This window comes from Micromonospora sp. NBC_01740, assembly GCF_035920365.1.
Lineage (GTDB): Bacteria > Actinomycetota > Actinomycetes > Mycobacteriales > Micromonosporaceae > Micromonospora > Micromonospora reichwaldensis.
On sequence record NZ_CP109150.1, the window covers coordinates 3,347,299 to 3,404,105 of the forward strand.

At 74.5% G+C, this 56,807-nt stretch carries 48 protein-coding genes and 5 tRNA genes (2 of these 53 only partly in view); 25 read left to right on the plus strand and 28 right to left on the minus strand.

What is annotated here, in order from left to right; all coding sequences use genetic code 11:
* Positions 1-283 carry the 3' portion of an SRPBCC family protein gene (locus OG989_RS15680; protein WP_151455598.1) on the plus strand. It extends 140 nt beyond the left edge of the window, so 283 of the gene's 423 nt are visible here — the last part of the coding sequence; the start codon falls outside the window, past its left edge; the stop codon is at positions 281-283.
* Here the strand turns inward: OG989_RS15680 and OG989_RS15685 are convergent.
* On the minus strand, positions 258-746 hold the full coding sequence (locus OG989_RS15685; RefSeq protein WP_442791952.1) for a GNAT family N-acetyltransferase: 489 nt from the start codon (positions 744-746) through the stop codon (positions 258-260). The two genes, OG989_RS15680 and OG989_RS15685, sit on opposite strands and share 26 nt — an antisense overlap.
* A gap of 88 nt (positions 747-834) precedes the next feature.
* On the opposite strand from OG989_RS15685, the gene OG989_RS15690 reads away from it, so the two are divergent.
* The gene (locus OG989_RS15690) at positions 835-1,338 is read left to right on the plus strand and encodes a DUF1990 family protein (RefSeq protein WP_327030911.1); all 504 of its coding nucleotides are present in this window, start codon (positions 835-837) and stop codon (positions 1,336-1,338) included.
* A gap of 60 nt (positions 1,339-1,398) precedes the next feature.
* Here OG989_RS15690 and OG989_RS15695 read toward each other — a convergent pair whose 3' ends face one another.
* The 10 genes from OG989_RS15695 to OG989_RS15740 all read right to left on the minus strand — a co-directional run bounded on the left by OG989_RS15695 (position 1,399) and on the right by OG989_RS15740 (position 13,109).
* Entirely contained in the window at positions 1,399-2,319 is a 921-nt protein-coding gene (locus OG989_RS15695; protein ID WP_327030912.1) for a DNA-3-methyladenine glycosylase family protein, read from the minus strand.
* A gap of 125 nt (positions 2,320-2,444) precedes the next feature.
* Complete coding sequence (locus tag OG989_RS15700) at positions 2,445-3,080, minus strand: hypothetical protein (protein WP_151455594.1); 636 nt, start codon at positions 3,078-3,080, stop codon at positions 2,445-2,447.
* A 220-nt stretch (positions 3,081-3,300) separates the two neighbouring features.
* The gene (locus OG989_RS15705; protein ID WP_151455593.1) at positions 3,301-4,080 is read right to left on the minus strand and encodes an anti-sigma factor family protein; all 780 of its coding nucleotides are present in this window, start codon (positions 4,078-4,080) and stop codon (positions 3,301-3,303) included.
* Positions 4,077-4,772, minus strand: a complete 696-nt coding sequence (locus OG989_RS15710) for a sigma-70 family RNA polymerase sigma factor (protein WP_151455592.1) — start codon at positions 4,770-4,772, stop codon at positions 4,077-4,079. The genes OG989_RS15705 and OG989_RS15710 overlap by 4 nt, the downstream gene beginning before the upstream one ends.
* Before the next feature lie 160 nt (positions 4,773-4,932).
* Positions 4,933-5,790, minus strand: coding sequence for a spermidine synthase (locus OG989_RS15715; protein ID WP_327030913.1), 858 nt, complete (start codon positions 5,788-5,790; stop codon positions 4,933-4,935).
* Positions 5,790-6,752 carry a hypothetical protein gene (locus OG989_RS15720; RefSeq protein ID WP_132233139.1) on the minus strand — a complete coding sequence of 321 codons (963 nt, stop codon included), beginning with the start codon at positions 6,750-6,752 and terminating at the stop codon, positions 5,790-5,792. The genes OG989_RS15715 and OG989_RS15720 overlap by 1 nt, the downstream gene beginning before the upstream one ends.
* Positions 6,753-6,828: 76 nt before the next feature.
* Positions 6,829-9,303, minus strand: a complete 2,475-nt coding sequence (locus tag OG989_RS15725; protein ID WP_327030914.1) for an SMC family ATPase — start codon at positions 9,301-9,303, stop codon at positions 6,829-6,831.
* Positions 9,303-10,451, minus strand: a complete 1,149-nt coding sequence (locus OG989_RS15730) for an exonuclease SbcCD subunit D (RefSeq protein ID WP_327030915.1) — start codon at positions 10,449-10,451, stop codon at positions 9,303-9,305. The genes OG989_RS15725 and OG989_RS15730 overlap by 1 nt, the downstream gene beginning before the upstream one ends.
* Positions 10,452-10,463: 12 nt before the next feature.
* Complete coding sequence (locus OG989_RS15735; protein WP_327030916.1) at positions 10,464-12,218, minus strand: ATP-binding protein; 1,755 nt, start codon at positions 12,216-12,218, stop codon at positions 10,464-10,466.
* A gap of 138 nt (positions 12,219-12,356) precedes the next feature.
* Positions 12,357-13,109: a pyrimidine reductase family protein gene (locus OG989_RS15740; RefSeq protein WP_327030917.1), complete on the minus strand. Its 753-nt coding sequence runs from the start codon at positions 13,107-13,109 to the stop codon at positions 12,357-12,359.
* A 150-nt stretch (positions 13,110-13,259) separates the two neighbouring features.
* Here OG989_RS15740 and OG989_RS15745 point away from each other — a divergent pair, with 150 nt between their 5' ends.
* The 6 genes from OG989_RS15745 to OG989_RS15770 all read left to right on the plus strand — a co-directional run bounded on the left by OG989_RS15745 (position 13,260) and on the right by OG989_RS15770 (position 20,252).
* On the plus strand, positions 13,260-13,805 hold the full coding sequence (locus OG989_RS15745) for a plasmid pRiA4b ORF-3 family protein (protein ID WP_151455585.1): 546 nt from the start codon (positions 13,260-13,262) through the stop codon (positions 13,803-13,805).
* Positions 13,806-14,415: 610 nt separating this feature from the next.
* On the plus strand, positions 14,416-15,708 hold the full coding sequence (locus OG989_RS15750; protein WP_327030918.1) for an ABC transporter substrate-binding protein: 1,293 nt from the start codon (positions 14,416-14,418) through the stop codon (positions 15,706-15,708).
* Between the two features lie 156 nt (positions 15,709-15,864).
* Positions 15,865-16,836, plus strand: a complete 972-nt coding sequence (locus tag OG989_RS15755; RefSeq protein ID WP_151457310.1) for a carbohydrate ABC transporter permease — start codon at positions 15,865-15,867, stop codon at positions 16,834-16,836.
* 11 nt (positions 16,837-16,847) lie between these two features.
* Positions 16,848-17,690 (plus strand): carbohydrate ABC transporter permease, encoded by an 843-nt coding sequence (locus OG989_RS15760; RefSeq protein ID WP_151457311.1) that lies wholly within the window; start codon positions 16,848-16,850, stop codon positions 17,688-17,690.
* On the plus strand, positions 17,687-19,120 hold the full coding sequence (locus OG989_RS15765; protein ID WP_327030919.1) for a GH1 family beta-glucosidase: 1,434 nt from the start codon (positions 17,687-17,689) through the stop codon (positions 19,118-19,120). The genes OG989_RS15760 and OG989_RS15765 overlap by 4 nt, the downstream gene beginning before the upstream one ends.
* Before the next feature lie 85 nt (positions 19,121-19,205).
* The gene (locus tag OG989_RS15770) at positions 19,206-20,252 is read left to right on the plus strand and encodes a LacI family DNA-binding transcriptional regulator (protein ID WP_151457313.1); all 1,047 of its coding nucleotides are present in this window, start codon (positions 19,206-19,208) and stop codon (positions 20,250-20,252) included.
* A 148-nt stretch (positions 20,253-20,400) separates the two neighbouring features.
* On the opposite strand, the gene OG989_RS15775 is transcribed toward OG989_RS15770, so the two are convergent.
* Entirely contained in the window at positions 20,401-21,615 is a 1,215-nt protein-coding gene (locus tag OG989_RS15775) for an acyl-CoA dehydrogenase family protein (protein WP_327030920.1), read from the minus strand.
* Positions 21,615-22,697, minus strand: coding sequence for a phosphotransferase family protein (locus tag OG989_RS15780; protein ID WP_151456872.1), 1,083 nt, complete (start codon positions 22,695-22,697; stop codon positions 21,615-21,617). The genes OG989_RS15775 and OG989_RS15780 overlap by 1 nt, the downstream gene beginning before the upstream one ends.
* A gap of 151 nt (positions 22,698-22,848) precedes the next feature.
* On the opposite strand from OG989_RS15780, the gene OG989_RS15785 reads away from it, so the two are divergent.
* Together OG989_RS15785 and OG989_RS15790 are read left to right on the plus strand one after the other, a co-directional pair.
* Positions 22,849-23,553: an amino acid-binding protein gene (locus OG989_RS15785; protein WP_327030921.1), complete on the plus strand. Its 705-nt coding sequence runs from the start codon at positions 22,849-22,851 to the stop codon at positions 23,551-23,553.
* Between the two features lie 170 nt (positions 23,554-23,723).
* A complete protein-coding gene (locus OG989_RS15790) occupies positions 23,724-24,800 on the plus strand; it encodes a GNAT family N-acetyltransferase (RefSeq protein ID WP_327030922.1) in 1,077 nt (358 codons plus the stop codon).
* Positions 24,801-24,834: 34 nt separating this feature from the next.
* Here OG989_RS15790 and OG989_RS15795 read toward each other — a convergent pair whose 3' ends face one another.
* Entirely contained in the window at positions 24,835-25,230 is a 396-nt protein-coding gene (locus tag OG989_RS15795; protein ID WP_151456869.1) for a VOC family protein, read from the minus strand.
* Between the two features lie 101 nt (positions 25,231-25,331).
* Positions 25,332-26,897 carry an aldehyde dehydrogenase family protein gene (locus OG989_RS15800; RefSeq protein WP_151456868.1) on the minus strand — a complete coding sequence of 522 codons (1,566 nt, stop codon included), beginning with the start codon at positions 26,895-26,897 and terminating at the stop codon, positions 25,332-25,334.
* 452 nt (positions 26,898-27,349) lie between these two features.
* Here OG989_RS15800 and OG989_RS15805 point away from each other — a divergent pair, with 452 nt between their 5' ends.
* On the plus strand, positions 27,350-30,280 hold the full coding sequence (locus tag OG989_RS15805) for a glycoside hydrolase family 9 protein (RefSeq protein WP_327030923.1): 2,931 nt from the start codon (positions 27,350-27,352) through the stop codon (positions 30,278-30,280).
* 173 nt (positions 30,281-30,453) lie between these two features.
* On the opposite strand, the gene OG989_RS15810 is transcribed toward OG989_RS15805, so the two are convergent.
* Positions 30,454-31,209 (minus strand): hypothetical protein, encoded by a 756-nt coding sequence (locus OG989_RS15810; RefSeq protein ID WP_327030924.1) that lies wholly within the window; start codon positions 31,207-31,209, stop codon positions 30,454-30,456.
* A gap of 294 nt (positions 31,210-31,503) precedes the next feature.
* Here OG989_RS15810 and OG989_RS15815 point away from each other — a divergent pair, with 294 nt between their 5' ends.
* From OG989_RS15815 to OG989_RS15825, 3 genes are all read left to right on the plus strand, one after another.
* Complete coding sequence (locus tag OG989_RS15815; protein ID WP_327030925.1) at positions 31,504-32,028, plus strand: DUF488 domain-containing protein; 525 nt, start codon at positions 31,504-31,506, stop codon at positions 32,026-32,028.
* Between the two features lie 64 nt (positions 32,029-32,092).
* Positions 32,093-32,611, plus strand: coding sequence for a SigE family RNA polymerase sigma factor (locus tag OG989_RS15820; RefSeq protein ID WP_327030926.1), 519 nt, complete (start codon positions 32,093-32,095; stop codon positions 32,609-32,611).
* Entirely contained in the window at positions 32,608-34,050 is a 1,443-nt protein-coding gene (locus OG989_RS15825; protein ID WP_327030927.1) for a hypothetical protein, read from the plus strand. The genes OG989_RS15820 and OG989_RS15825 overlap by 4 nt, the downstream gene beginning before the upstream one ends.
* 20 nt (positions 34,051-34,070) lie before the next feature.
* Here OG989_RS15825 and OG989_RS15830 read toward each other — a convergent pair whose 3' ends face one another.
* From OG989_RS15830 to bioB, 3 genes are read right to left on the minus strand one after another with little or no spacing between them, the layout of a single operon-like run.
* Positions 34,071-34,577: a GNAT family N-acetyltransferase gene (locus tag OG989_RS15830; RefSeq protein ID WP_327030928.1), complete on the minus strand. Its 507-nt coding sequence runs from the start codon at positions 34,575-34,577 to the stop codon at positions 34,071-34,073.
* Positions 34,578-34,582: 5 nt separating this feature from the next.
* Entirely contained in the window at positions 34,583-34,804 is a 222-nt protein-coding gene (gene bsaP / locus OG989_RS15835) for a biotin synthase auxiliary protein BsaP (protein WP_151456276.1), read from the minus strand.
* An 8-nt stretch (positions 34,805-34,812) separates the two neighbouring features.
* Complete coding sequence (gene bioB, locus OG989_RS15840) at positions 34,813-35,808, minus strand: biotin synthase BioB (RefSeq protein ID WP_151456275.1); 996 nt, start codon at positions 35,806-35,808, stop codon at positions 34,813-34,815.
* 154 nt (positions 35,809-35,962) lie between these two features.
* Here bioB and OG989_RS15845 point away from each other — a divergent pair, with 154 nt between their 5' ends.
* From OG989_RS15845 to OG989_RS15860, 4 genes are all read left to right on the plus strand, one after another.
* Positions 35,963-37,159, plus strand: coding sequence for an 8-amino-7-oxononanoate synthase (locus OG989_RS15845; RefSeq protein WP_151456274.1), 1,197 nt, complete (start codon positions 35,963-35,965; stop codon positions 37,157-37,159).
* Between the two features lie 73 nt (positions 37,160-37,232).
* Positions 37,233-37,961 carry a dethiobiotin synthase gene (gene bioD / locus OG989_RS15850; RefSeq protein WP_151456282.1) on the plus strand — a complete coding sequence of 243 codons (729 nt, stop codon included), beginning with the start codon at positions 37,233-37,235 and terminating at the stop codon, positions 37,959-37,961.
* Positions 37,962-38,015: 54 nt separating this feature from the next.
* Complete coding sequence (locus tag OG989_RS15855) at positions 38,016-39,698, plus strand: sensor histidine kinase (protein WP_327030929.1); 1,683 nt, start codon at positions 38,016-38,018, stop codon at positions 39,696-39,698.
* On the plus strand, positions 39,695-40,372 hold the full coding sequence (locus OG989_RS15860) for a response regulator (protein WP_151456273.1): 678 nt from the start codon (positions 39,695-39,697) through the stop codon (positions 40,370-40,372). The genes OG989_RS15855 and OG989_RS15860 overlap by 4 nt, the downstream gene beginning before the upstream one ends.
* A 54-nt stretch (positions 40,373-40,426) precedes the next feature.
* On the opposite strand, the gene OG989_RS15865 is transcribed toward OG989_RS15860, so the two are convergent.
* From OG989_RS15865 to OG989_RS15880, 4 genes are all read right to left on the minus strand, one after another.
* A complete protein-coding gene (locus OG989_RS15865; protein WP_151456272.1) occupies positions 40,427-41,179 on the minus strand; it encodes an ABC transporter permease subunit in 753 nt (250 codons plus the stop codon).
* Entirely contained in the window at positions 41,176-42,108 is a 933-nt protein-coding gene (locus tag OG989_RS15870) for an ATP-binding cassette domain-containing protein (protein ID WP_151456271.1), read from the minus strand. The genes OG989_RS15865 and OG989_RS15870 overlap by 4 nt, the downstream gene beginning before the upstream one ends.
* A 367-nt stretch (positions 42,109-42,475) precedes the next feature.
* Positions 42,476-43,639 carry a cytochrome P450 gene (locus tag OG989_RS15875; protein WP_327030930.1) on the minus strand — a complete coding sequence of 388 codons (1,164 nt, stop codon included), beginning with the start codon at positions 43,637-43,639 and terminating at the stop codon, positions 42,476-42,478.
* A gap of 9 nt (positions 43,640-43,648) precedes the next feature.
* On the minus strand, positions 43,649-44,317 hold the full coding sequence (locus tag OG989_RS15880) for a class I SAM-dependent methyltransferase (protein ID WP_132233190.1): 669 nt from the start codon (positions 44,315-44,317) through the stop codon (positions 43,649-43,651).
* A gap of 310 nt (positions 44,318-44,627) precedes the next feature.
* Between OG989_RS15880 and OG989_RS15885 the strand changes: the two genes are divergently transcribed.
* Complete coding sequence (locus tag OG989_RS15885; protein WP_151455790.1) at positions 44,628-45,524, plus strand: hypothetical protein; 897 nt, start codon at positions 44,628-44,630, stop codon at positions 45,522-45,524.
* A 139-nt stretch (positions 45,525-45,663) separates the two neighbouring features.
* Here OG989_RS15885 and OG989_RS15890 read toward each other — a convergent pair whose 3' ends face one another.
* Positions 45,664-48,567 (minus strand): M36 family metallopeptidase, encoded by a 2,904-nt coding sequence (locus OG989_RS15890; RefSeq protein ID WP_327030931.1) that lies wholly within the window; start codon positions 48,565-48,567, stop codon positions 45,664-45,666.
* Between the two features lie 290 nt (positions 48,568-48,857).
* Between OG989_RS15890 and OG989_RS15895 the strand changes: the two genes are divergently transcribed.
* Entirely contained in the window at positions 48,858-50,036 is a 1,179-nt protein-coding gene (locus tag OG989_RS15895) for an alkane 1-monooxygenase (RefSeq protein ID WP_327030932.1), read from the plus strand.
* 58 nt (positions 50,037-50,094) lie between these two features.
* On the opposite strand, the gene OG989_RS15900 is transcribed toward OG989_RS15895, so the two are convergent.
* Together OG989_RS15900 and OG989_RS15905 are read right to left on the minus strand one after the other, a co-directional pair.
* Positions 50,095-50,670: a TIGR03086 family metal-binding protein gene (locus tag OG989_RS15900; protein ID WP_151455793.1), complete on the minus strand. Its 576-nt coding sequence runs from the start codon at positions 50,668-50,670 to the stop codon at positions 50,095-50,097.
* Positions 50,671-50,851: 181 nt separating this feature from the next.
* Complete coding sequence (locus OG989_RS15905) at positions 50,852-51,454, minus strand: TetR/AcrR family transcriptional regulator (RefSeq protein ID WP_151455794.1); 603 nt, start codon at positions 51,452-51,454, stop codon at positions 50,852-50,854.
* Between the two features lie 307 nt (positions 51,455-51,761).
* Between OG989_RS15905 and OG989_RS15910 the strand changes: the two genes are divergently transcribed.
* From OG989_RS15910 to OG989_RS15920, 3 genes are all read left to right on the plus strand, one after another.
* Positions 51,762-51,834, plus strand: a tRNA-Gly gene (locus OG989_RS15910).
* Positions 51,835-51,868: 34 nt separating this feature from the next.
* Positions 51,869-51,939, plus strand: a tRNA-Cys gene (locus OG989_RS15915).
* Positions 51,940-51,952: 13 nt separating this feature from the next.
* Positions 51,953-52,027: transfer RNA gene (locus OG989_RS15920), tRNA-Val, on the plus strand.
* Positions 52,028-52,649: 622 nt separating this feature from the next.
* Here the strand turns inward: OG989_RS15920 and OG989_RS15925 are convergent.
* Positions 52,650-52,889: a DUF6458 family protein gene (locus tag OG989_RS15925; RefSeq protein WP_091620076.1), complete on the minus strand. Its 240-nt coding sequence runs from the start codon at positions 52,887-52,889 to the stop codon at positions 52,650-52,652.
* 163 nt (positions 52,890-53,052) lie between these two features.
* Here OG989_RS15925 and OG989_RS15930 point away from each other — a divergent pair.
* Positions 53,053-53,125, plus strand: a tRNA-Gly gene (locus OG989_RS15930).
* A 49-nt stretch (positions 53,126-53,174) separates the two neighbouring features.
* Positions 53,175-53,249 (plus strand) — tRNA-Val (locus tag OG989_RS15935).
* A gap of 87 nt (positions 53,250-53,336) precedes the next feature.
* Here the strand turns inward: OG989_RS15935 and OG989_RS15940 are convergent.
* On the minus strand, positions 53,337-56,807 hold the 3' portion of the coding sequence (locus tag OG989_RS15940; protein WP_327030933.1) for an AAA domain-containing protein. Its footprint extends 96 nt past the window's final position; the window shows 3,471 of its 3,567 coding nt (coding positions 97-3,567); its start codon lies off the right edge, out of view — the gene reads right to left on this strand; its stop codon occupies positions 53,337-53,339.

The window sequence follows — 56,807 nt, forward strand, 5'->3', positions numbered from 1 at the left end:
CGCCACCGCCCGGCTCGCGCAGCCGAAGCTGCGACCGGCGGTGTGGCGGGTCACCGAGCTGACCGAGGGCCGGTCGTTCTCCTGGGTCTCGGGCAGCCCGGGGGTACGCACGCTCGGCGAGCACCGGGTGCTGCCGCTGCCCGACGGGCGCAGCCGCGTCGAGTTGGCCCTCACGCAGTCCGGGCCGCTCGCCGGGCCCGTCGGCTGGCTCTACGGCGACCTGATGCGCCGCTACCTGCGGATGGAGGCCGACGGGCTCAGGCGCCGCTGCGAGCGGGACTGACCGCCTTCTCGAACCGGGCGAGCCGGATGCCGTTCGCGTCCGGGCGGTGCCCGACCACCTGGTAGCCGTGCCGGTGGTAGAACCGCAGGTTCTGCTCGGTGTCCGCGCCCGTGAAGAGCGCGAAGCGGCGCACCCGGGCGGCGCAGGCCGTCTCCACCGCGCGCAACAGCCGTCCGCCGACGCCCCGGCCGTGCTGGTCCGGGGCCACGGAGAGCCGGCCGATGTGCGCGGTGTCGCCGTCGACGTGCGCCCGCACGGAGCCGACCAGCCGGTCGCCGAGCCGGGCGGTGAGCACCGTCGCCGGGCCCGCCAGCGCGGCCCGCACCTCGTCCAGGGTCTCGGTCAGCGGGGGCAGGAACGGGTCGGCGTAGCGCTGCGCCTCGGTGACGTACGCGGCGCGCTGCACGGTGAGGATCTCGCCGGCGTCCGTGACGTCGGCGGGGGCGATGCGCGGCTCGATGATCACTCCGACAGCCAACCACAGGCCGTCGGGCGGGCCGCCCGCGCCGCCCGTACGCTGGCGGTGTCCCGTCGAGCCGTGGGGGTGCGCCGTGCCGGCACTGACCTATCCGCACGTCGGCGCCACCGAGACCGGCGAGCTGCCGGCCGGCTGGCGGCACGTGCGGCACCGGGTCCGGCTGCCCGACTCCTGCTTCCCGGCGGCCGGGGACGCCGTGCTCGGCTGGCGCCTGCACCGGGCGGCCGGCATCCGGATCGACGCCGCCGCCGAGCGCGCCGCGCCCGGGATCCGGGTGGTCTCCGGGCTGGGCGTCGGCCCGCTGCGGCTGGCCGCGCCCTGCGAGGTGGTCTGGGCCGTCGACGACGGGCGGCGGGCCGGCTTCGGGTACGGCACGCTGCCCGGGCACCCGGCGCGCGGCGAGGAGGCGTTCGTGGTCAGCCGCGACGCCGCCGGCCGCGTCTGGTTCGAGGTGGTCGCGTTCAGCCGGCCGGACCGGTGGGTCATGCGCGCCGCGGGGCCGGCCGGTCGGGCCTTCCAGCGGGCGTACGCCTGGTGGCTCGGCCGCACCCTGCGCCGTCTCTGCGCCCGACCCTGACCCGCACGTCGTCACCTGTCGGCGCCGGCATCCGCCGCCGCGACGCCCGCCGGGACCCGGTCAGAACCGGGCGAAGGAGCGGATCGGCATCCGCGGACCGTACTTCGGCGCCTGGACGCCACCGGCCGCCAGCAGCACGCAGACCCGCCCCCGATGCCCCCGGAACGGCTCCAGCAGGGCCAGCATCCGGGCGTCGTCGCCGCGCGGCTCGCCCGCCAGGGCCCAGGCCACCGTGTTCGGCACGTGGAAGTCGCCGACGCTGACCGCGTCCGGGTCCCCGTACGCGATGCGCACCACCTCGGCGGCGGTCCACGGGCCGATGCCGGCGACGGCGGTGAGCCGGCGGGTGGCCTCGGCGGAGTCCGCGCAGCGCTCCAGCCGGTCGGCGACGGCCGCCACGCGGCGCAGCGTCTCGGCCCGGCGCTGCTCCACGCCGAACGGGTGGAACACCCAGTACGGGGTGGCCGCCACCGCCGCCGGCTCGGGCGGCAGCAGCAGCGGCTGCATCGGCCCGGGCGCCGCCTCGCCGAAGTGCCGCACCGTCGCCGCGTACGCCCGGTAGGCCTCCTTGCCGGTCACCTTCTGCTCGAAGACCGCCCGCAGCAGTTGGCGGAAGACCTGCCCGGTGGCGGGCATGCGCAGCCCCCGGTGCTGGGCCGCGAGCCGCGCCACCACGGGGTGGGCGGCGGCGAGCGCCCCGAACCCGCTCACGTCGTCGCGGAGCCCGGCTATCGCGTCGGCCCACTGCACCACCCGGTCGGCACCCGGGCCGTAGCCCTCGGCGAGCAGGGCGCCGCCGGCCGGCCGCAGGGCGAGGGTGGCCGGACCGTCCGGGGTGCGGGCGGCCCACCAGAACGTGCCGGCCGCGACGCGCGCACAGGGGTCGTACGGGCTGAAGGTCAGCGCCCGGACCGACGCGGCCAGCCGGTACCCGGCGGGCGGGTGCAGCTCCCGACGCGCGGTGGGTTCGGTCCCGGTCACCCGCACATGCTGTCACGTCCCCGCCCCGTGACCGGCGACACCGCCGGGCGCACGCCGGCCCGGTGCCGTCGCCGGTCCCGGGGCGGCGACCGGCCGCGCCGGGACCGGCCACCGGGACCGTGACGTCAGTACGAGTAGTTCGAGTCGCCCTGCCCGGCCTTGTCGTCGGACGGCGGAGCGACCGGCTTCGGGGTTCCCGGCGGCAGGCAGCTGAGGTTCTTCTTGCCGTCCGGCGCGACCACGAACCAGGTGCCCCCGACGCCCTGCCCCTTCCACTGGCCGGGCTTCTTGTCCCCGACGTAGCGGTAGAGCGGCCAGCCGCCGAGGGTGATCTGCCGGGTGCCGTCCTGACGGGTGACGGTGCCGACCTTGTCGTCGGAGACGCCGTTGAGCTCCGGGTCGCCGTCGGTCAGCGCCGGTGGCCACAACTGGGCGCACTTGTCGACGCAGTTCGACGAGGGCGGGTCGTTGGTGTCCTTGTCGAAGCGGTAGAGGATCCACCCGTCCTGGTCGGTGACCACGCTGCCCATCCGGGCGACCTTCCGGCCGTTGAGCTCCTCGGTCAGGTCCGCGTCGGCGGGGGGCGCGTCGGCGGCCGGGGACGGCGAGACCGAGGGCTCGGCCGCCGCGGTGGGTTCGGCGGCGGTCACGGCGACCGGGTTGGCCGCGCCCGGGTTCGCCCCCTCGTACCCGGCGGGAGCGCAGGCCGTCAACGCGACCATCGCGCTCGCCACGATGACGGTTCGCTTCATCTGTGCCACGTGCCCTCCTCGTTGATGCGGTTCACCGGTCAATACGGATAGAGCGTTGTCAAGGTTGAATGCGAAAGCGTGGTCGATGTCACGGGAAATCGTTGAACCGGGCGGGCCGGAAATCCGTTTCCCGCGACGAGTGCGGTTTCCGTCAACGGCATTCGTGGAAACGGCACGCGGAATCGACGCCGGTCGTGCGGGCTGACCGGCGCCGATTCCGCGACGGGTGCTACATCTGCACCGTGACCAGCGGGCTCGCCACCCCGCCGGCGTCCACCGACTGCACCTGGAACTGCTTGATGTCGTCGAGTCGCGTCGACGTCGACGCCGACAGGCTCAGCTTTTCGGGACGCGCGTTGGTGCCGTACCCGGTGCCGGGCACCGACCAGGTGGAGACCACCTCGGTGCTGTTGTTCTTCCGCACCACGACGAGCCGGCACGTCCGGGGCCCGGGCAGCTTGGCGAGGATGAAGTCCACGCCCGTGCCGAAGTCCTTCGACACGACGAAGAAGCTCGCCTCGACGCCGGTGGTCGGGTCGACGACGTTGACCGGGTCGCCCTCCGGCAGCGTCCCCCCGATGTCCGGGTCGTTCGGATCGCTGGAACGGCTGACCGTCGGCGGGGCGACCTGCGCGGTGGCGGTCGGCTCGGCCACCACCTCGGGGGCACTGTCACCGGCGATGCTGGCGAAGCCGAGCCCGGTCGCCCCACCGAGGACCAGCACCGCCGCCGCCGTGGCGAGCAGCTGCCGGAACCGGTTGCGCCGCCGGTGGGCGCGGACCGCGACCAGCGTCCGGTCCAGCAGGGCCGGGTCGGTACGGGTCTGCTCCAGCGCGGCCATCGTCTCGCCGTCGATGTCGGAGAGCAGGCCCACGACCGGCACCATCGTCTCCAGCTCGGCGGCGCACGCCCAGCAGGTGGCGAGGTGCTCCTCGAACCGTTCCGTGTCGCGCTCGTCCAGCACGCCGAGCGCGTACGCCGCGACGTCCATGTGGTCCGCCCGGCTCATTCCGTCACCCCCCGTTCCTGCAGAGCCGTGCGCAGCGCGCGCAGCGCGTAGTAGACCCGCGACTTGGCGGTGCCGAGCGGAAGGCCCAGCTCCTCGGCCGCCTCCGGCACCGTCCGACCCCGGAAGTACGTGGCCACCAGGATCTCCCGGTGCGACTGGCTCAGCGTACGCAGCGCGTCCGCCACCGTCATCGTGCGCAGCACCCGGTCGGTGCTGTCCGCCTCGGCGAACGCCGTCAGGTCCCGGTCGTACGTCTCGGCGGGCCGGGCCTGCTCGCTGCGGTGCTCGTCGATGGCGATCCGCCGGGCCACCGTGACCAGCCACGGCCGCAGCGAGCCCTGCCCCTGCACGCCCAGCCGGTGCGCGTTGCGCCACGCCCGCAGCAGCGTCTCCTGGACGATGTCCTCCGCCCGCTGCCGGTCGCCGCCCGTGAGTCGCATGACGAACGCCAGCAGCGGCCCGGCGTGCTCGGCGTAGAGCAGCCGGATCAGTCGGTCCGAGTGACCCGCCTCGGTGGACGGTGCCGCCTGGTGGCGCCCCGGGGCGGATTTCGGCGTCACCGGCCCATTCTGGCGAGGCGCCTGGCGGGCGTCGACCCCGCGGGCCGCCGCGTCCGGCCGGGACTGGGACCGCGCGGACATCCAGTCCGGTCGCGCCCTGTCGCCGTGCCAACCGGCCGCCACCGCGTGCATGCAGACCTCCGGGTGTCCGATGACATCGGCCGCCTCCCACGGGCACGGCCGCCCGTTGGTACGCATCGCCCACGCGAACGGATCAACGGCACGCGGAAAAGATTCCGCTCCCGCACCCGGCGTGGGCACCTCGCCCGACGGCGCACGAAGCGGACTCCGCTCAGCGGCGCACGGAGAAGATCCCGGGCGGCGGCGGGGTCGAGTCGGTGGCGTCGGCGTCGCGGACGACCGGCGCCCCGCCCGCGAAGCGGTCGAGTTCCCCGCCGGCCAGCACCCGACCGGGGAACCAGTCCCCGGCGGCGCGCCGGGTCAGCTCCGGCACCGGCGGCTCGACCCGGCCGGCCACCAGCACCAGGTTGCCGTAGCGCCGCCCGCGCAGCACCGCCGCGTCGCCGACGAGGCAGGCCCGGGGCAGCACCGACCGGAGGGTGGCGACCTGCGCCCGGGCGTGACGCAGCGGCGGGCCGTCGGCGACGTTCGCCAGGTGGAAGCCGGTGGGCCGCAGCACCCGGGCCACCTCGGCGGCGTACTCCACCGAGGTCAGGTGGGCCGGGGTGCGGGCGCCGGCGAAGACGTCGGCCACCACGACGTCGTAGCTGGCGTCCCGGCTGGCGGCGAGCACCGCGCGGGCGTCGGCCACCCGCACCTTGAGCCGGGGATCCGGCTGCCACGGCAGGGCCTGACGGACCAGCTCCACCAGCGCGCCGTCCACCTCGACCACCCGCTGGGTGGAGCCGGGCCGGGTTGCCGACACGTAGCGGGGCAGGGTCAGCGCGCCGCCGCCGAGGTGCAGCACCCGCAGCGGCGCGCCGGCCGGGGCCACCAGGTCGATCGCGGCGGCGAGCCGCCGGACGTACTCGAACTCCAGGTGCGTGGGGTCGGCCAGGTCCACGTGCGACTGCGGGGCGCCGTCCAGCAGCAGGGTCCACGATCCCGGCCGGTCCGGATCGGGCACCAGCTCGGCCTGGCCGGTGTCCACCCGCGCGGCCACCGTGTCGGCCGCCCGCTTGCGTCCCATCAGCGCCGTCCCCGGGCGGCGGCGGTGAGCACCCGGTGCAGCAGCCGCGCGTCGCCGAGCAGCGCCCGCAGCCGGCGCTCCAGGCCGGCGATCGGGATCAAATTTTGCGGCGCCCGCGGGTCCTTGTAGGGGGTGGAGGCGAAGCGGGGCAGCGTGACCAGCGACAGGTCGGCCAACCCCACCGCCTCGTCGACGCTCAGCTCGGCGGAGCACTCCATCCGGACGATGCCCGCCCACGGCGCGCCGAGGGCCACCGGCAGCCGCAGATACCACGACCAGCCGCCCCAGGCCGTGCCGAGCTTGAACACCGGGGAGCGCTCACCGGCCGCCAGCTGAGTGACCACGGCGGTCAGCCGGGCGTCCAGGTACTGGCTGTGCTGGGTCTTGATGTAGCCGACCGTGCGCGGCAGCTGCCGCCGGTTGCGCAGCGGGCCGTCGACCACCAGCAGGTCGCCGTCGGTGCGGGCCGCCCCCGAGACCTCCACCTCGAGCGCGGTCAGCGGCCCCTGCACGGCGGCCGGGAGCTTGTTCAGCTCGCCCGTGCCGCTGACCCGGTGCACCGGGTAGCGGACACTGCCGGCCACCACGTCCACCGCCGAGGGACTGGCCGTGAACAGCCCCCGGCCGACCCGCGCGCCGGCCAGCTGCGCCGCGCCGCGCTCCAGGTCGCACCGGACCACCCCGGCGGCGTACGACGCGGCCAGGCCGGGGAAGGACGCCCCGTCGTCCTCCGCCGTCCACACGCTCGCGTCGATCCGGCGCACCCCGTCGACGAGCAGCACCACGTCGGGTGCCCGTACGCCGGGACGCGGCCCGATCGCCCGCCAGTCGACCGCCGGCAGCTCGGCGTCCGCGTCGACCTGAGCGCTGCTCGGCGCCGCGGGACCGCCGCCGCCCGCCGCCTCGAACGAGGCGCCGTACGCCGGATCCCACGCGTCGACGAAGAACCGGGGATCGGTCACCGCAGCGATCCTTCCGTCGCGGACGCCGCCGCCCCGCCACCGGGCCGGCCGGGCGGGGCACCGCGTGGGGCCCCGCTCACCGGCCGGTCCGTTCGACGCGCGCCGATCGGGCGTCCTTGCTGACCTCGAAGCGGACCGGGATGCGTTCGGCCAGGGCCGGCACGTGGGTGACCACACCGACCACCCGGTCGCCCCGGGCGGCCAGGCTCTCCAGCGTGGCGGCCACCGTGTCGAGGGTGGCCGCGTCGAGCGTGCCGAAGCCCTCGTCCAGCACGATCGACTCCAGGCTCGCCGCCGTCGTGGACAGTCCGGCGAGCTGCTCCGACAACGCCAGCGCCAGCGCCAGCGACGCCTGGAAGGTCTCGCCGCCCGACAGGGTGCGCACGCCCCGGCGCAGCCCCGCGTCGTGGTGGTCCACCACGAAGAACTCGCCCTTGTCGTGCACCAGGTCGTACTGCCCGCCGGAAAGCTCCCGCAGGATGCCCGAGGCGCCGTCGACCAGCAGGTCCAACGCCTCGGCGAGCAGCCACCGCTCGAAGTTGTTGGCCCGCAGGTGCCCCGCGAGGGCCCGCGCCACCTGCGCCTCGCGCTCGTACCCGGCCCGCTGCTCGCGCAGGCCACCCGCCTGCTCCCGGCGCCGCTCCAGCTCGCGCAGGTCGGCCTCGGCCCGCTCCAGGGCGCGGTCGGTGGCGCGTAGCGGATCGTCGGTGGGCGGCAGCCCGGCGGCGGCGAGGACGCCCGCGATGCGCTCGCCGACGCCGGCGGCCACCGCCTCGGCCTGCGTCACCGCCGCGGCCCGCCCGGCCCGCTCCGCGCGGCGGCGCGCCGACTCCTCGCCGGCCCATCCGGTGAGGGCGGCCCACGCGGCGCCCAGGTCCTCCCGGTCCGCCGTCGGCGGCCCGAACCGGGCCAGCCCGTCGCGGGTCGCGTCGAACGCCCGCCAGGTCGCCCGCAGCCGCTCCTCGGCGGCGTCCACCGCCGCCCGGGCCCGCCGGGCGGCGTCCCGGCCGGCCCGCACCGCCGCCGCCGACTCCTCCAGCGCCCGGCGCAGCCGCGCGTGGTCGTCCAGCTCGCGGCGCAGCACCGCCGGCTCGGCCGCCCCGGTCAGCTGGTCGTCCAGCTCGGCCAGCCGCGCCTGCACCTGGTCCTGGCGGGCCCGCGCGCGCAGCAGCACCCGCTCCAGCTCCCGGGCCGCGCCGTCGCGCTCCTGCACCACGGACTGGGCGGCCTTGCTGGCGGCCCGCGCCGCCCGTCCCGCCGCCGTCGCGGCGGCCACCGCCGAGTCGGCCGGCACCGCCGGCACCGACGCGACGGTCTGCTCGCAGACCGGGCAGGCGGCCCCGGCGCGCAGGTGCGCGCGCAGCGCCACCGCCTGGTCGGTCGCCTTCGCCTCCTCGTGGGCGCGGAAGGCCGCCTCCAGCTCCGCCTCGGCCCGCTCGGCCGCCGCCCGCGCCTCGGCCAGCGCCGCCACCGCCGCGCCGTGCTCGGCCTGCGCCCCGGTCACCGCCGCGCGGACCGCCTCCGCCTCGCCGGCCAGCTTCTCCCGATCCGTGTACGCCCGCAGCAGCAGCCGCAGCGCGCTCTCGTCGCCGGCGGCGGCCAGCTCGCCGCGCAGCTTCTCCTCGCGCTCCTCGGCCAGCGACACGGCCGTCGCCGCCTCGTCCGCGCCGGTCCGCGCCGCCGCGACCGCCCGGGTCACCTCCGCCACCCCGTCCGGCGCGCGCACGGCGGCCAGCACCGCCAGGTCGGCGTCGAGCGCCGCCAGGGCCGCGCCCGCCTCCCGCGCCGTCGCCCGGGCGGCCTCCAGCTCCGGTACGGCGCCCGCCACCGCCCCGGCCAGCTCCCGCATCCGGCCGACCTGCCCGGTCGTCGCCTCCAGCGCGGCGTCGTCGACGTCGGTGAGCCCGGCGAGCGCCTGGTCGACCGCCTCCAGCTTCGCCTCGGCCTGCGCGGCCCGCGCGGTCGCCCGCTTCTGCACGTCCTCGTAGACCCCGAGGCCGAGCAGGTTGACCAGGATCTGCTGCCGGGTGGCCGGCTTGGCGTGCAGGAAGTCCGCGAACTGCCCCTGCGGCAGCACCACGCAGCTGGTGAACTGCTCGTACGGCAGCCCGACCGCCTCCAGCACCGCCTGCTCCATCTCGGCGGGGGTGCCGGCCACCACCTCGCCGAGGTCGTCGGGGCTCAGCCCGGTGTCGAGCTTGGTCACGTCGAAACCGGCCGGCATCAGCTGCAACCCGGCGTTGGCCGTCTTGACGTTGCCCCGGCCGTCCCGGCGGACCACCCGGGTCGCCACGTAGCGGGAACCGGCGGACTCGAAGACCAGCCGGACCCGCGCCTCGGTGGCCGACGGCGCCAGGGCGTTGCCCAGCCCGCGCGCCCCACCCCAGCGGGGCACCGTGCCGTAGAGGGCGAAGCAGATGGCGTCCAGCACCGTCGACTTGCCGGACCCGGTCGGCCCCACCAGCGCGAAGAAGTCGGCGTCGGTGAAGTCGATCGTGGTCTCGTCGCGGAAGACGGTGAAGCCCGCCATGTCCAGCCGCATCGGCCGCATCAGTGCTCGACCTCCTCGAAGAGCTCGTCGAAGAGCTCCCGCACCCCGTCGTCGGTGTGCCCCCGGCTGCCCAGGTAGTCGGCGAAGAGCTGCCGGGGCGAGCGGCCCGCCCGCTGCGCCACCCGCGTGCCGCTGCCCGGGGCGGGCAGCAGCTCCGGGTCGATCCGGATCTCCAGGGCCTGCGGGAGCAGCTCCTGCACCTCCTCGCGCAGCCCGGCGCGCGGCTGCTCCCGCACGTAGACCCGCAGCCAGGCGTCCGGCACGTCCATCTCGGCGAGGTGGGCCAGGGTGCCCCGGACCGTCCGCAGCGTGGTGGCGGCGGTCACCGGCACCTCGCGTACCTGCGCCGCCGTGGTCGCGGTGACCTCGACGACGGTCACCGACGGCACGTTCTCCTGCTCGCCGAAGTCGACCGCCAGCGGGCTGCCGCTGTAGCGGATCGGGCAGGGGCCCAGCACCCGCTGCGAGCGGTGCAGGTGGCCCAGCGCCACGTAGTGCGCCGTGCCCGGGAAGACGGTCGCCGGCACCGCGTAGCCCAGCACGGTGTGCGCGTCGCGCTCCCCGCCGCCGGTGGTCGCCCCGACCACGGTGACATGGGCGGTGACCAGGTGCACCCGGTCCGGCTCGGTGAAGCTCTCGGTCAGCCGGCCCAGCACCCGGCCCAGGTGGTCGGCGTACGTCTGGGTGGTCTCGGCGGCGGTCAGCTCGTACATCTCCACGGCGCGGATGGCGTAGCGCTGGGAGAGGAACGGCAGCGCGGCCAGCCGCCAGCGCTCACCGCCGGCGGTGGTGCCGTCGACGACGTGCTCGTCCGGGTTGTCCCGGACCCCGCCGCGCAGGGTGATGCCGGCGGCCTCGGCCCAGGGCCGCAGCGCGTCGAGGGCCTGGCCGTTGTCGTGGTTGCCGCCGATGGCCACCACGTCGGCGCCGGTGCGGCGCAGCGCGGTCAGGGCCCGGGTGACCAGCCGGGTGGCCTCGGGCGTCGGGGCGGCGGTGTCGTAGAGGTCACCGGCGACGATGACCAGGTCGGGTGACTCGGCGCGGGCGACGTCGATCACGCCGGCCAGGACCCGCTTGTGCTCCTCGGCCCGCGACTGCCCCTTGAGGACCTTGCCGACGTGCCAGTCGGAGGTGTGCAGGATCTTCACGGGTATGTCCCCCTAGAACGGGATGTCGTCGTCGGAGGTGCCGCCACCGGAGCCGACGACGGCGAACGGGTCGACGGACTGGGTGATCGACCGGAGCGTCTCGGACGGGGCGCGGCCGGCCTCGGAGACCCGGGTGGCCCAGGCCGGGAACGGGAATTCCAGGCAGAGCGGCACCGGGATGTCGGGCTGGTTGACGAACATCGTGCCCGGCTTGGCCAGCAGCGCGCGCTGGCGCTGGGCGGGCGGCAGGAAGCCGTACTCCGGGCGGGACGCCTCGGCCGGGTCGAGCCGGCCCACCACCCGGATCGCCGAGTTGGTGACGATCCGCCGCTCCACCTCGCTCGCCGTCTGCTGGGCGCCGACCAGGATCACCCCGAGCGAGCGGCCCCGCTCGGCGATGTCGAGCAGCACCTCCTTGATGGGGGAGGAGCCCTCGCGGGGGGCGTACTTGTTGAGCTCGTCGAGCACCACGAAGAGCAGCGGCTTGGCGGTGCCGGCCTTCTCCTTGCGCTCGAACTCGCTCTTGAGCGTCACGCCGACCACGAACCGCTGCGCGCGGTCCGGGAGGTTGTGCAGGTCGACCACGGTGACCTGGGCGCTCTCGGCGGTGTTGATCGAGTGCGGGCGGCGGGTGGCCAGGTCGCCCCGGATCAGCCGGGACAGGTCCTTCTTGCTGCCGATCAACCGCCGGGCGAACGCGTTGACCGTGCCCAGCCCGACGGCACTGCCGGCCCAGTCGGAGCGGGTCTCGTCGTCGTTGAGCTGCTCGACGACGTGGTCGACCAGGTCGGCGTACGAGCCGAGCCGTACCCCGTCGATGCTGATGCCGCCGTCGGCGGGCTGCGCGTGCCGGGCCAGGTGGGCGGTGACCGAGTGCACCACCATCGTGTACTGCTGGCGTTCGTCGTCGGCGTCGGCGAAGACGTAGGGCAGCAGGCGGTCGGCGCAGAACTCGCTCAGCGTCCAGTAGAAGCTGTCCACCCCGGTGAGGCGGCTGCTCACGTCGGGCGTGCCGGAGGAGTCGCCCACCCGGGGCGGGGCGTAGACCCGCACGTCCGGGAACGCGCCGGCGGCCAGGCCGAGCTTCGCGTACGCGGCGCGGGTGGGGTCGTCCAGCCGGGTGTTGGGATGGTCGAGGAAGAGCAGGTCCTCGCCCTTGACGTTGAAGATGAGCGCCTTGGCGTTGACGGCGTCGCCGCCCAGCACCCCGGAGCGGAAGACCGAGTAGAGCAGGAAGGTGGCGAAGCTCGTCTTCGTGGCGACCCCGGAGATGCCGGAGATCGACACGTGCGCGCCCCGGCTGCCGTCGAGGAAGTCGGCGTTGAGGTAGACCGGCACCCCGTCGCGGCCCATGCCCATCGGGATGCGCCGCTCCATCCGGTCGAAGTGCAGCGCCCGGGCCCGGGCGTCACCCTCGGCGCGGTGCACCACCGCACCGGGCGACGGCGGCACGTAGAGCTCCGGGTCGACACGGGTCGTGGTGATCTCGGCGGCCTCCTGCACCTGCGCGGGCAGCGTGCCGTCGGCGATGGCGAAGACGTCGGAGTCGAACTGGGCGCCCTCGTGCCGGGCGCGGACCTGCGTGACCACCCCGGCGATCGTCACCGGCTCGCGGTCGGGCAGCTCCCGCCGGGTCACCACGACGTCGTCGAGCTGGAGGTAGCTGTCGGGGGAGACCGCGGTCCAGAACTGCAGGGGGGTGGCATCGGCGGTGCCCAGCACCCGGCCGACCACCTCGCCCGGGCCGTCGAACCCGTCGTCAGTCATCGGGCAACTCCGGTCGGCTGGTCGTCGCGGTCGGGGCACACGCCCTGCATCCTGCCCGAGGAGTACGACACGTTGCCACGCGACGCGGCGGACGCCACCCCGCCATCGGCGCTCGTCAACCGCAGGGTGTCCGCCCGGTCACGGTCGGTCGCGGGCGTAGCGGAGCATGAGCACCCCGTCGGCGGCGGCGAGCACGTGTCGCAGCGGCAGGTGGCGTACGTCGCTGGGGTCGCCGGCGGTGATCCGCCCCGGGCCCGCCCCGGCCAGCAGCGGGGCGACGGTGAGGCAGACCTCGTCCACGAGGTCGGCGGCGGTGAGCGCGCCGAACAGTTGGGGGCCGCCCTCGCAGAGCACCTGGCCGAGGCCGCGGCGGTGCAGCTCGGCCAGACCCGCCGCGAGGTCGACCCGGCCGTCGCCGCAGCGCACCACGTCGGCGACCCCGGTCAGGCCGGGGGGTGCCACGGCGTCGGCCCGGGTGAGCACCACGGGCCGCACCGGCGCGTCGGCGAACGCGGCCTGCGCCGGGTCGAGGTCGAGCGAGCCGGAGACGACGACCAGCGTCGGGTACTCGGCGAGCCCGTGCTCGCGGCGCCACGCCCGGCGCCGCTCGTTGAGGCGTACCGCCCGGTAGCCCTCGTGCCGCAGCGTGCCGGCGGCCACGAGCAGGGCGTCGCAGAGCATGCGCAGCAGCCCGAAGACGCGCTTGTCCGGCTCGCTGGAGAGCCCGGCGGAGTAGCCGTCGACGGAGACACCGCCGTCCACGCTGGTCACGAAGTTCATCCGCAGGTGGGGGCGGTCGGAGCGGCCGTAGAGCGCGGTGAGCGCGGCGTCGTCCAGCGGTCGCGCCGACGCCCGCGGCCAGAGCACCGAAATCGGGATTCCGACGTTCATTCGCCGGCCGGACCGGTGACGGGAGGGGTGGGTCGGGGGGTACGGTGCTGGCAGTCGCACCAGTTCCGCCCCGGACAGTCGTCGTGCCGCCTGGCCCGGCACGCTCGGCAGATCATGCCCGCAGCCTATGCCGAGGAAGGATGGGACAGCATGCCGCGTCAGATCTTCCAGCTGAAGATTTCCCTGGCCGGGGTCCGGCCGCCCGTCTGGCGCAGGGTGCTCGTCCCGGGCGGCTACACCCTCGACCGGCTGCACCGGGTGGTGCAGCACGCCATGGGCTGGCGGGACTGCCACCTGCACTCGTTCGAGATCGAGGGTCGCCAGTACGGCGAGCCCGATCCCGACGGCGAGCTGGCCCTGCGCGACGAGTTGGACGTCCGCCTCGACGCGGTGCTCGGCAAGGGCAGCCGCTTCCACTACACGTACGACTTCGGCGACTGGTGGGAGCACGACCTGGTGGTGGAGGACGCCTTCACGGCCGATCCGGACGAGCGGTACCCGTCCTGCCTGGACGGCGAGCGGGCGTGCCCGTCCGAGGACGTCGGCGGCCCGGCCGGCTACCAGGCGCTGCTGGCCGCGTTGACGGACCCGGCCCACCCCGGGCACCCGGAGGCGCGGGACCGGGTGGGCGACCGGTTCGACCCGGCCGCCTTCGACGCGGGCCGGGCCGGCACCCTGCTGCGCCGCTTCTGCTGAACCGCCACGCCGCCTTCGCCGCGTGGCCCCGCCGCTGCCGTTGAACCCCTGCGCCGCCTTCGCCGCGCGGCCCCGCTGCTGCCGCTGAACCCCTGCGCCGCCTTCGCCGCGCACCCCCGCCGCTGCCGCTGAACCGCTGCTGCCGCTGAACCCCTGCGCCGCCTTCGCCGCGCACCCCCGCCGCTGCCGCTGAACCGCTGCTGCCGCTGAACCGCTTCGGCTGCGGCGCGTTCCGGCCGCTTCGGCTGCGGCGCGTTCCGGCCGCACGCAGGGTGCGCGACGGGCCGCTCAGCGTGTCCGTCGCCCGCGTCCGGGCCTGCTGAACCGCTTCAACGGGGCGGGTGCCCAGGTGGCGCCGCCCGGCGGGTCGGCCCGCGACGTGCGGCAGTCGGGGTGTACGCACACGCGGTAACGATCTGGGAACGCTCCCATGGGCCTATTGACACCTTCGACACCCGCCGGCAATCTCATGGGAGCGCTCCCGCGAACGTGGCACGACTCACCCGCGCCCCGCTCCGGACGTCGACCACCGGCCCCGACCGGTGCAGACGGCGCGCACGGCACCCCCCACCACACCCAGTCAGCCTCACCACCGAAAGAGGGGTCTCCGATGAGCCTCACCACGCGGCGCACCCGCATGGCGGCTGCCGCCCTGGCCGCGATAACCGCCATCGGCGGTCTCGCGGCCTGCGGCAAGGACGACGACGCGCCAGTGGCCGGCGAGAAGCCCGCCAAGCTGGTCGTCGACACGTTCGGCGAGTTCGGTTACGACGAGATCATCAAGCAGTACGAGAAGGACACCGGCATCAAGGTCGAGCTGCGCAAGACCGCCCAGCTCAACGAGTACCGGCCGAAGATCGTGCGGGCGCTCGCCACCGGCAAGGGCGCGGCCGACGTGGTCGCCCTGGAAGAGGGCATCCTCAACGAGTTCAAGGCCAACCCGGCCAACTGGGCCGACCTCGCCCCGCTGGTCTCCGACCACAGCAAGGACTACCTGCCCTGGAAGTGGGAGCTGGGCAAGGCGCCCGACGGCCGGCTGATCGGCCTGCCGACCGACGTCGGCAGCCTCGCCGTCTGCTACCGCCGGGACCTCTTCCAGGCGGCCAAGCTGCCGGTCGAGCGGGACCAGGTCGCGGCCCTCTGGCCGGACTGGAACGCCTTCATCGAGACCGGTAAGAAGTACCGCACCGCCACCGGCAAGGGACTGCTCGACTCGGTCACCACCGCCGCCAGCGCGGTGATGTTCCAGCAGGGCGGCGAGCTGTTCTACGACAAGGACGACAACGTCGTCGCGGACAAGAGCGCGGCGGTGAAGACCTCCTGGGACACCGCGGTCGCGATGGCCGACGCCAAGATCACCGCCGAGACGGCCACCTGGTCGCCGGAGTGGTCGGCCGGCTTCAAGCAGGGCACCTTCGCGGCGACCTTCTGCCCGTCGTGGATGCTCGGCATCGTCGCGGACAACTCCGGCCCGCAGAACAAGGGCAAGTGGGACGTCGCCCCGGTGCCCGGCGGCGCCGGCAACTGGGGTGGCTCCTGGCTCGGCGTGCCGACCCAGAGCAAGTACCCCAAGGAGGCGGCGAAGCTCGCCGAGTACCTGACCAATGCGCAGAGCCAGGTGGCGGCGTTCAAGCTCAAGGGCCCGCTGCCGACCAACCTGGAGGCGCTGAAGAACCAGGAGTTCCTCGCCTACACCAACGAGTACTTCAACAACGCGCCGACCGGCAAGATCTTCGGTGAGAGCGTCGCCAAGATCCAGCCGCTGCACCTCGGCCCGAAGCACCAGGCGGTGAAGGAGAACGCGTTCGAGCCGGCGCTGCGCTCGTACGAACAGGGACAGGCCACGAAGGACAAGGCCTGGGAGCAGTTCGCGAAGGACGCCAAGACGCAGGGCGCCTTCTGACCCACCTCGTCGCCAGGTGGCGTCCGGGTCCACACACCCGGACGCCACCGGCGCCGTCCCCGTTCCGCCCCGGACGCCATCGGCGCCGTCCCGTTTTCGCGTAAGAGCGCCTGGGCGTCGGCGCGCGCCCGTGCCGACGCCGGGAAAGGACCCCGCATGAGCCTCTCGGCCACGACGGCGCCGCCGTCTCCCGCCGCACCGCCACCCCGCCCGCCCGCGCGGCGCCGGTCCCGGTCGCACTCGCTGACCCGGATGGACCTCAAGTACTCGCCGTACCTCTACATCGCGCCGTTCTTCGTGGTCTTCGGCATCTTCGGGCTCTACCCGATGCTGCGGACCGCCTGGATGTCCCTGCACGACTGGAACCTGATCGGCGACCACAGCTTCATCGGGTTCGACAACTACGTCGCCCTGGTCAAGGACGAGTACTTCTGGAACGCCACGCTCAACACCTTCGGCATCTTCCTGCTGTCGACCATCCCGCAGCTGCTGCTCGCCCTGTTCCTGGCGAACCTGCTCAACCGCACCTTCCTGCGCGCGCGCACGCTGTTCCGGATGGCGATCTTCATGCCGAACGTGGTCTCGGTCGCCGCCGTGGCGATCGTCTTCGGCATGCTCTTCCAGCGCGACTTCGGCGTGATCAACTGGCTGCTGAGCTTCGTCGGGATCGACGCGGTCGACTGGGACGCCGAACGCTGGAGCTCCTGGACCGCCATCGCCTCCATGGTCAACTGGCGGTGGACCGGCTACAACACCCTGATCCTGCTCGCGGGCATGCAGGCCATCCCGCGCGACCTGTACGAGGCGGCGGCGCTCGACGGCGCCAGCCAGTGGAAGCAGTTCTGGCGGATCACCCTGCCGATGCTCACCCCGACCTTCGTCTTCGTGGTGATCCTCTCCACGATCGGCGGGCTCCAGCTCTTCACCGAGCCGCTCGTCTTCGCCAACGGCAACATCATCGGCGGCGACCAGCGCGAGTTCCAGACCCTGGCGATGTACATGTACGAGCTGGGCATCGAGAACCTCAACACCGCCGGCTACGGCGCCGCGGTCGCCTGGGCGATGTTCCTGATGATCGCCCTCGTCTCGGGGATCAACTTCCTGCTCGTCCGCCGCACGGTGAAGTGAGGAACGCCCAGATGAACTCGGCATCCCGGCGCCTGTGGCGCACCAGCCCGCTGACCTACGTCGCGCTCGTCCTGGCGACGCTGTTCTCGATCTACCCGTTCTACTACATGGTGGTCATCGCCACCCGCAGCCTGGACTCGATCAACGACGTCCCGCCACCGGTCACGCCGTCCGGGTCGTTCGGCGACAACTTCGGCCGCGTACTCGACAACGAGGCGGCGAACTTCCTCACCGGCCTGCTCAACTCGGTGATCGTCTCCGGCATCGTGACGGTCTCCGTGGTGATCACCGGCTCGCTGGCCGGCTTCGCCTTCGCCAAGCTGCGCTTCCGGGGCCGCAACGCCCTGCTGCTGACGATCATCGTCACCATGATGATCCCGACGCAGCTCGGCCTCATCCCGCTCTGGGGCATGATCCAGGACCTCAACTGGTTCGACACCCTCTACGCGGTGACCGTGCCGTTCCTGGTCAGCGCGTTCGGCGTGTTCATGATGCGGCAGTACGCCACCCAGGCCATCTCCGACGAGCTGATCGAGGCGGGCCGGGTGGACGGGGCGAGCACCTTCCGCATCTACTGGAGCATCGTGCTGCCCGCGCTGCGGCCGGCCGCCGCAGTGCTCGGCCTGCTGACGTTCATGGAGACCTGGAACTCGTTCCTGTGGCCGTACGCGGTGCTCACCTCCGAGAACCCGACGCTCCAGGTCTCGCTGGCCTTCCTGTCGTACGCCTACTACACCGACTACTCGCAGGTGTTCGCCGCCACGGCGGTCGGCACTCTACCGTTGGTCATCGTGTTCATCGTGTTCGGCCGCCAGATCGTGGGCGGCATCATGGAAGGTGCCGTCAAGTCGTGAGCAACCCCGCCAGCCCACCCGCCGTCGGCGTCGTCGTCGACCGTCCGCCGCTGACCTTCCCGCCCGGCTTCCTCTGGGGCGCGGCCACCGCCGCGTACCAGATCGAGGGCGCGGCGGCCGAGGGCGGCCGGACCCCGTCGATCTGGGACACCTTCAGCCACACCCCGGGACGGGTGGTCGAGGGGCACACCGGTGACGTGGCCTGCGACCACTACCACCGGCTGGGCTCCGACGTCGCGCTGATGGCCGAGCTGGGGCTGAAGTCGTACCGGTTCTCGGTCTCCTGGCCGCGGGTGCAGCCGGGCGGCACCGGCCCGGCCAACGCCGAGGGGCTCGACTTCTACCGGCGGCTCGTCGACGAACTGCTGGGGCACGGGATCGAGCCGTGGCTGACCCTCTACCACTGGGACCTGCCGCAGCCGCTGGAGGACGTCGGCGGCTGGCCGGCCCGGGACACCGCCGCGCGGTTCGCCGACTACGCCACGCTGGTCGCCGACGCGCTCGGCGACCGGGTGCGCTACTGGACCACGCTGAACGAGCCGTGGTGCTCGGCGTTCCTCGGCTACGGCTCCGGGGTGCACGCGCCAGGCCGCTCGGACGGCGCGGACGCCGTACGGGCCGGACACCACCTGATGCTCGGCCACGGCCTCGCGGTGCAGGCGCTGCGCGCGGCCCGGCCGACCGCCGAGGTCGGGGTGACGGTCAACCTCTACCCGGTCACCCCGGCCAGCGAGGCGCCCGCCGACGTCGACGCCGCGCGGCGCATCGACGGGCTGGCCAACCGCTTCTTCCTGGACCCGCTGCTGCGCGGGTCCTACCCGGCGGACCTGATGGCCGACCTCGCCAAGGTCACCGACTTCGGGCACGTGCGCGACGGGGACCTGGCGACCATCTCCACCCCGCTGGACGTGGTCGGCGTCAACTACTACAGCCGCCACGTCGTCGCCGCGCCGGACCCCGACGCCGAGCCGGAGCCGTACTGGCGGGCGCCGTCGTGCTGGCCGGGCAGCGAGGACGTCCGGTTCGTCACGCGGGGCGTCCCGGTGACCGACATGAACTGGGAGATCGACGCCCCCGGCCTGGTGGAGACGCTGCGCCGGGTGCACGAGGAGTACACGGACCTGCCGCTCTACGTCACCGAGAACGGCTCGGCCTTCGTGGACGAGGTGGTCGACGGGCAGGTCGACGACGCCGACCGGCTGGCGTACTTCGACGCCCACCTGCGCGCCGCGCACGAGGCGATCGAGGCCGGGGTGCCCCTGCGCGGGTACTTCGCCTGGTCGCTGATGGATAATTTCGAGTGGGCCTGGGGCTACACCAAGCGGTTCGGGATGGTCCACGTCGACTACGACAGCCAGGTCCGCATTCCCAAGTCCAGCGCCAGGTGGTACGCCGAGGTGATCCGACGCAACGGTCTGGCCGCACAATAGGCCAGGGCCAGCCATCAACGGGCGGCCCCGGCGCCACCCCGCACGGGGTGGCGCCGGGGCCGGTCCGCCGTCGGAGGAGCAGACAATGACAACGCAGCGCACCCGGTCGCTCGGGCGCCCGACCCTCGACGCCGTCGCCGCCCGCGCCGGCGTCGGTCGCGGGACGGTCTCCCGGGTGGTCAACGGCTCACCCCAGGTGAGCCCCGAGGCGCGCGCCGCGGTGCAGCAGGCCATCGCCGAGCTGGGGTACGTGCCGAACCGGGCCGCCCGTGCCCTGGTGACCCAGCGCACCGACTCGATCGCCCTGGTGGTGTCGGAATCCGGCGACCGGGTCTTCACCGAGCCGTTCTTCGCCGGCATCGTCCGGGGCGTCAGCTCGGGGCTGCTGGAGACCCCGTTGCAGCTCTGGCTGGCCATGGTGCAGTCGCCGATCGAGCGGGAGCGGGTCGAGCACCACCTGACCAACCAGCACGTCGACGGGGTCCTGCTGCTGTCGCTGCACGACTCCGACCCGCTGCCCACCCTGCTGGAGGAGCGCGGCCTGCCCACCGTGCTCGGCGGCCGCCCGGCCCGGATGCTGCAACCCGGCGCGCAGCCCGCGTACTACGTCGACGTGGACAACGTGGGCGGCGCCCGGCGGGCGGTGGAACACCTGGCCGGCCGGGGGCGGCGGCGCATCGCCACCATCGCCGGCCCGCAGGACATGGGCGCCGGCCTGGGCCGGCTGACCGGCTACAAGGAGGCCGTCAGGGCCGCCGGGGGCGGGGTCGACCCCGCCATGATCGCGTACGGCGACTTCAGCGAGGGCAGCGGGGCGGCTGGGATGCGTCGGCTGCTGGAGGACTGCCCCGACCTCGACGCCGTCTTCGTCGCCTCCGACCTGATGGCGTTCGGGGCGCTGCGCGCGCTGCGCGAGGCGGGCCGGCGGGTGCCGGAGGACGTCGCGGTGATCGGCTTCGACGACGCCCCGATCGCCCGGCAGGCCGAGCCGCCGCTGACCACGGTCTTCCAGCCGGTGGAGGAGATGGGCCGGCAGATGGCCCGCCTGCTGGTCAGCCGCATCCGCGGCGACGAGCTCCCGTCGCCCCACATCCTCCTGGACACCCAGCTGATCGAACGCGCCTCCGCCTGACCACCCACCCCACCCACCTCCGGGTTGATCATGAAGTTGTCGCCCTCGACGTCGGCGTGTCGCGACAATAACTTCATGATCAACGGGCCGGGCTGGGCCGGGTTGGGCCGGGGGAGCGGGCGGGAAGCGCGGTGTGGGGTGTCTTGGGTCAGTTGGACCAGCGGCGCAGTTCGCGCTTCGCCAGCGAGGAACGGTGGACCTCGTCCGGGCCGTCCGCCAGGCGCAGCGTCCGCGACTGGGCCCAGAGGGCGGCGAGCGGGGTGTCCTGGCTGACGCCGGCTCCGCCGTACGCCTGGATGGCCTTGTCGATCACCCACTCGGCCATGGCGGGAGTGGCGATCTTGATGGCCTGGATCTCGGTGTGCGCACCCTTGTTGCCGACCGTGTCCATCAGCCAGGCGGTCTTGAGCACCAGCAGCCGGGCCTGCTCGATGCGCACCCGGGACTCGGCGATCCACTCGCGTACCACGCCCTGTTCGGCGAGCGGCCGGCCGAACGCGACCCGCTCGAGCGCCCGCCGGCAGAGCAGCTCCAGGGCCCGTTCCGCCATGCCGATCAGCCGCATGCAGTGGTGGATCCGGCCGGGACCGAGCCGGGCCTGGGCGATCGCGAATCCCGTGCCCTCCGCTCCGACCAGGTTCTCCACCGGTACGCGGACGTCGGCGAAGTCGACCTCGGCGTGGCCGCCGTGCGAGGCGTCGCTGTAGCCGAACACCGTCATGCCCCGCCGCACGGTGACGCCCGGGGTGTCCCGGGGCACCAGGATCATGCTCTGCTGGCGGTGCCGGTCGGCCGCCGGGTCGGTCTTGCCCATCACGATGAAGATCTCGCAGCGCGGGTCCATCGCCCCGGACGACCACCACTTGCGCCCGTCGACCACGTAGTGGTCGCCGTCGCGGGTGATCCGGGTGGCGATGTTTGTCGCGTCCGAGGACGCCACCTCCGGCTCGGTCATGCAGAACGCGGAGCGGATCTCGCCCTCCAGCAGCGGGCGCAGCCAGCGCTCCTGCTGCCCCGGCGAGCCGAACTCGGCGAGCAGTTCCATGTTGCCCGTGTCGGGCGCGGCGCAGTTGAGCGCCTCCGGGGCCAGGTGCGGGCTGCGCCCGGTCAGCTCGGCCAGCGGGGCGTACTGGAGGTTGGTCAGGCCGGCGCCGTGGCGCGGGTCGGGGAGGAAGAGGTTCCACAGGCCGCGCTTGCGCGCCTCGGCCTTCAGCTCGGCCATCACCGGGGGCCGGGCCCACGGGTCGCCGGCGGCGGCCACCTGCGCGGCGTGCACCGGCTCGGCCGGGTACACGTGCTCGTCCAGGAACGCGGTCAGCTCGGCCCGCAGCTGCTCGGTGCGGGTGTCGTAGGCGAAGTCCATCAACGCTCCCTGGCGGCGGTCAGCCCGTGTTCGACCAGCGGTGCCACCATGTCGCCGATCCGGTCGAAGCCCTCGCCGAGCGTCTGCCCGAGCGTGTGCCGGTAGTGGATGCCCTCGCAGATCACCGCGAGCTTGAAGCAGCCGAGCGCGACGTGCCAGTGCAACGGCCCGACGTCGACGTCGCCGCGCCCGGCGTACCGCTCGATCAGCTCCGTCCCGGTGGGGAACCCGGCGCGCGGCCCGAGCCCGTCGGCGACCGGGTTGCCGGCGGCCGATTCGCTGCCGCCGAGCACGTCCCAGTAGGTCAGCAGCAGCCCCAGGTCGGCCAGCGGGTCGCCGAGGGTGGCCATCTCCCAGTCGAGCACGGCCCGTACGGCCACCGGGTCGACGGTGGCGAGCAGGTTGTCCAGCCGGTAGTCGCCGTGCACGATCCGGCCGGCGTTGGCGCCCTCCGGCACGGTGCCGGCGAGCAGGTCCCGCAGCTCCTCGATGCCGGGCAGCGGCCGGCTGCGGGACCGGTCGAGCTGGCCGGCCCACCGGCGGACCTGCCGCGCGAGGTAGCCCTCCGGGCGGCCGAAGTCGCCCAGCCCGACCGAGGCGGGCTCGACCGCGTGCAGCGCGGCGAGGGTGTCCATCATCGCCAGCGCCAGCTCCCGCCGCTGGCCGTCCGTGAGCGGGTCGGTCTGGGCTCGGGTGCGCAACACCTCGCCGTGCACGCGCTCCATCAGGTAGAAGGGCGCGCCGATCACCTCGGCGTCCTCGCAGAGCAGCAGCGCGGCGGGCACCGGCACGTCGGTCGGCGCCAGCGCGGAGATCACCCGGTACTCCCGGGCCATGTCGTGCGCGGTGGCCAGCACGTGCCCGAGCGGCGGGCGGCGCAGCACGACCTCGTGCCCGCCGGCGTGCAGCAGGTAGGTCAGGTTGGACTTGCCGCCGGCGATCAGCCGGGCCCGCAGCGGGCCGTCGGCCAGCTCGGGCCGGTGCCGGGCCAGGTGGGCGGCGAGCCGGTCGAGATCCAGCCCGCGGGGGGCGGCGGCGGGGCTGCTGCCCGGCCCGTGCGCGTCGACGGCCGGCTCGGTCATCCGTTTAGTTGATGGCAGCTCCGCCATGTTGTCAAGGTCGGGAGTTGACCCTCGGGACATGCCGCGGCAACAGGGGCGAAACGCCCACCGGCCAGGCTGGGGCCCAGCCTGCCGGCCAGCGGTGCCGGCCCGCCGAGCGGAGGGTTCAGACATGTTGCTGCGAGTTCGGGTCACCCTGCCGGACCGTCCGGGCACGCTCGGTCAGGTGGCGCGCACCATGGGCGTGTCCGGTGCGGACATCGTCCAGGTGGTCGTCCTGGAGCGGCTCGGCGGGCGGGCGGTGGACGACTTCACCGTGGTCTGGCCGGGCGCGGCGCGGGTCGAGCGGCTGCTCGCCGGGCTGGCGGCGATCCCCGGCGTCCGGGTGGACGGGGTGTGGCGGGCGATCGGCGCGCCCACCACCTCCGGGCAGGACGCCGAGCTGCTGGCCCAGGTCGCGGCCAACCCGGTCGACGGCGTCGCCACGCTGGTCGACGCCGTTCCCGGGCTGCTCGCCGCCGACTGGGCGGTCGCCGCGGTGGTGCCGGTGGACTGGGCCGCCCGGAGCGGGGCCGCCGGGGAGGCGACCGTCGGGTACGCGAGCTGGCGCGCGCCCGTACCGCCGCCGCTGCCGGAGGTGACCCCGCTGCGGGCCCGGGCGATCAGCACGCCCGGCGGCGCGCACGTCGCGGTCGCGCCGTTCGGCCGGGCCGGCCTGGTGCTGGTGGTGGCCCGGGAGTGCGCCGGTACGCCGGCCGCGGCGGCGTTCCACGCCACGGAGGTGGACCGGCTGGCGCAGCTCGTCCGGGCCGCCGCGGTGATCCTCGGCGACCGGCTCGACCTGGTCGGGGCGCCGCCGGTGACCGCCAAGCCCTGAGCCGGCCCCACGTCGCCGAGCCGGCCCGGACCTGAGCCAGCGGGGACCTCTGCGCCGGCCCGACGGCCGGCACTGTGGCGCAGGTCGCGCGACGGAACCGTAGCCGTCACCCCCGGGCAACCGGCCCGCAACAGCCACCGACGAGGGTCGTAGGCGGAAGGGAGCGGACCATGACGCTGTGGCGGATCCGAGCGACCGTGGACGACCGGCCGGGCTACCTGTCGGTGCTCACGGCCAGCCTGGCGTTGCGGGGGGTCAACATCCTCGCCGTGCAGGTGCACACCACCGAGCGGGGTGCCGTCGACGACTTCCTGGTCGACGCGCCGGACACGCTCGACGAGGCCGGCCTCGTCGCCGCCGTGGGGCGGGGGCGGGGCCGGGACTGCTGGGTGGCGCGCAGCGAGGCGCGCGGGCTCGCCGATCAGCCGACCCGGGCACTCGGGCTGGCCACCCGGCTGGTGCGGGACCCGGACGCGACCGGGGAGGCGCTGCGTGCCCTGCTCGGCGCGGACGCGGTCGCCTGGCGACCCGCGTCGGCGGGCTGCGGCGGTGGGCTGGCCGACACCACCATGCTGCTGGACGACCCGGCCGGCGGGTCGTACGCGCTGCGCCGCGCCGTGCCGGGCTTCACCCCGGCCGAGTACGCCCGCGCCCAGGCCCTGGTCGAGCTGTCGGCCGCCGTCGTGCGCCGGGCCGCCGAGCAGGTCACCCTGGTGCTGCCCGACGGCGCCGAGGCGACCGTACGGCCCGCGACCGCCGACGACCTGCCCGGCGTGGTCGAGCTGCACGAGGGCTGCTCGGCGCACAGCCGGTACCGGCGCTACCTGGGCGGCGCGGGGACGCCGGCCCCGGCCCGGCTGCGTCGGCTGCTGGAGCCGGCCCGGGGCGTGACCCTGCTCGCCACGGCGGGCGACGCTGGGGCGACGCAGCCGGCCGGCGACACCGGGGCGGAGTCGGTCGTGGCGATGGCGAACCTGCTCGCCGAGGGCGACGAGGCCGAGGTGGCGCTGCTGGTCCGCGACGACTGGCAGCGTCGGGGCCTCGGCTCGGCCCTGCTGCGCCGGCTGGTCCGGCACGCCGAGCAGGCCGGCTACGCGGCCCTGGTGCTGCACGTCCACGCGGAGAACGCCCCGATGCTGCGCACCGTGCGGCGGCTCGGCCGGCCCACGCCGGCCGAGCGGGACGGCGGCCTGGTGACCCTCACCGTTCCGCTGGTCGAGGGCGCGTCCGCGCGGCACGGGGTGTGAGGTCCGCCGCCGTCCGGACGGCACGGGTGGGGTGTCAGCCGTCGCCCGTGTGGCGGCCCTGCACGCAGAACCGGTTGCCCTCCGGGTCGGCGAGCACCACGTACGGCGGCTCGGTGGGGTGCGGGTCGGCGGGGTAGTGCGGCCAGTCGACCCGGCGGGCACCGAGCGCGACCAGTCGGGAGACCTCGTCGTCGAGGTCCACCTCGCCGGCGTCGAGGTCGAAGTGGATCCGGGGAAACTCCTCGACCGGGCTCTCGCTGAGGTCCATGGCGAGGGCGGCGCCGGGCTGGCCGGGCGGCGGCTCCAGCACGATCCAGTCGTCGCCCGGATAGCGGGGCGGGCGGCGTCGGTAGCCGAGCGCGGCGGCCCAGAATGCGCCGGCCCGCTCGCAGTCGGTCACCCCGAGGGAGATCTGCGCGAGTGCGGACACCTGTCGATGCTAGCGACCAGGCGAGTCGCCGTGGCGACCGTCGGGTGTCAGGGAGGGCACCCTGCCATCGCTGTGCGTCAACAGAGTGCCCTCCTCGCAGCTCAGGTCGTCGGGTAGCTGTTGTAGTCGGGGAAGTTGCCGTAGAGGCGGCCGTCGCCGCCCTGGGTCACCGCGTGCACCAGCAGGTCGCCGCCGACGAAGGCGCCCTTCCAGGACGCGCCCCGGCCGCCGAACGGCTCGTCCCGGTCGCCCCGGGAGCGCGGCTTGTTGATGCCCACCTTGAACGCCTGGAGGTCGACCGCGAGCTTGCCGGCCAGCTCCTCGTCGTCGCAGGCCAGCGAGGCGACCAGCGCGCCGTTCGAGGCGTTCATCGCGGCCAGCAGTTCGTCGGTGGTGTCCACCACGACGATGGTGTCGACCGGGCCGAACGGCTCGGCGTGCATGAGCCGGGACCGGCCGGGCGGGGCCAGCAGCACCGACGGGGCCACGTACGCGGAGGTGTCCTGTCCGTCGAGGAACGGCGCGCCGGTGAGCTTGCCCCGGTGCAGCGGCACGGCGCCGCCGCGTACCGCCTCGTCGACCTTGCGGCGCAGCTCGTCGGCCTTGGCGGCGCTGATCAGCGGGCCGAAGTCCAGCTCGGGCAGCGGGTCACCGGCGGTCCAGTCGTCGCCGACGGCGAGCGGGTGCCCGAACCGGACGGAGCGCACGACCGGCAGGTACATGTCGAGGAACTCGTCGACGAGGTCCCGCTGGACCACGAAGCGCGGGTACGCGGTGCAGCGCTGCTTGCCGTACTCGAAGCCCTTCTTGAGGTGCCCGGCGAGCAGGTCCCACTGGGAGAAGTTCCAGATGCCCCAGGCGTTGAGGCCCTCCTGCTCGATGAAGTGCCGCTTGTCGGAGTCGAGCAGCGCGGCGGCGACCTTGCCGCCGTTGGAGCGCCCGCCGACGAACGCCACCGCGCCGATCTCGGGCGCCCGGACGAGCACCTCGGACAGCTCCTCGCCGCCGCCGGAGACCAGGGTGGCGGGCAGCCCGGCCCGGCGCATCAGCGCGTGCGCGACGGTGAGGCAGACCGCCCCGCCCTGCGAGGGGGTCTTGGCGATGACCGCGTTGCCGGCGAGCAGCTGCACCAGCTCGGCGTGCACGAGCACGCTCATCGGGTAGTTCCACGACGCGATGTTGCTGACCGGTCCCGGCAGCGGCTCCCGGCCGTCGGCGAGCATCCGGTCGATCTCGTCGACGTACCACCGGACGCCGTCCAGCGCCCGGTCCACGTCGGCGCAGGCCAGCCGCCACGGCTTGCCGATCTCCCAGACCAGCAGCAGGGCGAGCAGGTCGCGGTGGGCGGTGAGCGCGTCCAGGGCGTCGGTGACCCGGGCCTTGCGCTCGGCGAGCGGGGTGCCGGCCCAGGCCCGGTGCGCGGCGGCGGCGTGCGCGACCGCGGCGCGGGCGGACTCCGCGTCGAGGCGGGCCAGGTTGACCAGCACGGTGTTGTCCACCGGCGTGCGTACGGGGCTGGGGGTGCCCACGGCGTGCCAGTCGCCGCGGACGAGGTTGTGCAGGGTGGTGACACCGTCGACCGGGGAGCCGAACGCCTCGGGCGCGGCGGCCACCGCGCGGGCGAGGGTGTCGGACCAGGCGGTGCCGTCGGCGAGTCGTAGAGCCATCGCGATCTCCTCAGGTTGGCCGGGGGAGCGGCAACGTCGATGGCACCGCTGGTGTGGGCGTACTGTCGCGCGCCGGAAAGGGGCGGGCAACAGTACGTTCGTATGCCGGAACGCCCGGCCCGTCGCCCGCCCGGCCGCGACGCGCTCATTCGCGCACCCGTCCCGGCGATGACCTGCCCGTACGCCGTAATTCGATCCATGTATATCGATGGTGTGACGTACGTCCGGTGTGCAGGTAAGGGCTTTCCCGTCAGCGCCCCTGCGCGGGCGCCCTGCGGGCGCCCCGCAGGCGTCTTCACAAACCGGCGACCGTCGCATTACATTGTCGGTCATCCATGGGAGCGCTCCCGGGCCCGTGGCCGCACCCCCACCACCCTCGCCGGCACGGCCCCGACCACCATCCCGCGCGCCGTCCCAGGTGCCGCCGGCGACGCCACCGACAGGAGCCCGTCATGCGTCACCCGAGACGTCCGCGCCGGCCGGGCGAGCAGCCCTGGCTGCCCCGCCTGCTGGCCGCCGGCAGCGCCCTCGCCGCCGGCCTCGCCCTCGCCGTCACCGCCCCGGCGCCCGCCTCCGCCGCGACGCCCGCCGCCGGGGGCGCCACGCGGCCCGCGCCCCTCGCCGCCGCGGCGCCCGCCGCCGCCTTCAACTACGCCGAGGCGTTGCAGAAGTCGCTCTACTTCTACGAGGCGCAGCAGTCCGGCCCGCTGCCGGACTGGAACCGGGTCTCCTGGCGCGGCGACTCCGCGCTCACCGACGGCGCCGACGTCGGGCGCGACCTCACCGGCGGCTGGTACGACGCCGGTGACCACGTCAAGTTCGGCTTCCCGATGGCGTTCAGCGCCACCATGCTCGCCTGGGGCGCCGTCGAGTACCGCGCCGGCTACGTCGCCTCCGGCCAGCTGCCGCACCTGCTCAACAACCTGCGCTTCGTCAACGACTACTTCATCAAGGCGCACCCGGCGCCCAACGTCCTCTACGGACAGGTCGGCAAGGGCGACGACGACCACAAGTGGTGGGGCCCGGCCGAGGTGATGCAGATGGCGCGGCCCGCGTACAAGATCGACGCGAGCTGCGGCGGCGCGGACCTGGCGGGGGAGACGGCGGCGGCGATGGCCGCGTCGTCGATGGTCTTCCGGCCCACCGACGCCGCCTACGCCGACAAGCTGCTCGGGCACGCCAGGCAGCTCCACACGTTCGCCGACACGGTGCGCAAGAGCTACCACGAGTGCATCACCGACGCGACCAGCTTCTACCGCTCCTGGAGCGGCTGGCAGGACGAGCTGGTCTGGTCCGCGATCTGGCTGCACCGGGCCACCGGCGAGGCCGCCTACCTCGCCAAGGCCGAGAGCGAGTACGACAAGCTCGGCACCGAGAACCAGAGCACCACCCGCTCCTACAAGTGGACCATCGCCTGGGACAACAAGCAGTTCGGGGCGTACGTGCTGCTGGCCAACCTGACCGGCAAGCAGAAGTACGTCGACGACGCCAACCGCTGGCTCGACTACTGGACCGTCGGCGTCAACGGGCAGCGGGTGCCGTACTCGCCCGGCGGGATGGCCGTGCTCGACTCGTGGGGCGCGCTGCGCTACGCGGCGAACACGTCCTTCGCGGCCCTCGTCTACAGCGACAAGACCACCGACGCCACCCGCAAGGCCCGCTACAAGGACTTCGCCGTCCGGCAGATCAACTACGCCCTCGGCGACAACCCGCGCGCCTCCAGCTACGTCATCGGTTTCGGCGCCAACTCCCCGAAGAACCCGCACCACCGCACCGCGCACGGCTCCTGGTGGGACAGCCAGACGGTGCCCGTCGAGACCCGGCACACCCTCTACGGCGCGCTGGTCGGCGGCCCGTCGGCGGCCAACGACGCGTACACCGACAACCGGTCGGACTACGTGATGAACGAGGTCGCCACCGACTACAACGCCGGCTTCAGCTCCGCGCTGGCCCGGCTCGCCCAGGAGTACGGCGGCACCCCGCTCGCCGGCTTCCCCCGCGCCGAGACGCCCGACATCGACGAGCTGACCGTGGAGACCACGGTGATGCAGGCCGAGCCGCGCGCCACCGGCCTCAAGGCCATCGTCTACAACAAGTCCGCCTTCCCGGCCCGCGCCCTGACCGACGGCAAGTTCCGCTACTACTTCCGCCCCGACGGCACCGGCCCCGTCACGGTCACCCCCGGCTACACCCAGGGCTGCCCGTCGCCGTCCACGGCCAGGCAGTTCTCCGGCGACATCTGGTACGTCGAGGTGGACTGCACCGGGCACACCATCGCGCCCGCCGGGCAGTCGCAGCACCGGATGGAGGTGCAGTTCAAGATCGGCGTGCCCGAGGGCGGCACCTGGGACCCGACGAACGACCCGTCGTACCAGGCGACGGCGGGACCGAACCGGAAGGTCACCCTCTACTCCGGCGCCACCCGGATCTGGGGTGAGGAGCCCGGCCCGGCCACCCCGGACACCACCGCGCTGACCACCCCCGGCACCCCCGTCGCCTCGGCCGTCACCGCGACCGGGCTGACCCTCACCTGGCCCGCGGCCACCGACGCCGGCGGCAGCGGGCTGGCCGGCTACGAGGTCACCCAGGCGCAGGTGGGTAGCGACGCGCTCGTCCTGCTCAACTCGGCCACCAACACCCTGGCCGTGACCCGGCTGCTGCCCGAGCGGACGTACCGCTTCACCGTGCGGGCCCGCGACGGCGCCGGCAACCGCTCGGCCGCCTCGCCCGTGGCCGAGGTGACCACGCCGGCCGCCCCGGCACCCGACACCGTCGCGCCGACCCGCCCCGGCACCCCGACCGCCTCGGCGGTCACCGCCACCGGGCTCACCCTGAGCTGGGCCGCGTCCACCGACAACGTCGCCGTCACCGGCTACCGCGTCTACCGGTCGGCCGCCGGCGGGGACACGCTGGTCGGCTCGCCCACCGGCACCACGCTGGCGGTGACCGGGCTGACCGCCGCGACCGCGTACCAGTTCCACGTGGTGGCGGTGGACGCGGCCGGCAACGCCTCGGCGGCGTCCGCGCCGGTCGCCGTCACCACCGCCGACCCGCCCACGTCCGGCGGCTGCGCCGTGACCTGGACGACCAGCGGCTGGGACAGCGGCTTCACCGCGAACGTCACCCTCACCAACACGGGCACCACCGCGATCGACGGCTGGACGCTCGCCTTCACCTTCCCCCACGCCGGCCAGAAGGTCGGCCAGGGCTGGTCGGCGACGTGGACCCAGACCGGCGCCGCGGTCACCGCCACCAGCCTCTCCTACAACGGCCGGCTCGCGCCGGGCGCGTCGACCAGCTTCGGCTTCAACGGCACCCACACCGGATCGAACCCCAAGCCCGCCGCGTTCACCCTCAACGGCACCCCCTGCACCGTCTCCTAGCCTGATCCCCGGTGGCGCTGTCCGCGCCACCGGCGGGCTGGCGCGGACGCATCGCCGTCCGCGCTCCCGGCGGGCGCGGACGTCACCGTCCGCGCCACCGGCGGACGTCACCGTCCGCGCCAGCCGGAATCTTGGACAGTTGCCGTTCCCGCGGAACGGCAACTGTCCAAGATTCATCCCTCGGGGCGCCAGCCGGCGGCCGTCAGGGCGCGGCGGAGGGAGTCGGCCACCTCGGTGGGGCGGGCGCGGATCAGCCACGCCGGGAAGCGGAGGACGCGGTCCCCCGAGGTCCAGACGTCGTTCTGGCGCCGCATGTCGGCCGCCCAGTGCCGGACGTCCATGTGGTGCGCGCCGTCGATCTCGACGTGCAACCCCCACTCCCGCCAGTACGCGTCGAGCCACCGCGTCCGCCCGGAGGCGTCGGCGCGCCGTTGCTGGAGGTGAGGCGCGGGCAGGCCGTGGCGGCGGCAGAGCCGGACGAAGTCGATCTCCGAGAGCGCCTCCGCGCCACCGGCGATGTCGGCCACGGTCTGCCGGATCAACCCCCGCCGACGGGCCCGGGGCAGCGCGTCCAGCACCGCCGACAACTCCGCCGGCGTGACCCGTCGCTGCTGACAGCCGGCCGCCAGCGCCGCCTGCGCCTGGTCGACGGTGCGGGCCCAGCCGGCCGCGTCCACCAGTGCCCGGGCCGTGGTGGTCCGCGGCGGTCGGGCGCGCTGGAGATGCGCCGGTGGCAGCACCGACGCGCGGTGCACGACGACCGCCGGCATGTCGATCGGCAGCCGGCCCAGCACGGTGCGCCCCGCCCGCCGGTGCGCCGGCACGAGCACGTGCAGCGGCTCGCGCCGCAGTCCTCGTACGCCCGCCTCGGCGGCAGCCGTCGGACCGGCCAGGACAGCACCGGGCCCGCGGCGAGCACGGCGACCCACAGTTGCTGGTCCCGGGTCAGCCGGCCGTTGCCCATCAGCACGACACCCCGGCAGATCGCACGCCACCGTCCGGAGCGCACGCGTCCGCGTACGGTGCCCTCGGTCAGCGAACGGGTCGCCTGGGCGGTGGTGACGACGCCGGCCTGCTCGAACGCCAGCCAGTCGAGCGCGTCGGCCTCGTCGGCCGGAAGGTCGGGGTACACCCGTCCCACCCTCGCCGCCGGCTGCGCCTCCCGCCGCCCCGCGCGGAGATCCCGGGCGGTAACCGCTCGCGATTCGGGGCATTCCCTCCTCGTGGAGTTGCTGACGGTGGGGCATGGGGCGGCAGACCGGGAGCGGCTGGGCGAGTTGCTGGCCGGCGCCGGGGTCGCGCTCGTCGTGGACGTGCGGCGGTTTCCGGCCAGCCGGACCAACCCTGACGTACGCCGGGAGGAACTGGCCCGCTGGCTGCCGGCGGCCGGCGTGGACTACCGCTGGGAACAGCGCCTCGGCGGCCGGCGGCACACCCCGGCCGGCACCGACGAGCCGGACACCTGGTGGACCGTCGCCGCCTTCCGGGCGTACGCGGCGTACACCCGTACCGCCGACTTCCGGGCGGCGCTGGAGACGGTGCTGGCGGACGCGGCGGCCCGGACCACGGCGGTGATGTGCAGCGAGAGCGTCTGGTGGCGCTGCCACCGGCGGCTGATCGCCGACGTCGCCGTGCTGGGGCGCGGCGTGCCGGTGTCCCACCTGATGCCGGACGGCCGGCTCACCCCGCACCGCCCCGCCGAGGGCGCCCGCCGGCTGCCCGACGGCGACCTCGTCTGGGACGCCTGAAAAGCTCCCCGCCGGACCCACCCGCGCGGCCACCGCCGGGCGTGCTCCGTGTCAGGAGGTGGGCGTGGACCCTGAGGAGTCGTTCCGGGCGTACGTGTCCGGGCGGATCGCGGCGCTGTCCCGGGCGGCGTGGCTGCTGACCGGTGACCAGCACCAGGCCGAGGATCTCGTGCAGCTCACGTTGGTCCGGGTAGCTCGGCACTGGGAGCGGGTGAGCGCGGCCGGCGACCCCGAGCCGTACGTCCGGCGGACCATGTACACCCAGCACGTCTCGCTCTGGCGGCGTCGCTGGCGGGACGTGGACCTGCGCGCGGACCCGCCGGAGCAGGCGATGCCCGACGGGACCGCCAGCGTCGCCCGCGCGATGGTGGTCCGTGCCGCACTGGGCCGGCTCGCCCCACGCCAACGGGCCGTGCTGGTGCTGCGCTTCTTCGAGGACCTCACCGAGGCGGAGACCGCTGACGCACTCGGCTGCTCGGTCTCGACCGTCAAGAGCCAGACGCGGGACGCCCTGGCGCGGCTGCGGGCACACGCCCCCGAACTGGCCGACCTGGTCGGCGTCACCACCCGGGAGGACCGATGAGCGAGGAGTTGCGTATCGCGCTGCGTGAGCTGGGCGAGCGGATGCCGCCGGCCCGGCTGCCCGGCGACCCGTGGGCCACCGGGCGGCGGCAGCGGCGGCGGGCCCGCTGGCGTACCGCGGGGGCGGCGCTGGTGGCGGTGCTGGCCTGCGCGCTCGGCGTGCCGGCCGGGCTCACGGCCCCGGGCCCGTGGGCGACGCCGGCGGCGGCCCCGGACGGCGTGCCGGAGCGGATCGGCCTGCCGTACATGTGGCAGGCCACCGTGCAGCAGGACCCGCCCGGGCCGGCCTCGCTGCTGTTCAGCGGCGGCGGCCTCGGCCTGCGCGGTGTCGACGGCCTCGACCACGAGGGCAAGGTCGCGGTCCTCGGCCGCGACGGCCGGTACCGGATGTTGCTCTACGGCGGCCGGGAGAGTGTCGCGGGGGAGGAGGTGCTGCTCTCCCCGGACGGCCGGTACGTCGCCGACGATTCCAACGACGGCTGGGTGGGCGTCACCGACCTCACCGACGGCAGCCGCCGGGTCTTCACCGGCTGGGCCGGCGGCACCTGCTGCGGAACACCGGTGGCCTGGGCGCCCGACGGCAGCGCACTGCTCGTCCTGCACCACTCGGCGGAACCCGTGGACCACGACGCCGAGGACGACCGCCGGCCCAGCCGGCTGGTGCTGCTGGAGCTGGCCAGCGGCGCGACCAGGGAACTCGGGCCGGGGCTCGGCGACCGGTGGAGCGTGCGGACCGGCTCGCTGGCCGCCTTCTCCCCGGACGGTTCACGGATCGTGGTCAGCGCGGGCGAGGAACTGGTCATGCTCGACCGCGAAGGGGAGTCGTCCTGGTCCAGGCGGCTGGGGCCGGAACGCCGGCTCGCCGGGATCGGCGCGTTCACCCCCGACGGCTCAGCCGTCGCCGTGCTCCACCTGGACGGCTGCCTGACCCGGTGCGACGCGGACCAGCGGGCCGCCCGCACCTGGCGTGTCGAGTACGTCGACGCCGCCACCGGACGCGACGGCGCGGGCCCCGCGCTCCCGCCGGTACGCGGGCAGGCACTGCGAGCGCTCGGCTGGCGCGGTGGGACCGAACTGGTGGCGTTGCGCTACGAGCCGGAGCCGGGCACCAGCACGACCGACCTCCCGGACTGGAACGACACCGGCTACTGGGAGACGGGGCACGTCCAACTGGTGGCCCTGCGCCCCGACGGTCACGTCGAGACGCTGCTCGACCCGCCCGGTCAGGTGTGGGCGATGGACGTGGCGCGGGACCTGCTGGTGGCCGGCCGCTTCGGCGCTCCGGCGACCGACCCTCGCCCGTTCCCGGCCCGGCCGGTCATCCTGTTCGTGGCCGTGCCGCCGGCCCTGCTCGTCGCCGCCGTGCTGGGGGCGGTGCTGCTCTGGCGGCGGCGCCGACGATGGCTGCGGACGATCCGCCCCGCCCCGCCGGGCCGCTGACGAGGCTCGACCCGGTCGGCTCAGTCGGCCAGGTCGTCGGCGAGCAGGTCCATCAGCAGCCCGTCGTGCCAGCGCCCGTCCTCGCCGCGTTCGTAGCGGCGCAGCACCCCGACGGGACGGAAGCCGACCTTCGCGTACGCCCGGACGGCCGCCGTGTTCGCCGCCGCCGGGTCGATGGTGAACCGGTGGTGGCCGTGCTCGTCGATCAGGTGCCGGACCAGGGTGCGGATCGCGTCTCCGCCGAGCCCCGCGCCGCGTACCGCCGGGTCGAGGAAGACGTCCATGCTGGCGTGCCGGTAGTCGGGGTCGTCCTCGGCGTACCACTGGATCGCGCCGACCACCCGGCCGTCGTGTTCGATCGCGTACACCGTCAGGGCCTCGTCTGCGAGGTCGGCCCGGACGGCGGCGACCAGGTCGTCGCCGCCGCGCCACCAGCGCCGGACCTCCGGGGTGGCCCGGATCGCGGCGAGCGCCGGCACGTCCCCGGCGCCCGCCGGCCGCAGGGTCACCGCCCGGCCCTGCAGCATCGCCCTCAGCCCCGGATCTCGCCGTGCTCGACGCAGACGGCCGCCCAGCCGACCGGCAGCACCTGCACCTTCATCCGCCGGCGGCAGTGCGCGCAGAAGCGCGGCGGCTCCAGCACCCGGGCCGCCGCGCACCCGTCGTGCGACCCGGCCGCCACGGCCTCGCCGCAGCGGTCGCACCAGGCGGCCGACGCCCTGTCGGCCGCCGGCACCGCGTCGCTCGTCGTCACCGGGGCGCTCACAGCGTCGCGGAGAGCGCCTTGACCGGCATCTTCAGGTCGTCGAGCAGGTCCAGGTCGGCCGTCGCCGGCCGGCCCAGCGTGGTCAGGTAGTTGCCGACGATCACCGCGTTGATGCCGCCCAGCAGGCCGTCGCGGGTGCCCAGGTCACCGAGGGTGATCTCCCGGCCGCCCGCGTACCGCAGGATGGTGCGCGGCATGGCCAGCCGGAAGGCGGCGATGGCGCGCAGCGCGTCCTTGCCCTCCACCACCGGCCGGTCGCCCAGCGGGGTGCCGGGGCGGGGGTTGAGGAAGTTCAGCGGGACCTCGTGCGGGTCCAGCTCGGCGAGCTGCGCGGCGAACTCGGCCCGCTGCTCCACCGTCTCGCCGAGGCCGAGGATGCCGCCGCAGCAGACCTCCATGCCGGACTCGCGGACCATCCGCAGGGTCTCCCAGCGCTCCTCCCAGGAGTGCGTGGTGACCACGTTGGGGAAGTAGGAGCGGCAGGTCTCCAGGTTGTGGTTGTAGCGGTGCACGCCCATGTCGACCAGCTCGTCGACCTGCTCCTTGCTGAGCATGCCCAGCGACGCGGCCACCTGGATGTCGACCTCGGCCTTGATCGCGGCGACGCCCTCGCGCATCTGCTTCATCAGCCGGGCGTCCGGGCCGCGCACCGCCGCCACGATGCAGAACTCCGTCGCCCCGGTCGCCGCGGTCTGCTTCGCCGCCTCGACCAGCGAGGGAATGTCCAGCCAGACCGACCGGACCGGGGAGGTGAACAGGCCCGACTGCGAGCAGAAGTGGCAGTCCTCCGGGCACCCGCCGGTCTTCAGCGAGACGATCCCCTCGACCTCCACCTCGGGCCCGCACCACCGCATCCGCACCTCGTGGGCGAGCTGGAGGGCGGCGGGCAGCTGCTCGTCGGGCAGGTTCAGCACGGCGAGGACGCCGGCCTCGTCGAGACCGACGCCGTTCTCCAGCACCTGGGTTCGGGCCTGGTCGAGGATCTCTGGCATGGCTCGTACCCTACAAGGCCACCTGGCCGGGAGAAACGGCCCGCGTGTCGGGCCGCCGGCGCAGGGGTGGACACGCCGGGCCCGGGGCCGTGGGTGGTAATTTCGCCCGGCGGAATCGGCCGACGACGGCCGGCCGGGCGGCGTGGGGGTGACGGTGGCGGACTGGCTGGCGGCGCTCGACCGCCGCGCCGAACTACGCGCGAAGGCGGGGCTGACCCGCCGGCTGCGACCGCGGGCCGCCGGCGACGCCGTGGTCGACCTGGCCGGCAACGACTACCTCGGCCTGGCCACCCACCCCCAGGTCACCGCCGCGGCGGCGCGGGCGCTGTCGGCGTACGGGCTGGGGGCCACCGGGTCGCGGCTGGTGCGCGGCTCCACCGACGCCCACCACGCGCTCGAGGACACCCTCGCCGACTGGCTCGGCGCCGAACGGGCCCTCGTCTTCTCCTCCGGCTACCTGGCGAACCTCGGGGCGGTCCGGGCGCTGGTGCGGCCCCGTACGCTGCTCGTCTCCGACGCCCACAACCACGCCTCCCTGATCGACGGCTGCCGGATCTCGGGCGCCGAGACGGTGGTGACCCCGCACGCCGACGTCGCGGCGGTGGCCGCCGCGCTCGCCGCCGCGCCCGGCCGGCCGGCGGTGGTCGTCACCGAGTCGGTCTTCTCCGTCGACGGCGACCTGGCCCCGCTGGCCCGGCTGCACGCCGTCGCCCGGGAGCACGGCGCGTTGCTGCTGGTCGACGACGCGCACGCCCTCGGGGTGACCGGCCCGGCGGGCGCCGGGGGCGTCGCCGCCGCCGGCCTCGCCGGCCAGCCCGACGTGGTCGTCACCGCCACCCTCTCCAAGGCCCTCGGCGGCGCGGGCGGGGTGGTCGCCGGGCCGGCGGAGTTCGTCCGGCACGTGATCGAGACCGGCCGGACCTTCATCTTCGACACCGCGCTGCCTCCGGCCGTGGCCGCGGGCGTGCACGCCGCCGTCGGGCTGGCCCGCGCCGGCGACGACCTGCGCGCGGAGCTGGCCGAGCGGGCCGCCCTGGTCGTACGCCGGCTGGGCGCCGCCGGGCTGGCGGTCTCCGCCCCCGACGGCGCGGTCGTCTCGGTCACCGCTCCCGGCCCTGAGGCGGCGAGCGCCTGGGCGGCCGACTGCCGCGACCGGGGAGTCGCCGTCGGCTGTTTCCGGCCCCCGTCCACGCCGGACAACCGGTCCCGGCTGCGGCTGACCATCGGCGCCGGCATCTCCCGAGCGGACTTCGAGCGGGCACTGGAGACCATCGTGGAGTGTGCACCCGTCAGCGCGAGGAGTGAGCTGGGGTTGCGAGCCCCGCAGTCGCGAACAAGGGTGACGCCGTGAGCGCGAGGAGTGAGCTGGGGTTGCGAGCCCCGCAGTCGCGAACAAGGGTGACACCGTGAGCCGGGGTGGGGACATGACCGGGCCGTGGCGCGGGCCGGTGCTGGTGACCGGCACCGACACCGACGTCGGCAAGACGGTGGTCACCGCGGCGATCGCGGCCGCCGCGCAGGCGGCCGGCCTGCGGGTCGCGGTGGTCAAGCCCGCCCAGACGGGTACGGCCGGCGGCGAGCCGGGCGACGTCGACGCGGTCAACCGGCTGGCCGCCCCGCTGACCGGCCGGACCCTGGCCAGCTTCCCCGACCCGCTCGCCCCGCTGGCGGCGGCCCGGGTCGCCCAGTTGGCGCCGCTGGAGCTGGACACCGCCGTCGACGCGGTCCGCGAGGAGGCCGACAAGCACGACCTGGTGCTCGTCGAGGGCGCGGGCGGCCTGCTCGTGCCGATGGGGCTGTGGCCGGAGGGGAAGCCCTGGACGGTGGCGGACCTGGCGGTGGCGCTGGGCTGCCCGGCCGTGGTGGTGACCCGGGCCGGCCTGGGCACCCTGAACCACACCGCGTTGACGCTGGAGGCCCTGGAACGTCGGGGGGTGCCGGCGGGCGTGGTGGTCGGGGCCTGGCCGGCGGCGCCGGAGCTGGTGCACTGGGCCAACCTGACCGACCTGGTGCCGAGGCTGATGGGCGCCCTTCCGGCCGGGACCGGGGCGATGGATCCGGGGGTCTTCCGCCGGTCCGCGTCCGGCTGGCTCACCCCCGCCCTGTACGGGGTGCTCGACGACTGGCGCGCGTGGGCCGAGGAGATCAGCTGAGCACCTGACTTTCGTCGGTGCCGGCGCAGGTCGGGCGTGGGTAGCCTGACCGCCGTGGGGAACTGGTGGTCCGTCCGGGTGGGCGGCGCGGTGCGGTCCCGGGAGGTCGTCCGGCGGCGGCTCGGCGACCTGCTCCTGTGGGCGACGACCGCTGCCCCGATCGCGTACGCGCTTGTCACCCCGCCGCACGCGGGGCCGGCCACCGCCCGGCTGGCCGGCGCGTTGCTGCTGCTCGCGGTGGCGGTCGCGGTGAGCCGGCGCTGGCCGGTGGTCGCCCTGGTCGGGGTGGTGCTCGGGTCGTTGCTGGACGGCAACTTCCTCTTCGCGATCCCGGTGTTCAGTTATCTGACCGGTCGCCGCAGCGCCACCGCCCGCCCGGCCGCCGTCGCCTTCGCCGCGCTCGCGGCCGGCGGCACCGCGCTCAACCTGGGGCTGCTCGGCACCGGCGCGGCCACCTGGTTCCTGCTCGCCTCGGTGCTGCTCTTCGCCGGGGTGTTCCCGTGGCTCGTCGGGCGGTACCGGCGGCAGCAGGCCGCCCTGACCGAGGCCGGCCGCCGGCACGCCGAGGCGCGGGAGCGCGAGCGGCGGGGCACCGCGGAGCGGGTCCGACTGCGGGAACGGGCCCGCATCGCCCAGGAGATGCACGACTCGCTCGGGCACGACCTGAGTCTGATCGCCCTGCGCGCCGCCGCCCTGGAGGTCGCCGACGACCTCGCGCCCCGGCACCGGGCCGCCGCCGGGGAGCTGCGGGCCAGTGTCGCCGCCGCCACCGAGCGGCTGCACGGGATCATCGGGGTGCTCCGGGAGCCGGACGGGGCGGCGACCACCCGGCCGGCCGACGAGAGCGTCACCGAACTGGTCGACGGGGCCCGGGAGGCGGGCATGGCGGTGCGCCTGGACGGCGCGGACGCCCTGGCGCAGCTGCCGCCGATGGCCGCGCACGCCGCGCACCGGGTGGTCCGCGAGGCGCTGACCAACGCCGCCCGGTACGCCCCCGGCGCGGCGGTCACCGTCGTCCTGCGCGGCGACGGCGACCGGGTCGAGGTGGCCGTCGTCAACGCGGCGCCACCGGCCGGGCCGCTGCCGGGCCCGCCGTCCACCGGTTCCGGCCTGCTCGCCCTCGCCGAGCGGGTCCGGCTCGCCGGCGGCGTCCTGACGACCGGTCACCAGGACGGTGGCGGCTTCGCCGTCCGTGCCCGCCTGCCGGCGGCGGCCCGGGCGGGCGCCGACGCCCTCCCGTCGGGTGGAGGCGACTCCGGCCCCGCCAGTGGCCGGTGGCCGGCGGGCGGCTGGTCGGCGGGCGAGGCGGACGAGGCGGACGGGCCGGGGTTTCCGGTCGCCCCAGGTGCGGGCGCCGACGCGTCCGACGGTGGGGCGCCGGGAGAGCGGCCGGGCGAGGCCGAGCGGCGGCTGCGCGACGCCCGCCGGCGGGTCCGGCTCAGCCTGCTGACGGCGCTCGGCGCCCCGGCGGGCCTCGCGCTGGTCCTCTCCCTCGTCTACTACCCGGTCGCCACCGCCGGTACGGTCCTCGACGACGGGGCCTTCGCGCGGATGCCCGTGGGCGCGCAGCGCGCCGAGCTGACCGGGCTGCCCCGACGGCAGTCGGCCCCGCCCGCCGGGACGGCGCGTCCCGGCTGCGAGCACTACACCGACGGCAACTTCCCCCTGGCCCAGCCGACGTGGCGGCTCTGCTTCGTCGAGGGCCGGCTGGTCAGCAAGGAGCGGATCGACGGATGAACGCCGACACGGCCGGCCCGGTGCGGGTCGTCCTCGCCGACGACGAGGCGATGATCCGGGCCGGTGTCCGGGCCATCCTGGCCACCGATCCGGGCATCGAGGTGGTGGCCGAGGCGGGTGACGGCCGGGCCGCGGTGGAACTCGTCCGGGCGCACCGGCCCCGGGTGGCGCTGCTGGACATCCGGATGCCGAGGCTGGACGGGCTCTCCGCCGCCGCCGAGATCCGCCGGCTCGTGCCGGAGACGGCGACGCTCATGCTGACCACGTTCGGCGAGGACGACCACGTCGCCCGGGCGCTCGGGCACGGGGCGAGCGGATTCCTGCTCAAGGCCGGCGACCCACGCGAGTTGATCGCCGGGGTGCACGCCGTCGCCGACGGCGGCGCGTACCTGTCACCGCAGGTGGCCCGTCGGGTCATCGAGCTGGGCGGTGACCGGCTGGCCCGCCGGCCGGTGGCCCGGGACCGGCTCGCGGGGCTGACCGAGCGGGAGCGGGAGGTGCTCGCGCTGGTCGGGGCGGGCCTGTCCAACGCCGAGATCGCCCGCCGGCTGCACCTGGTCGAGGGCACCGTGAAGAGCTACCTGACGAGCGTCTTCACCCGGCTCGAGGTGCGCAACCGGGTGCAGGCGGCGATCCTCGCGTACGAGGCGGGGCTGGTCGAGCCGACCGGCTGACCCGCCCCGCCCCGGCGCCTCGCACGTCCCGGCGGTCTCGCGCGTTCGCCCGGCTTACGCGTCGCGGCGGCGCAGCGCGGCGCGGCCCAGCAGCAGCGCGGCGCCGGCCCAGCCGGCGAGCAGGAGCAACCCGACCGGTGCCGGGTACGGGTCGGTGTCCCCGGCCAGGAAGTGCCCGCCGGCGACCCCCGGGAAGGCGTCGGCGATCCGGTTGAGCACGGCGATGTCCGGTTCCTGCAACGACAGCGGGACGATCATCAGCGTGGCGACGAGCACGGTCAGGGTGAGCACCGCGCTGCGCAGGGCCGCGCCGAGCCCGAGGGCCAGCACGCCGACCAGCGCCAGGTAGGTCGCCACCGCCAGGACGTCGCCGACGGTGCCGCCCGCCGGCGCGGCGCCCCAGCGGCCGAGCACCGGCCGCGCCACCAGCGCGCCGACCGCGCCGAGCAGCAGCCCGAGCGCGAACGTCACCGCCGCGGTCACCACGGCCTTGGCCAGCAGTACCCGGCCGCGCGACGGCGTGCACTGCAGGGTGGTACGGATCGTGCCGCTGGTGAACTCGCTGGTGATCACGAGCAGGCCCAGCGCCAGCACGGCGTACTGGGTCAGCTCGACCGAGCCGATCACGACGCTGCCGGCGGTGACGATCCCGGCGTCGTCGGCCGGGTCGTCGTTGGTGTTCGCGTTGGCGGCGTAGATGGCCAGCTGACCGGCGGTGGCGGCCATCAGCAGCACCCCGGCCAGCAAGGACCACCAGGTGGAACGCACGGACCACACCTTGGTCCACTCGGCGGAGATCGTGTTCATCGTGCCTCGCTCACGGTCGGGGTGCCGGCGTACTCGACGCTGTCGGCGGTCAGTTCCATGAAGGCCTGTTCCAGGGAGGCCCCGTGTGGGCTGAGCTCGTGCAGCCGCACTCCCAGCTCGTACGCCAGGTCGCCGATCCGCTCGACGGTGGCGCCGGTGACGGTCAGCTCGTCGGGGCCGGCCGGCTCGACGGCGGCCCCGGCGGCGGTGAGGCGCCCGGCGAGGGCGGCGAGGCCGGCCGGCTGCGGGCTGCGTACGCGCACGGCCACCGCGCTGCCGGCGATGACCTCGTCGATCGGGGCGTCGGCGAGCAGGCGGCCCCGGCCGATCACCACCAGCCGGTCGGCGGTGAGCTGCATCTCGGTCATCAGGTGGCTGGAGACGAAGACCGTCCGGCCCTCGTCGGCCAGGGATCGCATCAGCTGCCGGACCCAGCGCACCCCGTCCGGGTCGAGGCCGTTGACCGGCTCGTCGAACATCAGCACCGGCGGGTCGCCGAGCAGCGCCCCGGCGATGCCGAGCCGCTGGCCCATGCCGAGGGAGAGGGTGCGGCCGGGCTTGGCGGCGGCACGGGCGTCCAGCCCCACGGTGGCGAGCACCTCGTCCACCCGGCGGTCCGGTATCCCGTTGCTGCGGGCCATCGCGAGCAGGTGCGCCCGACCCGAGCGGGCGGGGTGGACGGCCCGGGCGTCGAGCAGCGCGCCGACCTCACGCAGCGGGCGCCGCAGCTCCCGGTACGCCCGCCCGCGCACGAGCGCCTGCCCGGCGGTGGGGCGGTCCAGCCCGAGGATCATCCGCATGGTGGTGGACTTGCCGGCGCCGTTCGGGCCGAGGAAGCCGGTGACCCGGCCGGGCCCGATGTCGACGGTCAGGGCGTCGACGGCGGTCGTGCCCCCGAACCGCTTCGTCAACCCACGTAATGTGATCATGCGCCGACGCTAGGTCCGGAACCCCCGCCCCGACCGCGCCCGAACGGCACCACCGTCCCCTGACTTTCGTCGAGTCCCGCCGCCACCTCTCCCACACGGGGCCGCCACCTCTCCCACACGGGCCGCCGCCGCGACCTGCCCACCGCCCGCCGACACAGCCCTCCGGTGCCGCATCGCCGGTGGTGATCAGGACGCCATGGACCTTAAAACCGCCGGCAAAGGTCCATGGCGTCCTGATCACCGGGCCGCGTGCCGCGCACCGGGCCGCGTGCCGCTCGGCGAGCCGGGTGTCCGTTGGCGGGCCACCGGGGCCACCCCGGAGAGCACGGCACCCCCGGGCCGGTGCGGTACGGCGTCCGTGGGCCGGTCAGCGGCGGCGGACGACGAACGCGTCGGGCATCCGGAAGGTCAGGTTGTCCGGGCACCACGGCTCGCGGAGCACGCTGACGCCGTCCAGCAGCGGGGCGGTCTCCGCGACCACCACGGCCGCCTCCATCCGGGCCAACTGGTCGCCGACGCAGCGGTGCGCGCCGGCCCCGAAGGCCAGGTGCCGGCGGGAGCCGCGCTGCCCGGGTCGGAACTCGTCCGGCGCGTCGACGGTGGACGGGTCGCGGCCGGCGCGGGCCAGCCAGAGCACGATGCTGGTGCCCGCCGGCACCGCCGTCCCGCCCAGCGTGGTGTCCACCGCCGCCACCCGCCGCCAGGTGACGATCGGCGGCTCCAGCCGCAGCCCCTCCTCGACGACGTCGGCGACCGCGACGGTGCCGTCGCGCAGGCCGGCCAGCACGGCCGGCTCGCCGGTCAGCCGGTGCAGCAGCAGGGTGAGGAACTGCGAGGTGGTCTCCTGGCCGGCCACCAGCAGGAAGAACAGCGCGCCCACCACCACGTCGGGCGGGTGCCCGGCGGCCCGCAGCGACCCGGCCAGCCCGCCCCCGGTCGCGGCGAACTCGCGCAGCACCCGGTGGAAGCGGCCCACCTCGGCGGCGAGGGCCTGCTGCCGTTCGGCGTCCAGGGGCGCCCAGAACAGTTCCAGCGCGGCGCGGGCGAACTCCTTCACCGCGCCGACCGGCGCGTCCGGCAGCTCGACCAGCCGGGCCAGCACCAGCAGCGGCAGGTCGGCGGCGAGCCGGGCGTACAGGTCCACCGACCCGCCGGCGTCCAGGGTGGCGGCGATCCCGCCGACGCGCTCCCGGACCAGGTCGGTGAGCCAGGGCCGCTGCGCGGCGACCCGCGTCGGGTGCAGGGCGTCGGCGACGATCGCCCGGATCGCCGGGTGGCTGGCGCCACCGTTGTTCGCCAGGGTCGGCGGCAGCCGGAACCGGTGCCCGGCCAGCACCCGCAGCGCGACCACCGGGATCGGGGTCACCGCGTCCAGCGCGTTGTCCGGCCGGTACGTCGCCGGATCGGTGAGCACCTCACGGACCAGGGCGTGCCGGGTCACGACCAGGTGCGCGACCCCCACGTGGTCGCGTACCCGGGCCACGTCCGGCCAGTGCGCGTCGGCGGTCTGCGCCCAGCTCCGGAACAGCACGCCGACACGCTAGCGGCCCGCCCCCGGCAGCCCCGCCCGCAACTGCCACACCGTGGTGCGCTTCACCCGTACGCTCTCCAGCGTCTCGGGCACCGGCACGTCGTAGACGGCCAGTTCGTCGAAGCGGTCGTGGGGCAGGAAGGCCCGGCCGGGGTCGCCGACCAGCACCCGGGCCCCGGCGCGGGCGGCCCGGAGCAGGAAGCGCAGCACCCGGTTGGCCATCGCCTGGCTGTAGAACACGTCCCCGGCGAGCACCACCTCGGCCCCACCGGCGTCGCCGTCGAGGACGTCGCCGAGTTCGGCGTCGACGCGTACCCCGTTGGCCTCGGCGTTGACCGCGACGGCCGCGACGGCCAGCTCGTCGATCTCCACAGCGCGCACGGCGGCGGCGCCGGCCCGCGCGGCGGCGATGGCGACCAGGCCGGAGCCCGCGGCGAGGTCCAGCACCCGGCGGCCGGCGACCAGCTCCGGGTGGTCGGTGACGTACCGGGCCAGCGCCTGCCCGCCGGCCCAGGCGAAGGCCCAGAACGGCGGCGGCTGCGCGCTGCGGAACTCGCCCTCCGTCAGCTCCCACAGGCCGATGGCGTCGTCCGCCTGGTGCAGCCGCACCTCGGGAACGAAGGCGACCGGGGAGAGACTGGCGTGCAGGCGGACGAAGGCGGCGGAAAGGTCGGACACGCCGGCGATTGTCCCCCGCCACCCGGACCCGCCGACCGGCGCCACCCCGGATCGCCCCCGACCGGCGGCTAATCGAGGGCCGCCCCGACCGGCCGCCGCAAGCCGGTCGCCGCCGCCGGTCGCCCCTCGGCCGGTTGCCGCCGCGCGGTCGTCGGGGCCGGGCGTGTCGCGGGGAGGGGGTGACCGGTTCACCACCGTCGGTGAAATCGGCCCCCGCGGTTGGCGATCGGTGCGAACACGCCCGTCTACCGGCTGGCCGGCGGCGCTGGCAGCGTTGCGGGTTGGCGGCGACCGACGGGAGGTGGGAACGGTGGCGACCAGGTGGCGGTACGCGCTACGGGCCGGGGTGGTGCTCGGCTGCCTGACCGGGGCGGGTCTGCCCGCGCCCGCGCAGGCGGCCTTCGCCACCGAACTGAGCGGCCTGCCGGACGAGTTCACCGCCGGGGGCCGGGTGGAGACCGTCTCCGCCGTGGTCTCCCGCGACGACGGCGGCTGCGTAAAGGTCCGCTGGTCGATGGTGCTGCGGGTGCGCGGGATGCGGCTCGACCAGGTCAGGGTGGACCGGGTCGAGGAGACCGGCTCGTTCCCGCTGGACATCCGCGCCGACGGGGAGGTGGCCCGGCTGACCGACCGCCGGCTCGACCCGGGCACGCTCTGCCCCGGGCGTACGGTCACCGCCCGCTACCGGTTGGCCTTCGCCGGTGACGTCACCCGGGGGCGGATCACTCTCGCGGCGGAGGCGTACGACGCGAACCTGCGGCTGCTGTCCCGACAGACGGCGACGCGGTCGGTGGTCGGGGCGACCACCCGGACGGCCGCGCCCGAGGAGCCGGAGCCTCGCCCCGCCCCGACGGACACGACCGGACCGGCCGGGGAGTCCGGGGGAGCGGCGGAGCCGGGGGCTGCGCCCGCCACCGACGAGCCGGCGGCTGACGAGCCGGTGACCGACGACTTGGCGACCGACGGGCCGGTGACCGACGGGGCGCTGCCGGCGGCCGGCACGGGGCGGCCGGTGGCGGGGGCCAGCGGTTTCGGGGCCGTGCAGGCCGCGTTCCTGCTCGGTGGGCTGCTGCTCTCGCTCGGCCTCGGCCTGCTGCTGCGGCTGCGTCACCTGACCCGGGCGGCCGGCGCGGACGACGACGTCGGGCCGGACCGGCGCTGGGAACGGCCCGTCGCGCCCGGACGGTGGCGGGCCGCCCGCCGCTGACCGAGGGCCACAGGTACGACTGTCCGGCGGTGGTCCGGCGGAGTCACGGGTACGCGTGCCCGGCGGCGGTCCGCCCGGGTCGACGGCCGGAGGTGGTCCGTCGGGGCCGGCCGGCACGCCGACCGGCCCCGACGGGCGGTCACTTCGAGAACGCCTGGAACTCGGCGATGCGCACCTGCGTACGGGCCGGGCTGGCCGTCGCGCAGTCGGTGGTGGTCGCCGGGTCGTCGTCCTGCTCACCGGCGTAGGCCGGGCCGCCGGTGCACTGGCTGGCGAGCACCTCCAACCGCAGGTGCGTGGCCAGCGTGGTCGGCACCGCGAACTCGCGCAGGTTGATGTCCGGCACGTACGCCCGGTACGCCCCGCCCGGGAACGCGTCGGGCGCGCTGGTGTGGATCCGCCGCCAGTTCGCCGGATCCGCGCAGTCGGTCGTCTTCGCGTTGCACGCCGACACCGCGAACGAGCGCAGCGCGCTGAGCGCGTTCTGGCCGCCCGCGTCGGCGTCGCCGGCGATCGCCGGGCGCAGCATGGCGCTGACGTTCACCCGCTTCACGACCTGCGGCGCGTCCCCGGGCAGCGCCACGGTCACCTGCCGCCCGGCGACCCCGTCCAGGGAGGCCCAGTTGGTGGCCTCGGTGTCGTCGGCGATGCGGTCCAGGTTGACCCCGTCGCCGGTGACCGTCGCGCCGGACGCCGTGGACGCCAGGTTCCGGCTCATCCGCAGGTCGACGTACCCCTCCTTGCCGGCCTTGGCGACCACGGTCAGCCGCTGGTGGCCGAAGCCGGGCGCGACGGCGAGCAGCTGGTACGTGCCGGGCACCAGCTCGACGGTGTCCGGCAGGGCGGTGGCCGGGTCGGTGTCGGCCACGGGCACCGCCCGCGCCTCGTACGCCCCGACGTACACCCGGATCGGCGCGTCGGCGCTGTCGCCCTTCGGCCGCAGGGTGAGCACGGCGTTGTCGGCGCCCGGAGCGGCGAAGCTCGGCGTCGGGTCCGTGTCGGCAGCGCCGTTGGTGGCGGCGTCGCGGCCCATCCCGGAGCGGGCGAACTCCGCCCAGAGCAGGTCCTGGTTGGCGCCGCCGAAGCGCAACAGGTCGGCGGTGAGCATGTTGTCCCGCATGTCGAGCATGCTCACCTGGCTGGCGGCCTGGAGCAGGAACGAGTCGAAGACCAGCTGCGACCAGCGCCGGTTGCCCGGGCACTGCTCCACCGCCACCTCGCCGCGCGCGCAGTCGAGCTGCCGCTGCGGGGTGCCGACGCCGTAGCGCTTCATCATCGCGGCGCGCACCCGGAAGTTGGTGGCGCTCCAGATCTCGCCGTCGGCGTGCACGGCGGGACCGCCGGTGTTGTAGCCGACGTCGGAGTAGTTCAGCGGGCTGCGGCTGAAGTCGTGGTTGCGGATGCCGCTGACCAGGTTGCCGGTGACGTAGCCGCCGGTGACGTAGGGCGTCTCGCCGGGGGCGCGCAGCCCGTGCTGGAACAGGTACTCGGCGGCGAGCAGGTCGCTCCACGACTCGCCCATCGAGCCGCCCTGGTGCCCGCTGATGCCGCTGTCCGGGCCGGCGATCATGCGGTTGGTGATGGCGTGGGTGTACTCGTGCCCGATCACCGTCATGTCGTAGTCGCCGTCCACGCAGGGCGGGTACGGCCCGCCGGCCTGCGGCTGCCACAGGTACATGTTGGTGGTCGGCGGCAGGCCGTCACGCGGCGTGCCCTGGTTGGCGTTGTTCCGGTTGCCGCTGAGCGCACCCTGCTGGGCGCGGCCCTGCTCGGCGTCGCCGCCCAGGCCCTGCGGGGTCAGGTTCACCGCCTGGAGGTTCCAGGTGGCCTCGGTGAAGCCGAGGTGCCAGGCCCAGTCGTGCATCCGGTTGTGCATGGCGAACAGGTTGGCGATCGCGGCGTCGCCGTCGTTGCGCTGCGCCGAGGTGAACACCTCCGGGTTGCAGCGGGCCTGGTGCCACTGGTCGGTGAACGGGTACTCGTAGCGGCGCTCCGGGCTGGGCGTGGCCGGTACGGCCGGCGTGCCGCCGCCCCAGGACAGCACGGTGTTGGCGGAGTTGCCGCGGGCGGTGCCGGTCGGCGTGCCGGTGGCCGCGTCGACGTCCCACGGCTGGCCGGTCGCCGGATCGCGGAAGGCCGCCTGGCAGCCCGGCGCGGGGTCGCCGCACCAGCGCACCCGGGGATCCTGCCCGGGGCCGAGGTCGCGCGGCGGGGTGGCCGGGAAGACCGCCCAGCTCGGGTTGTCCGAGTCGAAGTCGACGAGGTCCTCGCGGACCAGCACCTGCCCGGTGATCCCGTCGACGTAGGTGGTGAACGCCGCCGGGTGGTCGGTGTCGGCGCCGATCAGGGTCACCTCGTAGGCGGCGCGGGGCCCGTCGAGCGGGGTGGGCACGGCGACGGCGCGGACGCTGTGGCTGCGTACCGCCTCGGCGGTCAGGCCGGCGTCGGCGCGCGCCGCCGCGTACGCCTGCTCGTCGGTGAGGGTGGCCGGCGCCGGCGCGTCGGTGTCCCGGGACAGCGAGGAGCTGACCGCGAGGACCTTGCCGCCGGCGACCGCGACGGTGACCAGGCCGTCGTGCCCGGCCGGCAGGTCGCCGAAGCGCTGCCGGAGGGTGACGACCGCGCCGGCGCCGACCGGGCGGACCAGCACCCGGTCCATCGCGTCGACCGCCGCGGCGTCCAGCCCGAAGAGGTCCTGGTGCCCGGTGAGGTACGCGCGGGCGGCCGCCTCCGGCTCGGCGGGCAGGCCGGTGGCGAGGGGCGCGCTGCCGGGGCCGAGCGCGTGCGGGGTGCCGAGCCGGTTCCAGCGGGCGTCCGGGTCGGCCCTGCGCGCCAGGCCCCGCTGCCGCGCGTCGGGGGCGGCGGTACCGGGGCGGTTGTCGACGTCGGCGTGCTGGTGCTGCCCCTCGGCGAACGGGCCGGAGCGCCGCTCGGCGGAGGCGCCGCCGGCGGGGGCGGCTGCGGTGGGTCCGGTGGGCAGCAGCGCGGCCGCCACCGCGGTCGCCGCCAGGACGGGGATGAGTCGGCGTCGACGCCGACTCATCCAGGGTGTCCACTCCGGTTGTGCCACGGGACCTCCTCGTGGGAGCGGGGTGGCCGGCCCTCCGCCGGCCCGCGCAGCGCGGTTACGCATGCGCATCTGTGGATATCAGCCTGCCTGGGTGGGGACAAGGGCCGCGCCTACTCAAGGCGGCCCGGCGCGTCGCGGGAGCCCTCGCGGATGCCGGAGCGGCGCGCCCCTCCCCGCGCTGGGTTCGACAAAAACAGTCCCTTGTACACAGACGTGACGGCTGTCACAGTCGAGGGAGGACCGCGACAGAGCGGAGGCCGGCCATGGCCCTCGACCCCACAGCGCCCGCCAACGCCGCCGGCTGGCGGGACACCCGCCGGCCCTGGTGGCCGCTGGCGCTGCTCGTCCCGACGCTGCCGTTCGTCGGCTGGGCGACCTGGCGGGCCACCGGCGACGCCTGGGCCTGGTGGCTCACCCCCGCCGCCGTGTTCGTCCTGATCCCGGTGGTCGACCTGCTGGTCGGCGAGGACCGGCGCAACCCGCCCGACGAGGCGGTGGCCCGGCTGGCCGCCGACGGTTACTACCGCTGGTTGACCTACCTCTACCTGCCCGCCCAGTACGCCGGCCTGGTGCTCTGCTGCGCGGTCTGGGCCCGGGGCGACCTGACGGTGGCCGGGGCGGCCGGCCTGGTCGCCACGATGGGTGTGGTCGACGGCATCGCCATCAACACCGCCCACGAGCTGGGCCACAAGCGGGAGACGGTGGAGCGCTGGCTGTCCAAGGTGGCCCTCGCGCCGGCCGCGTACGGGCACTTCCACGTCGAGCACAACCGGGGCCACCACACCCGCGTCGCCACACCGGAGGACCCGGCCAGCGCCCGGCTGGGGGAGAGCTTCTGGGCGTTCTGGCCGCGTACCGTCTCAGGCAGCCTGCGCTCGGCGTGGCGGCTGGAGGCCGCCCGGTTCCGCCTGCGGGGCCGCAGCCCGTGGACGTGGCGCAACGACGTGCTGAACGCGTTCGCGATGACCCTCGCGCTCTACGCGGCGCTGACCGTCGCCCTCGGCCCGCGCGTACTGCCGTTCCTGGCGCTCCAGGCGGTGGTCGGGTTCTCCCTGCTCGAGGTGGTCAACTACCTGGAGCACTACGGGCTCGCGCGGCAGCGCACCCCCGCCGGGCGCTACGAGAAGGTCGACCCCCGGCACAGCTGGAACAGCGACCGCAGCGTGACCAACATCTTCCTCTTCCAGCTCCAGCGGCACAGCGACCACCACGCCAACCCGCTGCGCCGCTACCAGACGCTGCGCACCTTCGAGTCCTCCCCGCAGCTGCCCGCCGGCTACGCCACGATGGTGCTGGCCGCGCTGGCGCCGCCGGTGTGGCGCCGGCTGATGGACCACCGGGTGCTCGCCCACTACGGCGGGGACCTGACGCTGGCCAACGTCCACCCGCCGGCCCTGCGCCGGCTGCAGAAGCGCCGTCGACGTGGCCCGGCGGCCGCCTGACGACCGGGATTCGCGTTCCGGCCCGCTGCGCAACTCACGCCTCGTCCGGTCGGGTCCCTCACGGTGCCCAGTCGGGGTCGCGGCCGAAGGCGGCGACGAGGCGGTCCTGCTCGTCCGCCCGCGCCGGCACGTCGACCTCCGGCCGGACCAGTCGGCCCCGCTGGTAGTCGCCGATCCGCTGAGCGAACCACTGCGCGCACGCGGCGACCGCGTCGGCGTCCAGCCGGGGGTCCGCGCCGATCGCCACGGCGAGGTCCCAGCCGTGGATCAGGTGCTCCGCGGTCAGTTGGTGCAGGTACTCGTCGGCGGGGGTCTCGCCGGTGGAGAGCCCGACGGTGCGCTCCAGCGCCCCCGGGTGGGTGAAGGCCAGCTCGGCCTGCCCCGCCGCCTCCCGGGCCGTGCCGGCCGGGTCCGGGCCGAGCACGTCGCCGTCGTAGCGGTCGCCGACCTGCTCGATCGTCCGCCCCGCGAGCAGCGCGACGCTCCACCGGTCTTCGCCCACCACGTGGTTGACCAGCGTCCGGACGTCCCAGTCGGGGCACGGGGTCGGGTCCGACCACTGGTCGGGGCCGACCTGCGCCACCCGGTCGGTGAACTCGGCCAGGCTGCGGCGGTACGTCTCCAGCGGGTCCATGCCGACGATTGTTCCGGCTGCCCCGGGGAGCCGAGCCGTTTTGCCGGCTTCGCGGGCGGACGGAGCGCCGGTCGCGCCCGGCCGGTCCCGGTCGGGACCCCGGCCGCCGACGCGTCCACCACGGCGCTCACCCCGCACCCCGCTGCACGAGGCGGTCCTGGACGCGCTGGGCGGCGCCGGCTCAGTCCAGTTGCGCCGGGTCCAGCCCCAGCTCGCGGGCGGTGAGCAGGCGCACCCACTCGGTGAACTGCCGGCGGGAGATCACCCGGTCGTGCACCGCGAGCTGCACCGCCAGCCCGTCCACCACCGCGCTGATCCGCCACGCCGCCCCGGACGGGTCGGCGCACTCGAAGGTGCCGTCGCGGACCCCGTCCGAGATGACCGTCGCCAGGTCCTCGCGCCAGCGCAGGTCGAGCCGGCGGGAGACCTTCTCCAACTCCGGGGTACGCAGCGACTCCGCCCAGCCGTCGATCCACATGGCCCAGGAGGTCGCCCGGCCCGCCGGCGTGTAGAGCCGGACGATCCGGCGGAGCTTGGTCAGGGGCGGGGCGCTGGAGCGCATCACCGCGTCCAGGCGGGCCAGATCCTGCTCCACCGCGTACGCGAACGCCTGCGCGAGCAGCCGGTCCTTCGTGGCGAAGTGGTAGAAGACCAGCGCCTGGCTCACCCCGGCGGCCTGTGCCACGTCGGCCGTGCGGGTGTTGGCCAGACCGCGTTCCACGATCACGTCACAGGCCGTGCGCAGCAGGGCATCCAGGCGGATCTCCGCCGCACGTCTCGTCACGCCGTTACCGTAGCCCATCCAATCGAACACGGGCAGTTACGGATCACGGTCCGTTCTGCCCGCCAGAGTCGGAATCCAGACAGTTTCCGGGGCGGATCCCGGCCGCAGGCTGCCATGGGCTGAGGATGGGCCGGACGAGTCCGGCCCATCCTCCTAGGAAGCCTAGGTGGGGGGCGGGACGTCACCCTTCCGCCGCAGGTGCATGGCGGGCCAGTCCCACCCGACTCGCCGGGAGCCACCCCGATTTGGCAACCGCTCGCCCGCTCGGCTAAAGTTCTCACCCGTCACCGGTTAACGCCGGAGACGTGCGGACGTAGCGCAGCTGGTAGCGCATCACCTTGCCAAGGTGAGGGTCGCGGGTTCGAATCCCGTCGTCCGCTCGGAGCTGCCGCCACGCATGACGGGGGCAACCTCGGTGGGGTGGCCGAGAGGCGAGGCAACGGCCTGCAAAGCCGTGTACGCGGGTTCAAATCCCGTCCCCACCTCGGTAACAAACGAGGGCGATTGGCGCAGTGGGAGCGCGCTTCCTTGACACGGAAGAGGTCACTGGTTCAAACCCAGTATCGCCCACCAACACGAAGGCCCGTCACCGAATGGTGACGGGCCTTCGTCGGTTCCCACCTGGGCCGAGCTGTCATGACTGCGACCAACGCCGACGGCCATGGCGGGGTGGGCCCGCGGCCACCGGCGGCGGACCGGCGGGTCAGTTCGCCGGGGACGGGCGGTGCCTCGTGGCCCTGGCTTGAGAGTGAACCCGGGTGAGTCGGGTGAGCCAGGTCCTCGGGTCACCGGTGGCCGGGCGATGCCTCGTCAGTGTGCCTGTCGAGGTGAGTCGTCTACGACATCATCGCCCGGGCGATCACGGCGGCGAGCAGGGTCCATGCGCACCACCTGCGACATCACCGCCGGCGCTGGCAGGCGACGGCTTCGGTTCGGAGGCAGGGGCGGCTCGCGGAGGTGACCCGTCGCGGTTGAGTCGTCTGTGACATCAGTTCGACAGCGTCGATACGGCAGCATCATCGGCGCTCGCCGTGCCCGCCGCTTGCCGTGCCCGCCGTCCGCCGTTCGTCTGTCGGGCGCCGGGGCTGGTCGTATGGCCGGCGGACGCGACGTGCCGGCCACCCTGCTCCGGGTGACCGGCACGTCGGCGGTGCGTTGCGCGACCGTTCAGCTCCGGCGGCCGCGTGGACCGGCGTCAGAGCGGCGGGGCGACGTCCCGGCGCTCCTCGACCCGCCGGTACTCGACCGGCTCGGTCGTGCTGACCACCTGGCGGCGACGTCCCCAGATGAGCGTGGTCATGATGAGGCCGAGCACGCCGGCGGCCATCAGGATCCACCCGACGACGTCGAGGTTGATGCCACCGAGGCTCGCGTCGAGCGCGAAGGTGAGGATCGCGCCGAGCGCGATCAGGAAGATGCTGGTGCCGATACCCACGACAGCCTCCTTGGTCAGGGGATGTGGTGTGCTGTCGATGGCCCCAGTACCCCGTGGTTTACCAGCGCAATCATCGCCCGGTCCGGCCGTCGGCGGGGCGGCGTGCCAGGCGATCTTGGCGTCGGGTAGAGTTTCCCCCGTCGCCGACGAACACCGGCGGCACGCGGACGTAGCGCAGCTGGTAGCGCATCACCTTGCCAAGGTGAGGGTCGCGGGTTCGAATCCCGTCGTCCGCTCGCGATCCGCCCCTTGTGATCCGGCCTGCCGGATCGGGCGGTCACCCCCGGGCGATTGGCGCAGTGGGAGCGCGCTTCCTTGACACGGAAGAGGTCACTGGTTCAAACCCAGTATCGCCCACCAGCTTGTCTTCCCTGCTGAACGGCGATGGCGCGGAAATCTGTACCGGCGTATCCGGGTGCCCTGCCTGGCGGCGAAGTGGAACGGTGATCAGGCGTCGCCCTTGCGCGTGCCTCCCTCGACTGCGTCGCGCAGTTCCTGCACCACCCGTTCCGGTTCGGCGAGACAGCGCCAGGCCGGTACCCGCCTGACCTCCGCGGCCGCGGCAATGATGTCGAGCCTGCTCAGGATCCGCCGTAGCGGCTTTCCGTCCGGATCACCCTCGGGATCGTCGACCAGCACCGCCAGGCTCTTGTCGCGAAGGCTGAGCGTGAGGTCGACCGGGTAACCCGGCAGTGGCGTACCCCAACGCACCGTCAGCCCGGCGTCACGTAGGCCGGCGATCAGTTGGTCGACCGGTCGCCCGTCGACGCCGGCGCCCGTGGCCGCCGGCGCGGGCGGGCTGGCGAGATCGGCCAGCAGTCCGCGTTGCCCGGACCACCACGAACGGTCGCCCACGACGATCAGCTGGGACCTGGCGCGGGTGATCGCCACGTTCCACAGGTTCGTCTGCTCGACGAGCCAACCACGGGTGCGCTCGCTGATGCCGTGCGCGCCGACGGGCGAGACGACCATGATGTCCTTCTCGCTGCCCTGAAACTTGTGGATGGTCGCGCACCGCAGGTCGTCGGCGAGGCCGGCGTCCCGGAGCGCCCGGTCCAGGATCCGCTGCTGCTCGGCCAGTGGCGTCACCACGCCGATCGTGACGCCTGGGTACTCCTTGCGTAGCCGCTGGACCTCGCCCACCACCGCGTCAACCTCGTCGGCGTTGCGGCCGGAACCTGTGGCGCCTCGGGTGAAGCGGCCGGACACGTCCACCCAACGGGTGGCGGACTCGGCCGGTGCGGCCAGCCGAGCCGGGTCGGTGAGAACCGTCAGCCGGTTCTGGTAGACGACCCGGTTCGGTGCGTCGATGATCTCCGGGTGGCAGCGGTAGTGCTCGTCGAGCAGGATGGTGCTTCCCGCCGCGGTCGCGAAGGCTTCGTACGCCGAGTGGTTCCGGTGGGTGAGCCGCCGGCTGGTCAGCCACTCGTGTCCGAGCCCGGCGCGGGCCTGCTCGCCCCGGTCGTCTGTGTCGGAGAGCTCGACGACCGGTGTGAGCTGCCGCGGGTCGCCGATGATCAGGGCGCGTTTCGCCCGGTAGAGCATCGGCAGGACGGCAGCGACGGTGCACTGGGCGGCTTCGTCGATGATCACCAGGTCGAACAGCCCCGCTCTGGGCAGCAGCCGGCGGGCCGACATCGCGGTGACCGCCCAGCCCGGTAGCGCGGCGAGAAGCTCGCTCATGTAGGCCCAGCTTCTTGCTTCCGGCTTGGCCATCTCGTCGGCGCGGTTGCGGAGCAGGGTCGTGTTGCCGGCCACCCGGGCGGCGATCTGCGCACGCAGTAGCTGGTCGCTGTGCTCGGGTCTGGTGTCGTGTTGCAGAGTCCGTAGCCGCTTCCAGACTTCTTCGGCGGTGCCCGGCCGGGACTGGAGTCGTTGGCGTCGCTCGCGCCAGCACTGCTCGATGACCGCCTGTTCACCGAGGGCGGTGATCGCATCCCGGTCGAACACGCCTCGCGACCGCAGTCGCCTGCGATACCACCACCCGAACCATCGACTTGTCAGTGCTCGATCGGTGAGGTCGACCAGCTTGGCCAGGAAGGCGTCGTCGGCGTCGGCGAGTGAGCGGTCCCGTTCGAAGGCGAGGTCGGCGAGATCCCGTTCAAGCCGGCGACGCTCGTCGAGATCCTCGCGTAACCGCTTGATCTCCTGCGCCACGAGTCGTAACTCGTTGAACGGCCCGTCGGCCTCCGGCACCGGCGGTGGCCATGCCTGCATCACCTCGGCGAGGTACTGCGGCTCCTGCTGCCGGTACTCCTTGTTCCCGGTACGCAGCACCAGTCCCGGGCCGACCATGCCGGTGACCCGCTCGACGACCTCATCGACAGCCCGGTTGTTGGTCGAGCCGATCAGCACGCTCTGCCCAGCGGCCGTGGCGGTCGCCAGCAATGCGGTCACCAGTTGGCTCTTGCCGGTTCCGGGTGGCCCCTGCGCGACAGTCAGGGGTCGGCTCATCGCCGCCCGGATGATGTCCTCCTGAGTCTCGTTGACCGAACTCAACGCCACCGTCAGGACGTCGGCATCCTGCGCATCCGTCCCGGCCACGACATCGCTCGACAACGTACCGAGGGCGGTCGATGCGATCTTCCCCGCGTTCTTGACGATGTCCTGCAGGTCCTCGATCAGCTGTCGCTCGGGGGACTCCGCGCTGCCCGCGGCGAACAGCATTCCGGCGTTCTGCACCCGATTGACGGGCCCGCGGTTGACCATCCCGACCAGATTCTCCGGGTCGAGGGCGGACACCGGCTTCAGCCCGAACGTGTTCGCCACCAGATCGGCTACCTCGGCGAGGGACTTGTGCTCGCCGGGGACGAGTCGTTCGGCCACTGCCTGCCGCAGTTCGTCCGCCTCGACCGCAGCCAGCTGGAAATGGTCGATCAGGGCTGGACTGGGCTGCGGCGGCGCCGGGTGCGCCAACCCGTCGTCTCCCACGGTCAGGTCCGAGACGAGCAGGGGCGCCAGTCGTACCTGCTGGGTGCCCTTCTGCGGCAGCGCCACGATCGGGTAGCCGTACTGCAGGGAGCGGCCACCAGCCTCGGCCAACCCGGCCAGCCGCTGGCCGCGCTCCTTGAGTGGCACCGGCTCGGTGGCCGAGAGCATGATCTCCCGGCCCGCGGGCGCAGCGAGGTAAGAGTCCTTGTTCGCCGGGTTGACGAAGAACTGCAGGACGGCGGAGCGTTGCAGGCAGGCGACGTGGTAGTTGAGCAGACGACGCCACCGCTCGGCGTCGAAGGGTGCGTCGTCCGGCTCGTCTCTCCGTACGCCCGGGCTCCGCTGTGGCCGTTCGTCCGACCCCGCGACCAGCGGGATCGGGTCGGTGACACCTTCGCTCGACTCGACCGGCTTCTCCTCCCGACGACGCGACATCTCGGTCATCGCGTACCGGGAGAGGTCGCTCGCGGTGAGCCAGCCGTCCTCCGCGGTCGCCCGAGCCGCACCGCGGAGACCGGTGAGCAGGACCTCGGTGAAGACCGAGGGCCGGTCCGGGCCCTGCGCCTTCGACGCCTTCAGATGGCTGCTCGACTGGAGCATGAACGTGCCACGCTCGCGCTTGAGACGCCGGGGCTCCTGCCGTACGCCGCCGCTGAACCGGTGCCGGGCGGTGAACGAGCCCGAGAAGCAGCAGTCCAGCAGGACCACCTTCTGGCTGGCCTTGGTGTGGTTGAGCATGTGCCGGAGGACGCCCTCGACATCGAACGCCGTGGTGTGCAGGAGAGTCGTCTCGGTGTCGATGGTGCCGAAGAAGAGGGACTGCCGGTCGTCGTGCTGGATGCCGTGGCCGGAGTAGTAGAAGAGAGCGAGATCACCGGTGCGCCGAGCGCCGTAGAACTCCTCGACGACCTGCTTCATGCGCGCTGCGGGCAGGTCGACGTGGGCGTCGACGCTGTCGAAGTCGCCGTCGCTGTCCAGCACGGTCCT

Bases quoted from the DNA above. Each gene is read 5' to 3' on its own strand.
- OG989_RS15825 (WP_327030927.1), top strand. From the start codon at position 32,608: ATGAGCGAGGAGTTGCGTATCGCGCTGCGTGAGCTGGGCGAGCGGATG.
- OG989_RS15785 (WP_327030921.1), top strand. From the start codon at position 22,849: ATGTTGCTGCGAGTTCGGGTCACCCTGCCGGACCGTCCGGGCACGCTC.
- OG989_RS15870 (WP_151456271.1), bottom strand. From the start codon at position 42,108: ATGATCACATTACGTGGGTTGACGAAGCGGTTCGGGGGCACGACCGCC.
- OG989_RS15780 (WP_151456872.1), bottom strand. From the start codon at position 22,697: ATGACCGAGCCGGCCGTCGACGCGCACGGGCCGGGCAGCAGCCCCGCC.
- OG989_RS15895 (WP_327030932.1), top strand. From the start codon at position 48,858: ATGGCCCTCGACCCCACAGCGCCCGCCAACGCCGCCGGCTGGCGGGAC.
- OG989_RS15740 (WP_327030917.1), bottom strand. From the start codon at position 13,109: ATGAACGTCGGAATCCCGATTTCGGTGCTCTGGCCGCGGGCGTCGGCG.
- OG989_RS15725 (WP_327030914.1), bottom strand. From the start codon at position 9,303: ATGCGGCCGATGCGGCTGGACATGGCGGGCTTCACCGTCTTCCGCGAC.
- OG989_RS15800 (WP_151456868.1), bottom strand. From the start codon at position 26,897: ATGGCTCTACGACTCGCCGACGGCACCGCCTGGTCCGACACCCTCGCC.
- OG989_RS15830 (WP_327030928.1), bottom strand. From the start codon at position 34,577: ATGCTGCAGGGCCGGGCGGTGACCCTGCGGCCGGCGGGCGCCGGGGAC.
- OG989_RS15750 (WP_327030918.1), top strand. From the start codon at position 14,416: ATGAGCCTCACCACGCGGCGCACCCGCATGGCGGCTGCCGCCCTGGCC.
- OG989_RS15745 (WP_151455585.1), top strand. From the start codon at position 13,260: ATGCCGCGTCAGATCTTCCAGCTGAAGATTTCCCTGGCCGGGGTCCGG.
- OG989_RS15890 (WP_327030931.1), bottom strand. From the start codon at position 48,567: ATGAGTCGGCGTCGACGCCGACTCATCCCCGTCCTGGCGGCGACCGCG.
- OG989_RS15865 (WP_151456272.1), bottom strand. From the start codon at position 41,179: ATGAACACGATCTCCGCCGAGTGGACCAAGGTGTGGTCCGTGCGTTCC.
- OG989_RS15775 (WP_327030920.1), bottom strand. From the start codon at position 21,615: ATGGACTTCGCCTACGACACCCGCACCGAGCAGCTGCGGGCCGAGCTG.
- OG989_RS15760 (WP_151457311.1), top strand. From the start codon at position 16,848: ATGAACTCGGCATCCCGGCGCCTGTGGCGCACCAGCCCGCTGACCTAC.
- OG989_RS15710 (WP_151455592.1), bottom strand. From the start codon at position 4,772: ATGCACGCGGTGGCGGCCGGTTGGCACGGCGACAGGGCGCGACCGGAC.
- OG989_RS15770 (WP_151457313.1), top strand. From the start codon at position 19,206: ATGACAACGCAGCGCACCCGGTCGCTCGGGCGCCCGACCCTCGACGCC.
- bioD (WP_151456282.1), top strand. From the start codon at position 37,233: ATGACCGGGCCGTGGCGCGGGCCGGTGCTGGTGACCGGCACCGACACC.
- OG989_RS15705 (WP_151455593.1), bottom strand. From the start codon at position 4,080: ATGAGCCGGGCGGACCACATGGACGTCGCGGCGTACGCGCTCGGCGTG.
- OG989_RS15735 (WP_327030916.1), bottom strand. From the start codon at position 12,218: ATGACTGACGACGGGTTCGACGGCCCGGGCGAGGTGGTCGGCCGGGTG.
- OG989_RS15715 (WP_327030913.1), bottom strand. From the start codon at position 5,790: ATGGGACGCAAGCGGGCGGCCGACACGGTGGCCGCGCGGGTGGACACC.
- bioB (WP_151456275.1), bottom strand. From the start codon at position 35,808: ATGCCAGAGATCCTCGACCAGGCCCGAACCCAGGTGCTGGAGAACGGC.
- OG989_RS15860 (WP_151456273.1), top strand. From the start codon at position 39,695: ATGAACGCCGACACGGCCGGCCCGGTGCGGGTCGTCCTCGCCGACGAC.
- OG989_RS15805 (WP_327030923.1), top strand. From the start codon at position 27,350: ATGCGTCACCCGAGACGTCCGCGCCGGCCGGGCGAGCAGCCCTGGCTG.
- OG989_RS15790 (WP_327030922.1), top strand. From the start codon at position 23,724: ATGACGCTGTGGCGGATCCGAGCGACCGTGGACGACCGGCCGGGCTAC.
- OG989_RS15900 (WP_151455793.1), bottom strand. From the start codon at position 50,670: ATGGACCCGCTGGAGACGTACCGCCGCAGCCTGGCCGAGTTCACCGAC.
- OG989_RS15755 (WP_151457310.1), top strand. From the start codon at position 15,865: ATGAGCCTCTCGGCCACGACGGCGCCGCCGTCTCCCGCCGCACCGCCA.